General features: G+C 57.1%; 47 protein-coding genes and 1 tRNA gene (2 of these 48 cut by a window edge). 26 read left to right on the top strand and 22 right to left on the bottom strand.

Translation table 11 applies throughout. The features are described from left to right. On the top strand, nucleotides 1-983 hold the end of the coding sequence (locus C0U40_RS09725) for a glycosyl hydrolase family 28-related protein (protein WP_101655583.1). 1,312 nt of this gene lie to the left of the window's left edge; only the last 983 of its 2,295 coding nucleotides appear in the window; its start codon lies off the left edge, out of view; its stop codon occupies nucleotides 981-983. 69 nt (nucleotides 984-1,052) lie between these two features. Here C0U40_RS09725 and uvrB read toward each other — a convergent pair whose 3' ends face one another. Then, nucleotides 1,053-3,236, bottom strand: a complete 2,184-nt coding sequence (gene uvrB / locus C0U40_RS09720; protein ID WP_101655582.1) for an excinuclease ABC subunit UvrB — start codon at nucleotides 3,234-3,236, stop codon at nucleotides 1,053-1,055. Between the two features lie 595 nt (nucleotides 3,237-3,831). On the opposite strand from uvrB, the gene C0U40_RS09715 reads away from it, so the two are divergent. From C0U40_RS09715 to C0U40_RS09700, 4 genes are all read left to right on the top strand, one after another. Continuing rightward, a complete protein-coding gene (locus C0U40_RS09715) occupies nucleotides 3,832-5,094 on the top strand; it encodes a sensor histidine kinase (protein WP_180957667.1) in 1,263 nt (420 codons plus the stop codon). A 141-nt stretch (nucleotides 5,095-5,235) separates the two neighbouring features. Then, nucleotides 5,236-5,547 (top strand): ETC complex I subunit, encoded by a 312-nt coding sequence (locus tag C0U40_RS09710; protein WP_101655580.1) that lies wholly within the window; start codon nucleotides 5,236-5,238, stop codon nucleotides 5,545-5,547. Between the two features lie 43 nt (nucleotides 5,548-5,590). Next, nucleotides 5,591-5,667, top strand: a tRNA-Arg gene (locus C0U40_RS09705). A 324-nt stretch (nucleotides 5,668-5,991) separates the two neighbouring features. Then, complete coding sequence (locus C0U40_RS09700; protein WP_145991922.1) at nucleotides 5,992-6,261, top strand: hypothetical protein; 270 nt, start codon at nucleotides 5,992-5,994, stop codon at nucleotides 6,259-6,261. Between the two features lie 31 nt (nucleotides 6,262-6,292). On the opposite strand, the gene C0U40_RS09695 is transcribed toward C0U40_RS09700, so the two are convergent. Further along, nucleotides 6,293-7,060, bottom strand: a complete 768-nt coding sequence (locus tag C0U40_RS09695) for an SDR family NAD(P)-dependent oxidoreductase (RefSeq protein WP_101655578.1) — start codon at nucleotides 7,058-7,060, stop codon at nucleotides 6,293-6,295. Between the two features lie 86 nt (nucleotides 7,061-7,146). On the opposite strand from C0U40_RS09695, the gene pcaD reads away from it, so the two are divergent. From pcaD to C0U40_RS09680, 3 genes are all read left to right on the top strand, one after another. After that, a complete protein-coding gene (pcaD, locus tag C0U40_RS09690) occupies nucleotides 7,147-7,935 on the top strand; it encodes a 3-oxoadipate enol-lactonase (protein ID WP_101655577.1) in 789 nt (262 codons plus the stop codon). A gap of 78 nt (nucleotides 7,936-8,013) precedes the next feature. Further along, nucleotides 8,014-8,958 carry a DMT family transporter gene (locus C0U40_RS09685; RefSeq protein WP_353616040.1) on the top strand — a complete coding sequence of 315 codons (945 nt, stop codon included), beginning with the start codon at nucleotides 8,014-8,016 and terminating at the stop codon, nucleotides 8,956-8,958. 178 nt (nucleotides 8,959-9,136) lie between these two features. After that, nucleotides 9,137-10,525 carry an aspartate aminotransferase family protein gene (locus C0U40_RS09680; RefSeq protein WP_101655576.1) on the top strand — a complete coding sequence of 463 codons (1,389 nt, stop codon included), beginning with the start codon at nucleotides 9,137-9,139 and terminating at the stop codon, nucleotides 10,523-10,525. Between the two features lie 10 nt (nucleotides 10,526-10,535). On the opposite strand, the gene C0U40_RS09675 is transcribed toward C0U40_RS09680, so the two are convergent. Then, complete coding sequence (locus C0U40_RS09675) at nucleotides 10,536-10,766, bottom strand: hypothetical protein (protein ID WP_101655575.1); 231 nt, start codon at nucleotides 10,764-10,766, stop codon at nucleotides 10,536-10,538. A gap of 203 nt (nucleotides 10,767-10,969) precedes the next feature. On the opposite strand from C0U40_RS09675, the gene C0U40_RS09670 reads away from it, so the two are divergent. Next, the gene (locus C0U40_RS09670) at nucleotides 10,970-12,004 is read left to right on the top strand and encodes an ATP-binding protein (protein ID WP_101655771.1); all 1,035 of its coding nucleotides are present in this window, start codon (nucleotides 10,970-10,972) and stop codon (nucleotides 12,002-12,004) included. Nucleotides 12,005-12,135: 131 nt separating this feature from the next. Next, entirely contained in the window at nucleotides 12,136-14,226 is a 2,091-nt protein-coding gene (locus tag C0U40_RS09665) for a S8 family serine peptidase (protein ID WP_101655574.1), read from the top strand. 23 nt (nucleotides 14,227-14,249) lie between these two features. Here the strand turns inward: C0U40_RS09665 and C0U40_RS09660 are convergent, their stop codons facing one another. Continuing rightward, nucleotides 14,250-15,380, bottom strand: a complete 1,131-nt coding sequence (locus C0U40_RS09660; protein ID WP_101655573.1) for a phosphatase PAP2 family protein — start codon at nucleotides 15,378-15,380, stop codon at nucleotides 14,250-14,252. Nucleotides 15,381-15,572: 192 nt separating this feature from the next. Here C0U40_RS09660 and C0U40_RS09655 point away from each other — a divergent pair, with 192 nt between their 5' ends. The 4 genes from C0U40_RS09655 to C0U40_RS09640 all read left to right on the top strand — a co-directional run bounded on the left by C0U40_RS09655 (nucleotide 15,573) and on the right by C0U40_RS09640 (nucleotide 20,280). Continuing rightward, the gene (locus C0U40_RS09655; protein WP_101655572.1) at nucleotides 15,573-17,159 is read left to right on the top strand and encodes a transcriptional regulator; all 1,587 of its coding nucleotides are present in this window, start codon (nucleotides 15,573-15,575) and stop codon (nucleotides 17,157-17,159) included. A 109-nt stretch (nucleotides 17,160-17,268) separates the two neighbouring features. Then, a complete protein-coding gene (speB, locus tag C0U40_RS09650) occupies nucleotides 17,269-18,237 on the top strand; it encodes an agmatinase (protein WP_101655571.1) in 969 nt (322 codons plus the stop codon). 1 nt (nucleotide 18,238) lies between these two features. After that, a complete protein-coding gene (gene speB, locus C0U40_RS09645) occupies nucleotides 18,239-19,183 on the top strand; it encodes an agmatinase (RefSeq protein ID WP_101655570.1) in 945 nt (314 codons plus the stop codon). Nucleotides 19,184-19,191: 8 nt separating this feature from the next. Further along, entirely contained in the window at nucleotides 19,192-20,280 is a 1,089-nt protein-coding gene (locus tag C0U40_RS09640) for a Zn-dependent alcohol dehydrogenase (RefSeq protein WP_101655770.1), read from the top strand. 62 nt (nucleotides 20,281-20,342) lie between these two features. On the opposite strand, the gene C0U40_RS09635 is transcribed toward C0U40_RS09640, so the two are convergent. The 3 genes from C0U40_RS09635 to C0U40_RS09625 form a co-directional block, all read right to left on the bottom strand. Beyond that, nucleotides 20,343-21,362, bottom strand: a complete 1,020-nt coding sequence (locus tag C0U40_RS09635; protein WP_101655569.1) for a calcium-binding protein — start codon at nucleotides 21,360-21,362, stop codon at nucleotides 20,343-20,345. A gap of 301 nt (nucleotides 21,363-21,663) precedes the next feature. After that, a complete protein-coding gene (locus tag C0U40_RS09630) occupies nucleotides 21,664-22,080 on the bottom strand; it encodes a VOC family protein (protein ID WP_101655568.1) in 417 nt (138 codons plus the stop codon). Nucleotides 22,081-22,195: 115 nt separating this feature from the next. Further along, nucleotides 22,196-23,791 carry a SulP family inorganic anion transporter gene (locus tag C0U40_RS09625; protein WP_435673792.1) on the bottom strand — a complete coding sequence of 532 codons (1,596 nt, stop codon included), beginning with the start codon at nucleotides 23,789-23,791 and terminating at the stop codon, nucleotides 22,196-22,198. Nucleotides 23,792-23,991: 200 nt separating this feature from the next. Here C0U40_RS09625 and C0U40_RS09620 point away from each other — a divergent pair, with 200 nt between their 5' ends. Both C0U40_RS09620 and C0U40_RS09615 read left to right on the top strand, forming a co-directional pair. Further along, entirely contained in the window at nucleotides 23,992-25,221 is a 1,230-nt protein-coding gene (locus C0U40_RS09620; RefSeq protein ID WP_101655769.1) for a mandelate racemase/muconate lactonizing enzyme family protein, read from the top strand. Between the two features lie 111 nt (nucleotides 25,222-25,332). Beyond that, complete coding sequence (locus C0U40_RS09615) at nucleotides 25,333-26,538, top strand: TCR/Tet family MFS transporter (RefSeq protein ID WP_101655566.1); 1,206 nt, start codon at nucleotides 25,333-25,335, stop codon at nucleotides 26,536-26,538. Nucleotides 26,539-26,541: 3 nt separating this feature from the next. Here the strand turns inward: C0U40_RS09615 and C0U40_RS09610 are convergent, their stop codons facing one another. The 9 genes from C0U40_RS09610 to C0U40_RS09570 form a co-directional block, all read right to left on the bottom strand. Beyond that, entirely contained in the window at nucleotides 26,542-27,480 is a 939-nt protein-coding gene (locus C0U40_RS09610) for an aldo/keto reductase (RefSeq protein ID WP_101655565.1), read from the bottom strand. A 113-nt stretch (nucleotides 27,481-27,593) separates the two neighbouring features. Next, nucleotides 27,594-28,670 (bottom strand): BMP family ABC transporter substrate-binding protein, encoded by a 1,077-nt coding sequence (locus C0U40_RS09605; protein WP_101655564.1) that lies wholly within the window; start codon nucleotides 28,668-28,670, stop codon nucleotides 27,594-27,596. 68 nt (nucleotides 28,671-28,738) lie between these two features. Then, nucleotides 28,739-29,671 (bottom strand): ABC transporter permease, encoded by a 933-nt coding sequence (locus C0U40_RS09600; protein WP_101655563.1) that lies wholly within the window; start codon nucleotides 29,669-29,671, stop codon nucleotides 28,739-28,741. Beyond that, nucleotides 29,671-30,762: an ABC transporter permease gene (locus C0U40_RS09595; protein WP_101655562.1), complete on the bottom strand. Its 1,092-nt coding sequence runs from the start codon at nucleotides 30,760-30,762 to the stop codon at nucleotides 29,671-29,673. The genes C0U40_RS09600 and C0U40_RS09595 overlap by 1 nt, the downstream gene beginning before the upstream one ends. Continuing rightward, on the bottom strand, nucleotides 30,749-32,260 hold the full coding sequence (locus C0U40_RS09590; RefSeq protein ID WP_101655561.1) for an ABC transporter ATP-binding protein: 1,512 nt from the start codon (nucleotides 32,258-32,260) through the stop codon (nucleotides 30,749-30,751). Before C0U40_RS09590 ends, C0U40_RS09595 begins: the two co-directional genes overlap by 14 nt. Then, nucleotides 32,257-33,186: a xanthine dehydrogenase accessory protein XdhC gene (gene xdhC, locus C0U40_RS09585; protein WP_101655560.1), complete on the bottom strand. Its 930-nt coding sequence runs from the start codon at nucleotides 33,184-33,186 to the stop codon at nucleotides 32,257-32,259. The genes C0U40_RS09590 and xdhC overlap by 4 nt, the downstream gene beginning before the upstream one ends. Continuing rightward, nucleotides 33,177-35,480, bottom strand: a complete 2,304-nt coding sequence (gene xdhB / locus C0U40_RS09580; protein ID WP_101655559.1) for a xanthine dehydrogenase molybdopterin binding subunit — start codon at nucleotides 35,478-35,480, stop codon at nucleotides 33,177-33,179. Before xdhB ends, xdhC begins: the two co-directional genes overlap by 10 nt. Continuing rightward, entirely contained in the window at nucleotides 35,477-36,859 is a 1,383-nt protein-coding gene (xdhA, locus tag C0U40_RS09575) for a xanthine dehydrogenase small subunit (RefSeq protein ID WP_101655558.1), read from the bottom strand. The genes xdhB and xdhA overlap by 4 nt, the downstream gene beginning before the upstream one ends. 274 nt (nucleotides 36,860-37,133) lie before the next feature. After that, a complete protein-coding gene (locus C0U40_RS09570; protein ID WP_101655557.1) occupies nucleotides 37,134-37,916 on the bottom strand; it encodes a hypothetical protein in 783 nt (260 codons plus the stop codon). 80 nt (nucleotides 37,917-37,996) lie between these two features. Here C0U40_RS09570 and dnaE point away from each other — a divergent pair, with 80 nt between their 5' ends. Beyond that, nucleotides 37,997-41,506, top strand: coding sequence for a DNA polymerase III subunit alpha (gene dnaE, locus C0U40_RS09565; protein ID WP_101655556.1), 3,510 nt, complete (start codon nucleotides 37,997-37,999; stop codon nucleotides 41,504-41,506). Nucleotides 41,507-41,559: 53 nt separating this feature from the next. Here the strand turns inward: dnaE and C0U40_RS09560 are convergent, their stop codons facing one another. Beyond that, nucleotides 41,560-42,333: a phenylalanine 4-monooxygenase gene (locus tag C0U40_RS09560; RefSeq protein ID WP_101655555.1), complete on the bottom strand. Its 774-nt coding sequence runs from the start codon at nucleotides 42,331-42,333 to the stop codon at nucleotides 41,560-41,562. A gap of 97 nt (nucleotides 42,334-42,430) precedes the next feature. On the opposite strand from C0U40_RS09560, the gene C0U40_RS09555 reads away from it, so the two are divergent. Both C0U40_RS09555 and C0U40_RS09550 read left to right on the top strand, forming a co-directional pair. After that, a complete protein-coding gene (locus C0U40_RS09555; protein ID WP_101655554.1) occupies nucleotides 42,431-42,901 on the top strand; it encodes an Lrp/AsnC family transcriptional regulator in 471 nt (156 codons plus the stop codon). Between the two features lie 127 nt (nucleotides 42,902-43,028). Beyond that, nucleotides 43,029-44,246 carry a bifunctional alpha/beta hydrolase/OsmC family protein gene (locus C0U40_RS09550; protein ID WP_101655553.1) on the top strand — a complete coding sequence of 406 codons (1,218 nt, stop codon included), beginning with the start codon at nucleotides 43,029-43,031 and terminating at the stop codon, nucleotides 44,244-44,246. Nucleotides 44,247-44,264: 18 nt separating this feature from the next. On the opposite strand, the gene C0U40_RS09545 is transcribed toward C0U40_RS09550, so the two are convergent. Beyond that, nucleotides 44,265-44,456: a SlyX family protein gene (locus C0U40_RS09545; protein ID WP_101655552.1), complete on the bottom strand. Its 192-nt coding sequence runs from the start codon at nucleotides 44,454-44,456 to the stop codon at nucleotides 44,265-44,267. Between the two features lie 171 nt (nucleotides 44,457-44,627). Here C0U40_RS09545 and hisS point away from each other — a divergent pair, with 171 nt between their 5' ends. From hisS to hisG, 3 genes are read left to right on the top strand one after another with little or no spacing between them, the layout of a single operon-like run. Next, nucleotides 44,628-46,184: a histidine--tRNA ligase gene (hisS, locus tag C0U40_RS09540; RefSeq protein ID WP_101655551.1), complete on the top strand. Its 1,557-nt coding sequence runs from the start codon at nucleotides 44,628-44,630 to the stop codon at nucleotides 46,182-46,184. Next, entirely contained in the window at nucleotides 46,184-47,290 is a 1,107-nt protein-coding gene (locus C0U40_RS09535) for an ATP phosphoribosyltransferase regulatory subunit (RefSeq protein WP_101655550.1), read from the top strand. The genes hisS and C0U40_RS09535 overlap by 1 nt, the downstream gene beginning before the upstream one ends. After that, on the top strand, nucleotides 47,287-47,994 hold the full coding sequence (hisG, locus tag C0U40_RS09530; protein WP_101655549.1) for an ATP phosphoribosyltransferase: 708 nt from the start codon (nucleotides 47,287-47,289) through the stop codon (nucleotides 47,992-47,994). Before C0U40_RS09535 ends, hisG begins: the two co-directional genes overlap by 4 nt. Nucleotides 47,995-48,030: 36 nt before the next feature. Here the strand turns inward: hisG and C0U40_RS09525 are convergent, their stop codons facing one another. Beyond that, nucleotides 48,031-48,186: a chitin-binding domain-containing protein gene (locus C0U40_RS09525; protein WP_101655548.1), complete on the bottom strand. Its 156-nt coding sequence runs from the start codon at nucleotides 48,184-48,186 to the stop codon at nucleotides 48,031-48,033. Nucleotides 48,187-48,267: 81 nt separating this feature from the next. Then, nucleotides 48,268-48,705 (bottom strand): DUF1489 family protein, encoded by a 438-nt coding sequence (locus C0U40_RS09520; protein ID WP_101655547.1) that lies wholly within the window; start codon nucleotides 48,703-48,705, stop codon nucleotides 48,268-48,270. Nucleotides 48,706-48,863: 158 nt separating this feature from the next. Here C0U40_RS09520 and C0U40_RS09515 point away from each other — a divergent pair, with 158 nt between their 5' ends. Then, nucleotides 48,864-51,128, top strand: a complete 2,265-nt coding sequence (locus C0U40_RS09515; protein ID WP_101655546.1) for an adenosylcobalamin-dependent ribonucleoside-diphosphate reductase — start codon at nucleotides 48,864-48,866, stop codon at nucleotides 51,126-51,128. A 132-nt stretch (nucleotides 51,129-51,260) separates the two neighbouring features. On the opposite strand, the gene C0U40_RS09510 is transcribed toward C0U40_RS09515, so the two are convergent. After that, on the bottom strand, nucleotides 51,261-51,641 hold the full coding sequence (locus C0U40_RS09510) for a DUF7674 family protein (RefSeq protein ID WP_101655545.1): 381 nt from the start codon (nucleotides 51,639-51,641) through the stop codon (nucleotides 51,261-51,263). A gap of 14 nt (nucleotides 51,642-51,655) precedes the next feature. Then, nucleotides 51,656-52,234 (bottom strand): TetR/AcrR family transcriptional regulator, encoded by a 579-nt coding sequence (locus C0U40_RS09505; RefSeq protein WP_101655544.1) that lies wholly within the window; start codon nucleotides 52,232-52,234, stop codon nucleotides 51,656-51,658. A gap of 98 nt (nucleotides 52,235-52,332) precedes the next feature. Here C0U40_RS09505 and C0U40_RS09500 point away from each other — a divergent pair, with 98 nt between their 5' ends. The 3 genes in view from C0U40_RS09500 to C0U40_RS09490 are tightly spaced (at most 3 nt apart) and all read left to right on the top strand, a layout consistent with a single transcriptional unit that may run on beyond the window. Beyond that, a complete protein-coding gene (locus C0U40_RS09500; protein WP_286134884.1) occupies nucleotides 52,333-53,493 on the top strand; it encodes an efflux RND transporter periplasmic adaptor subunit in 1,161 nt (386 codons plus the stop codon). 3 nt (nucleotides 53,494-53,496) lie between these two features. After that, nucleotides 53,497-56,604 carry an efflux RND transporter permease subunit gene (locus C0U40_RS09495; protein WP_101655542.1) on the top strand — a complete coding sequence of 1,036 codons (3,108 nt, stop codon included), beginning with the start codon at nucleotides 53,497-53,499 and terminating at the stop codon, nucleotides 56,602-56,604. Further along, nucleotides 56,601-57,671: the 5' portion of an efflux transporter outer membrane subunit gene (locus C0U40_RS09490; RefSeq protein WP_101655541.1), read on the top strand. It continues 288 nt past the right edge of the window; 1,071 of the gene's 1,359 nt are visible here — the first part of the coding sequence; the start codon lies at nucleotides 56,601-56,603; its stop codon lies off the right edge, out of view. Before C0U40_RS09495 ends, C0U40_RS09490 begins: the two co-directional genes overlap by 4 nt.

Genomic DNA, 57,671 nt, shown 5'->3' with positions numbered 1-57,671 from the left:
CCAGTGGGATTCTCCTTGCGGATACGGGTTTGATTTTCCACGTGAAAGATTGCTTCTTCACCTCACCCAAAGATCGCGGTCTCACCTCTGCAGGGCGCGGCTGTGCGGGGATGATGCTGGATCGCAACCAGTGGCTGTCGAATGAACAACCACTGGCCGTGTCTGACCGTGTAAGTATCGGGTTTAATTGTAACAGCAACGATCTGAAGCTGCGCCATAACAGGGCGCTCCGGTTCTTGCATTGGGCTATAATCGGCGGGTCAGGTGCAATTGTGTCCGGCAATCATTTCTTTCAGGACGATGCCACTGGCGGAAATATCCGCTCTGCGGGGGTTGTTATAACCAGCAACCACCCGAAAATGACAATTGTCGGAAATTATGTTGATAACGCATTTATCGACTGGACCAATGAACATGATGCCACCCCCAGTATTACCAGCGGATTTTCCTTTGGCGGACTTACAGTTACAGGCAACCATTTTACCGCCTCGGGTGCAGCGGCGTGGTTCCGGTGGCTTTCGCTGAAACCCCATGGCACCGGCCATTTCATCAACGGGTTGAACATCAGTGGGAATGTTTTCAAAGCCTTCAACGGGCCGTCTCTGCAGCGGGTTGAAATGGTCGATGATGCCATTGCCGGTTTGGATAGCAGCAAATTCCGCAACATCACTGTAGAGGGAAATACATTTAACAATGTGGATGCGCCCTTTATGAACCCCGTCACTGTAGAGGTCAGCCGTGGTACAGCTGACGACAGTTGGCGAACCAGTCTGAACCAGCATATGCCTTTTGACGGGCAGGCGCGCTATGTAACGGCGCTGGTTCCCGATGGTCCCATCCTCGATGCATCCGGCTCTAAAATTTATACACAGCCTTACTGTGAGGGCAGCGTCGGTACGGATGGAAAAAGCTTTGATATCAATTGGTCGGAAGCAGCAAAAGGGACCGTGCGTGCGACCGTGCGTTGCGACGACACCATTTAAACCGGCGCCTTGGTCGGCTGAAAGCCTTGCCCGTCCTGATCCTCGGGACGGGCAAGGTGTTTATCGCGCCTAGAATTTACGTTTCTGGCTTTTGCCTTTGTAGACCCGCGTTCCGGCCTTGCCTGCGGTAGAGCGGCCTCTGGATTTCTGCGCGGCTTCAGATGCAGCTTCCACCGCTGATTGGCGGGCAAGGGGATCGTCTGCCACCGCCAGTTCGACCGCTTCAAGGCGCTTCACCTCGTCGCGCAATCGGGCTGCCTCTTCAAATTCAAGGTTTTCTGCCGCCTTCAGCATATCCTTGCGCAACCCGTCCAAATGCGCCTGAAGGTTTGCACCGACCATAGGCTTGTCGATTTTCGCAGTTACGCGCGACATATCGGTATCGCCCTCGTAAAGGCCGGACAGCACATCTTCTACGTTCTTTTTGACGGTTTCCGGTGTGATCCCGTGCTTCAGATTGTAGGCATGTTGCTTTTCGCGGCGCCGGTTCGTCTCGCCAAGTGCGCGCTCCATCGAACCGGTGATCCTGTCAGCGTACATAATCACACGGCCTTCGGCATTCCGCGCGGCCCGCCCGATCGTCTGCACGAGAGAGGTTTCCGAGCGCAGAAAACCTTCTTTGTCGGCGTCCAAAATTGCCACAAGCCGACACTCGGGGATGTCCAGACCTTCCCGCAGCAAGTTGATCCCGATCAGGACATCAAACGTCCCAAGCCGCAGGTCTCTGAGGATTTCAATGCGTTCCAACGTGTCGATGTCCGAGTGCATATAGCGCACGCGGATACCCTGTTCGTGCATATATTCGGTCAGGTCTTCGGCCATGCGCTTTGTCAGGGTCGTGACCAACACGCGCCCGTCATCCTGTGCGACCTTGCGCACTTCATCCAGCAAATCGTCCACTTGTGTCTCTACAGGGCGAATTTCTACCGGCGGATCAAGCAAGCCTGTGGGGCGAATGATCTGTTCGGCAAAGACACCACCGGATTGTTCCAGTTCCCATTTCTGGGGAGTGGCGGAAACAAATACCGATTGCGGCCGCATTGCATCCCATTCCTCGAACTTCAGCGGCCTGTTGTCCATGCAGGAGGGCAGGCGGAAACCGTGTTCGGCAAGGGTGAACTTGCGCCGATAGTCGCCTTTGTACATGCCGCCGATCTGGGGAACGGAAACATGGGATTCATCTGCGAAAACAATGGCGTTGTCAGGAATATATTCAAACAGTGTAGGGGGCGGTTCCCCCGGAGCGCGGCCCGTCAGGTAGCGGGAATAGTTTTCAATCCCGTTGCACACGCCGGTTGCCTCTAACATTTCAAGATCGAAATTCGTGCGTTGTTCCAGACGCTGGGCCTCTAGCAGTTTGCCTTCGTCTTCCAGCTGTTTGAGCCTGATCTTCAGTTCTTCCTTAATCTTTTTGATCGCCTGATTCATTGTCGGACGCGGGGTCACATAGTGGCTGTTGGCGTAGACGCGTACCTTGTCCAGACTGGTGTGTTTTTCTCCGGTAAGCGTGTCGAATTCAACAATACTCTCCAGCTCTTCCCCGAAGAAAGACAGCCGCCAACCGCGATCTTCCAGGTGGGCAGGCCAGATTTCCAGACTGTCGCCACGCACGCGGAAAGAGCCACGCGTAAAGGCGTTGTCATTGCGCTTGTATTGTTGCGCAACAAGATCTGCCATAACGGACCGCTGGTCGTAATCCTGTCCGGTAATCAGATCGAGCGTCATGGCGGTGTAGGTTTCGACCGACCCGATACCATAGATACAGGACACCGAAGCGACGATGATCACATCGTCCCGCTCCATCAGCGCACGGGTGGCAGAGTGGCGCATCCGGTCGATCTGTTCGTTTATCTGGCTTTCTTTTTCAATATAAGTGTCCGACCGCGCAACATAGGCTTCTGGCTGGTAATAATCGTAGAAACTGACGAAATACTCTACGGCGTTTTCCGGAAAAAATGATTTAAACTCTCCGTACAACTGCGCGGCGAGAGTCTTGTTCGGGGCCAGAATAATGGCAGGGCGCTGGGTTTCCTCAATGACTTTCGCCATTGTAAAGGTCTTACCTGTGCCGGTTGCCCCCAGCAAAACCTGATTTTGCTCACCATCTCGCACACCGGCAACCAATTCGCGAATGGCTGTCGGCTGGTCTCCGGCAGGGCTGAATTCCGTGTGCATCACGATTTTGCGCCCGCCCTCAAGCTTCCCGCGATGTTGTGGGACCGGCGTGGTCAGAGGCATTTGCATTTCACTCATGGAGACTCCTTTGACGTCACTAAATGATCGTCTTTTGTTCCCGTTCAAGGTTTGAATAAGGGATTTTACCGGCTTTCACCATTCCCCCTGTCTTGTGAACGGGACTCTGGTGACATTTTCTGTCAGGACGAAGCGGAAATTTGTTAATGAAGTTAACCATTTTTTTACCATTGATTTTAATAGTGGGGTTGGCCGGACCCGTCCCGGCCTAAACGACAAATATCCGGAAATCGGGCAGTAAAGAGTAAGGCGCCAAGCGCAATTCAGAGTTGTTAATTTGCACAAGATGCAACCTTTTGGGATATTTGCGATTGCAATTCGGGCGAATAGATGCCTGAATGTTCTTGCAAGCAGCAAGACCGGCTATCGATCGGGTGCATATCACCCACCCACCCCTCGCTCCCTGCGTCCGATCGATAGCCACCTACCAATTCCCCTGAATATAAATGCGACTGGCCGGAACCGGTTTCCGGTGTCTGTACACTTTTTGGTAATCTATTGCTTTTAGCCTGTAGCCGAGCAATCGCCGGGGCGATGTATGGAATTGATAGGCAGATATTTTAACAGGCTCGGTTTTATGGCCGCCGGAGCAGTGTTGGGCATTACAGCCCTGGCGTTGTTGACATTCACCAATTGGGTGTCGCCGCGGGTGGAGCGGGATCTGGCCTCCGAACTCGCAGCGCGGATGTTGAAATTCGAAAGGGAGTTGGGATACGGGGGATTAATACACAACTTTAAGAACTACCTTCTGCGACCGGATGAAACCGGCTACCGCGATGCCGCGCGCAAGAACGTTGATCGTCTACTCGCAGAACTGGACGGGTTGTCCAGACTGGTAGAACACCTCGACATGGCTTCCGGTTTTCAAGCGACACGTCGTGTTATCACCCAGTATTCTGTCGCTATTGATCGGGTCGAAAGCTTGCACGATCAAGGTCTCTCTCCGGCGCAGATAGACCCTTTGGTGCGCATTGATGACAGTTCCGCATTTATGAATATCCAGCAGGTGGCCACCGCTGCAAGAGAGGAACTGATCGCCCGCGCGACCATTCAGGCACAGCGGACCGCAACGTTTATCGGGGCAATCGTTCTGCTGGTAACAGCATTTCTGGTTTCAGTGGCGCTGGTGATTGTCTTTCTTGTCGCTGACCGCCGCCGCCGCGCACGCGAACTGGTTGCAGCGCATAATTACGCAGATGATCTGGAGGATATGGCGCGTATTGCCACCCATGATATCCGCTCCCCACTTAAACAGATTGCGTTTCTTGTGCAGGAAGTGATCACCGATTGTAACGGGAATGACGGACGGTTGGGTGCGGAAAGCCGCGATGATCTGGAACTCATCCGCGAGCGGACATTGCGTGTTGACGCTATGGTGGAGGCCACGCTCGGCCTGATGCGGACCAGTGCGCTCGCTGATCGGGTGGAAACGGTGGACCTGCGTTTTCTGGTGCGTTCGATCGTAGAAATGGACGCGCCACCCCATCTGCCGGTCATAATCGAGGGCAGTGATAAAATCCGTGTCGACAAGGCGAAACTGACCATTGTCCTGCGCAATCTTATATCGAATGCGGTCAAACATGGCGCCTCCAAAGATCCCAGCCTGAAGATACGGCTCGTGCAGAAGAACCATACGGTTGAAATTTCGGTTGAAGACAACGGGCCTGGTATCGCAGAGGAACACCGAGAGAAAATTTTTACCCTGTTCACGACTTTGGATAGTGCAGAACAGGAGGGCAGGGTCGCGGGAATCGGTCTGCCGATGGTGCGCAAGATCGTGCGCAGGCTGGGCGGTGAAATTGCCGTTGCGGGGTCAGCCATGGGCGGCGCGGCCTTTTGTGTAACCCTGCCGCGTTAAAAAATATGTGCAAACCCCGTGTGCCGCGCTATCATACGGCTGAATAATGATGCGAAATGCAGCGCAGAGCGGTGTATTTTACCTTTTGTCAGTGCTCATAATGCGCTAGATCACCCCAAAACGGGAGAGTTGAGGATACCCATGCTGGCACGAATTTATCAACCTGCACGCAATGCCATGACATCTGGTCAGGCGAAAACCAAAAACTGGGTTCTGGAATTCAGCCCGCAAGAGCCCCGCCAGATTGATCCACTTATGGGCTGGACAAGCTCCAGTGACATGAACAGCCAAATCCGTTTGATGTTCGACAGCAAGGATGCCGCAGTCGACTACGCCTCCTCCAATGGGATCCCTTACACAATTGTCGATCCGAAAAACCGCAAGCAAAATGTGCGCAGTGGCGGTTATGGTGACAACTTTGCCACAAACCGGCGCGCTGTCTGGACCCATTGAAGGGCTTGCAAAGCCCACAATTTTTAGCCAGAAGGCCCATAGCGGTCCCATAGCTCAACTGGATAGAGCATCTGCCTTCTAAGCAGAGGGTTTCAGGTTCGAGTCCTGATGGGATCGCCACTTTTGCATCACAACCCGCCTCGGGTGACGTGCTATCCATCTGATTTTCTGCTTTTTTGTGTTGCCCCCGTTCTTCCGGCAGGTAACTTGCGCCCAGTGCATTCGCTGTCAGCAGTCCGTGCGACATTGTCCCGGCGGATCAAGTTGCGCCAAAAGAAACCATTTGGGAGAGTGGTTTTTAGCGCTGACAACTCTGGGGGTGCGCGCCCCGATATGTCATTTTTTGCTAGCCCTATGAAAAGTTAAGGAATTATTAATTTCTGCCGTTAATTGGCCATTTTTGCTGTTTAGCTTAAATACAGGCAAAGGGATGGAGGGCCTTTGGTGGACACGGAAGCAGAGCGGATCGAAATGACAGTATTCAAAGAAATCTTCGATGCGGCCTTTCAGAAGGCGGGGGTTTCCCCCACTTCGGAAGACTGGTCGACCTGTGTGTCCATTGTTGAAATCCGCCGGACCAGTCTGGCTCTTGCAGAGCAGTACCGCCAGCAGGGGGATCGTCTCAAGGTCAAGAAGCTTGAAGAAAAAGCGCAGGAGTGCGAGCAGGTCTTCGCGGATCTTGCGGCTTATCTGGCAGAGGAACGGGCGGCCTGATACACGCCCGCTCCGGAATTGCCGTTACGTGTTAACGGGGCGCCATGCGGATCGCGCCGTCCAGACGGATCACCTCACCATTGAGCATCGGGTTGTCCACTATGTGCGCAACCAACGCGGCAAATTCCTTTGGGTCTCCAAGACGGGACGGGAAAGGCACCTGCGCACCCAGACTGTCCTGAACTTCCTGAGGCAAGCCCTCCAGCAGCGGTGTTTTGAACAGGCCCGGCGCGATCGTGGCAATCCGCACGCCTTTATCGGCCAGATCGCGGGCCATTGGCAGTGTCATACCCACGATTCCCCCTTTGGACGCGGCATAGGCCACTTGGCCGACCTGACCTTCATAGGCCGCCACCGAAGCGGTGTTGATGATAACGCCGCGCTCTCCGTCGGGAGCTGACGGATCGGACTGGACCATGCCAGCGGCCGCGTGGGAGGCGCAATAGAAAGACCCGAGCAGGTTAACCCCGATCACTTTGGCAAACAGCGCCGGATCATGGGGCGCCCCTTTGGACACGGTTTTGGCAGCCGGACCGATGCCGGCACAGTTCACCAGAATGCTTTCCTGACCTTGCGCGCCCCGTGCTGCCTCAAACCCTTCGGCGACACTGTCTGCATCCGAAACATCCACTTGCTGCCAGGATGCACCGATTTTGGCGGCGGTCGCCATGGCGGCATCAGGGTTCATGTCAAACAGGCACACTTTGGCACCCAGACTTGCCAGATGGGTTGCAACTGCCGCGCCAAGGCCCGAAGCACCACCGGTGACGATGGCTGATTTATTCGAAAGGCTGGTCATGTTCGCATATCCTTGAATGTTGTTTTATCGGGGTCTTTATGAAAGATGTGTTCGACAGAATTCAACAGGGAAGAGGACGCAGTGGCATGGTTTCAAGGATCGTAGAGGTTAACAACGCAGCGTTACATTGTCAGATTGAAGGCCCGTCGGATGCTCCCGTCGTGGTATTTTCCAACTCGCTTGGTACGGACTTCCGGATATGGGACGCGGTGGTTGCCGACCTGTCGCAGGACTTTCGGGTGCTGCGGTACGACAAACGGGGACACGGATTGTCCGATGATCCGGAGGACGGTTGGTCAATGGGCGAACTGGTCAGCGATTTGGCCGCACTGATGGATCACTTCGGCATATCCGGAGCGGCAGTGGTTGGCCTTTCGGTGGGCGGGTTGATCGCGCAGGGCCTTGCAGCGGAGCGCCCCGATCTGGTGCGCACCATGGTGCTGGCGGATACGGCTGCGCGCATCGGAAACGACGATATGTGGAACGAGCGGATCGCCAAAGTGCAGGCAGACGGGCTTGGGTCCATGGCGGACGGGATATTGGAACGCTGGTTCGCGCCGGAATTCCACAGCCACCCGGACTTTCCGATGTGGCGCAATATGCTGGTGCGGACCACTGCACAGGGGTACGCCCGTGTGTGTGCGGCCATTCGCGATACGGATTTGTTGGAAAGCACTGCGCGCCTCAGCCTGCCGGTGCTGGCCGTTGTCGGTGACAAGGATGGCTCTACGCCGCCCGATATGGTGCGCGAAACGGCAGAACTGATAGGCGGCTCCAGCTTCCAGATCATTCGTGGAGCCGGACATCTGCCTTGTGTCGAGAAGCCCGAAGTCTTTACGTCCTTATTGCGGGACTTCCTGAAAGCACAGGCGTAGGACGCATCTGTCATGACGACAGCCGCTACGGAACATCTGTAAGCCGCCCTTGCACCTTCCCGCTATCTGGGGTTGGTTGTGGCGACTCTTGTACAGGTGATTTCAATGGCTTCGGATACGTCGGATATGAATTACGGGCGCCCGTGGGTGGGCATCGGCTGGATGCTTTTGACGGGTGTTCTGTTTGTCGGCGTGACGGGTATTGTGCGCTACGTCGGTTCCAGCGTACCAGCCGCGGAAGCCGCCTTCATCCGCTATCTGTTCGGTGTGTTGTTCATCCTGCCGTTTATGGGAACCGGTTGGCTGCGCCAGTTGGACAAACGATTGGTTGGCACTTTTGCGCTACGCGGATTTTGCCATGCGATCGGCGTGATCCTGTGGTTTTATGCAATGGCGCGTATTCCGATCGCCGAGGTCACAGCGATCGGGTATCTTGCCCCGATTTACATTGCAATCGGTGCTGCGGTCTTTCTGGGTGAGAAGCTGGCCCTGCGGCGGATAGCGGCGATTGTGATCGCCTTTATCGGTGCGATGATTATCTTGCGCCCGGGTATTCAGGAGATCAACTCCGGTCAGATGGCGCAGGTCCTGTCCGCGCCGATGTTTGCCGTATCCTATCTGGTCGCCAAGCGGTTGACCGCGCAGGCAGGCCCGTCGCTGGTGGTCGGGATGCTGAGTGTTTTTGTGACCATCGGCATTGCACCCTTTGCAATCGCTGTCTGGAAAACACCAAGCGTGACAGAGGTGTTGTGGCTTGCGCTGGTGGGGGCCTTGGCTACTACGGCCCATTTCACCATGACCAAAGCGCTAAAGGCAGCGCCTTTGGCCGTGACCCAGCCCGTCACGTTTCTTCAGTTGATCTGGGCCACTATCTTGGGGCTGGTGGTCTTCGGGGAAGCGGTGGATATTTTTGTCCTGCTTGGCGGTGGTTTGATCATCTGCTCGGTTAGCTTCATTTCCTACCGTGAATGGGTGCTGTCCCGTCGCGCGAAAACGCCACCAGCGGCAGCTGTAAAAACCTGAAGCCTGGGGTGCTTTGCGCCGCAGGGAGCCTCCGGCGGGGATATTTTCGGGCCAGAAGAAAGTTGTGTTGCGCGGTTTTGTCCGACTTTTGGAAGCCATTGTCGAATGCGATTGACGGGTTTTGAATGGTCGGGCTAACGTCGCGGAAAATCGCCGGTAAAGTCTTTAAGGAGTGAATATGAAACGGATCGACAACCACTTGCCAACGGCTGACTTGCAGCGGTTGGATGCGGCCCATCACATTCATCCTTTTACCCACGGTGCGGAACTGTCGCAGAAAGGTGCGCGGGTCATCACGCGGGCGGATGGTGTCATGCTGACCGATAGCGACGGGGTTGAGATCCTGGACGGGATGGCTGGCCTGTGGTGTGTCAATCTGGGCTACGGGCGCAAGGAACTGGCCGAAGCCGCTGCCGCGCAAATGGAGCAACTGCCTTATTATAATACGTTTTTCCAGACTACTCATCCTCCTGTTGTGGCTTTGTCCGCGCGTATCGCCGAACTGGCGCCGGGTGATCTGAACCATGTGTTCTTTGCCGGATCAGGCTCTGAAGCCAATGACACCAACATCCGTCTGGTGCGTCATTACTGGGCGCTGAAGGGCAAACCGGAGAAGAAAACCATCATCAGCCGCAAGAACGCCTATCACGGGTCGTCTATGGGCAGCGGGTCGCTTGGCGGGATGGCGGGCATGCACGCGCAGGGCGGGATGCCGATCCCTGACATCACCCATATCGACCAGCCTTACTGGTACGGCGAAGGCGGGGATATGGACCCTGCGGAATTCGGCTTGGCCCGCGCCCGCGCGCTGGAGGCAGAGATTGACCGGATCGGGGAAGACAAGGTTGCGGCCTTTATCGCAGAGCCGATTCAAGGTGCGGGCGCTGTGATCATTCCGCCGGAAACCTATTGGCCGGAAATCCAGCGGATCTGTGACGAGCGCAACATCCTGCTGATCGCGGATGAGGTGATTTGCGGTTTCGGGCGGACCGGCAACTGGTTTGGGTCACAAACATTGGGGATCCGTCCCGACATCATGACAATCGCCAAGGGTCTGTCGAGCGGCTACCAGCCGATTGGCGGTTCCATTCTGAGTGACGAAGTCGCCGAGGTGATCAGCTCGGACGAATTCAACCACGGCTACACCTATTCCGGACATCCGGTGGCCTGTGCAGTGGCACTGGAGAATTTGCGCCTTCTGGAAGAGGAAAAGGTGATTGAACATGTGCGCGATACGGCCGCGCCCTATCTTGCGCAAAAATGGCGCGAGATCAGCGATCACCCGATGGTCGGGGAGGCGCGTATTATCGGTATGATGGGGGCGCTTGAACTGTCACCGGACAAGGCCAATCGTGCGCCGTTCAAAGCTGATAAGGGCACGGTCGGTCTGCGTTGTCGCGAACGGTGTTTCGCCAACGGTCTGGTCATGCGTCATGTGGGGGATACAATGATTATTTCACCGCCGCTGATCATGACTGAGGCAAATATCGACCTTCTGTTCGAGCGGGCGGTGAAATCTCTGGATGAGACCTTAGCCGGTCTCAAGTCTGACGGTTTGTGGGCCTGACAGCGTTAAATCAGGGGACCAGTTTGTCGCGGAAAACGTAAGAAACGATCTGGTCCCGCGAAATGTTGTAGCGGCTGCGCAGGGTTTCTTCGTCCATGTCCAGCATTGCATTGATGATTTCAACGCGGGACGCGGCAAGTGTCATGTCTTCAAAGAAGCGCAGAACAGCGGAGCCGGCGGTTTGCAGGGCGGACCAGATTGTGCCGCCAACGGTTGATTTTGTGTCGGTAATATAAGCCATGTTCATTCCTTTCACTCCATGTCAGGAGCCTGTCATACTGTTGTGGCTTAAATGGGAGCTGGAAGGCGTTTGGACAACGCACAATCCGTTAAAGCCGATATGTGCTTTTTGCATGGCTGTACCGGATTCGCGCGTTTCGGAAGGTAATGCGTTGAGCCTGACGCATGGATGCGGCATTGAGAGCGCAAAGGAGACAGGACATGTTGGACGCAGGCATTAGAGCCATTCTTGACGCTTTGGGCGTCGCAGTATTTGTGGTGGACAGCAACCAGACCATCGTGTTCCGCAACGAATCTGCAGTGAGCCTGTTCGGGACAGGTACGAAAGGGCGCAAGCTGGCCCATTATGTGCCAAACAAGAGATGCATCCGCGCGGTTGAGGATACAATCGACGAAGGCGGGCAGGCCAAAGTGGACGTGCGTCTGCAACTGGTTGTGCCAACGACCTTTTCCATGACAGCCGTGCGGGTTGATCCGGACGCGAGTCGCACCGACGCACTGGTGGTGGTGAGTTTCGAGGATGTCAGCCATATTCAGGAAGCCGAGCAGATGCGGTCGGATTTTGTGGCGAACGTCAGCCACGAATTGCGCTCTCCGTTAACCGCGCTCTATGGATTTATCGAGACTCTTCAAGGCCCTGCAAGATCAGATGCGGAAGCCTCGGACCGGTTTTTATATCTGATGGAGAAAGAAGCAGCACGCATGGCACGGCTGATTGATGACCTTCTGTCTTTGTCGAAATTGCAGTCCGAAGAAAAATACGCGCCCACAACGGTTGTGAATTTACGGCCAATTCTGGACCGGTTGAGCGCATCGCTTGAACCGATACTGGATCGGGAAAAGACAACTGTGACACTGGATATTCCTGCCGACCTGCCCGAGGTGATCGGGGTCGCGGACGAGTTGACACAGGTGTTTGCAAACCTAATCGAAAACGCTGCAAAATACTCTCGTAACGGGGCGGTTGTGTCTATCGAGGCCTGTGTGGATAAGGTGGAACCGGACATGGTGCGCGTAACGGTTAGCGATCAGGGCGAGGGAATCGCACCGGAACATATTGCGCGGCTGACAGAGCGGTTTTACCGGATAGACAAGGGGCGGTCCCGTGACAAGGGTGGCACCGGATTGGGGCTGGCCATTGTGAAACACATCCTGATGCGCCACCGTGCGCGTCTGCAGATCGACAGCACTGTTGGTGTCGGCAGCCGTTTTTCCGTGATTATCCCGCGGGCAATTTAAGCCCGAGAGCGCGGGTGTGAATAATCCGTTAATAGGGAACCGGCAGGCAACTTGTGTTTGACACAAATGCCGGTTCTGCCGTCTGATATTTATAAACATTTACGGAATTTGTATTTTAGGGACGTATCGGGATGGATTTCAGCTGGAGCACGCCGCAAGCAACACCTGTCGTAGACGGATACCTTGACTGGTTTGATCATGTGTACCAGCCCCCCGCCGGCGGTGCGCTAAGCTACCGGCCCCTGCTGGTGCGGGTCAAGCCGACGGGCCGGCCCGCGACGCTGGACAAGACTCTTCGATGGCTGAAGCGCAAGCTTGATAATGCGGGGCAGGGTGCGGATTTTCTGATGGACGGGGTGGAGCGGGAATATCTCGACCGCCTGTTGGATCATTCCCCGATCGAAGGCGATGCACCCGATCTGTTCTTGCATGTTTTAAAAACACCCGGTGATTTCGCAGCGGATTATGGCAAATGGCTGCAACCGCTTCCCAATGGTGCGGCGCGCCCGCCGGTGCCCTCCGCACCTGCTCCGGCGGGCGGGGTCCCACGCCCTGCGCCGGTTTTAGCGGTGATTGATGATGCCATCGGTTATCTGAACGCGCGGTTCACAACCGGACCGGCGCATCAGCGCAAGACGCGGCTGGCGGCCGTCTGGTTACAGTGTGAAGATCAGATCACCGAAGACAACGGACACTGCTCCATATCCTGTGGTCGGGTTCTGAGTGGGGAGGAGATTGATACTGTTCTGACCAAAGGAAGCAGGCTGGAAGAGGCCGCGGAATACAGCGCAATGAACAAGGCGCTGTACGACCGGCAGATCAGTCCGGTCTGGCACGGCATTACGGCGGGGGGCGGATCCGAACTGGCCAGCACCCACGGCACGATAGTTACGGATATTGCAGCGGGTGCCGATCCGCAGGTGGAACCGGAGGGACTGGGCGCATGTCCGATGCTGGCCACACAACTGCCGCCGCAAGCGGTCGAGGATACATCAGGTGCGAAATTGCAGCCCTATGTGGTGCGCGCCCTGCGCTGGATTATCTGGCAGGCGGACAGGTTGCTGGTGGAAGGCCAACATCGACCGCTGGTGGTGAATATTTCACTGGGGGTTTTGGCTGGATCAAAGGATGGGACCAGTCTGATCGAACGCCAGATCGCAGCCGAGGTTTACCGTCGAGAGACCCGAACCGGCAGTCCGATGCGGGTGGTGTATGCCTTCGGGAATGACGGGTTGACGCGGCAGATCGGGTCTATCGATCTGGAGCCAGAGACTCCGCAGTCGGTGACGTTGCGGGTGCAGTCAGAGGATTATACGCCGAGTTTTGTGGAACTGCGCCCAGATGATCCGGCGGAACTGACGCTCGGGATCGATAGCTTGCTGTCACAACCGCTCTCGTTAGGAAGCATTCCTGCCGGTCACAGCGTTTCGCTGGCCCGCGGTTCGGCTCCTGCGGTTGCGCGAATCTATGCAATCGGACCACAGGCACTGGAGGGCGGCGGGCAAACGGCTGGATACTACCTGCTGGCGATCGCGCCGACGGCCTGTTTCGAAACGGGCAAACCGCTCGCGCCGAGCGGGCCGTGGCGGATAACGCTCGGCACCGGCGCACCGGCGCAAACCGTGCGGCTGGAAGTCCAGCGGGACGACCGCCCCTTGGGATTTCAAGCGCTGGCGCGTCAGTCCTATCTGGATGACAATGCGCTTTGGGTCTGGAAACCGCCGCGCAAAACGCCCTATGCCCCGAAGGCGGATGGGCCGGTTACAAGGATCGGCACGGAATCCGGCTGGCTCTCCGCTGGTATGCCCGAGCAGGTTTACACTGTGGGGGCCGCTTTGTGTGATACCGGATTTGCAGCGCCTTATTCGGCTACGGGGGGCCCTTTGTCGGCTAAAGAACCTAATGTATCCGCTATCGGGGACAGTAGCTGGACGCTGCGCGGCGTGCTGGCGAGCGGCACGCTGAGTGGCAGTGCAACTGTGATGTCCGGCACATCGGTCGCGGCGCCGCAGATTACGCGGCAGTTGGCCCTGTTGTTTGCGAGCGGGGCGGATATCGGGCCGTGGAATCCGCCTGCGGTCAATGCGGAACGGGAAATGGCAGCCCTTGGCGCGCTCGACTGGTCCTTTGAGCCTGAATACGAGCTGGACCAGCTTGGTCCGCTTGCGGTGTCAGGGGAGGTCGGGTTGCGGCCCCGTCTTGATGACGGGTACCGCCCTTAATTTATTGCGTGTGCTACGCTTCTTCAGCCCCATTCAGCCGCAGCAGCATCCCAGAGTTTGGACAACAGGTTTTCCCGCCCCGCGGTTGGCAGGGAAATCTCGGTGCGGGTGATGGTGGGATCATTGCTGCCGGGCATGGTTTCCCCGAGAAGCGACAGGTTGAAGTCCCCCCGAAATGCCCCGCCGTTGAACGCGTAGGCGGACGTTTTGCCGGCCTGACTGCAATAGTTGATAATGAACTCTGCAATCGCGATACCTAGGGTCGCGCCGGCCACACTGTCGGTCGGGAAATGGACCCCTGCGACAGTGCGGTTCAGCGCAATGCGGGCCGACAGCCGGTAGGCAGGCAACTGGTCCTGCACTGCCTGCACTGGGGACTGAAAATTCGGATCGCTTAACCGTGCCATCAAGGTCGCGGCAGCGAAACTTTCGGTCGCATGGCCGCTGGGCCATGCGGGGTGGTCCGGTGAAGTAATCATCGGCTGGACCTCTTGCGCAAAGGCAATGGGGCGGGGGCAGTCAAATAATTGCTTCAGCCGCATCTCGCAGACCTGACAGGTCCGCTGCACCAGCGCCAAGAGTTCCAGCGTCCACTTATGGGTATCGTTGGACAGGTAACTGAGCGCACCGAAATAGGGGGTCAGATCACCGATCTGGGACTGGATTTCCGCCTGACGGTCGAACCGCAGGTCTGCTGCAGTGCGCAGGTAGTAGAGCTGTTCCTCGAACTGGGACAGACCCGGACGTGTCAGGGTTACAATCGGGGTGAGAGTGGAGCCATCCTGAAAACTGACACCGGCCTCGTTGTGGGCAACGGTATTGTCGACGCGCAATAGCCCCATAATCTCTGCCAGAATGGCCGCGGATCTGGGGTAGCTGCCCATCTTCTTGAAAGTTCGCCACTGCCGTGCGGCGCTGCTGCCGTTGCCGGTCTGATAGGATACGGGGCGTTTGGGGGTGCCATCCCAGAACCGCTGCGTCCCGTCCCGCGTGGTTATCAATCCGGTGCTCAGATAAGGGGAGCCGCCCTGACCCTGCGGTCCCTGCGGCCCTTGAGGGCCTTGCGGACCCTGTGGTGTTTGCGGGCCTTGTGGACCCTGTGGTCCTTGGGGCCCCTGCGGTCCCTGAGGGCCTTGCGGTGTATAGATCGCCATAAACCAAACTCCTTTAAACAATTGCTTCATTCAATGAATTGACAGAGTTTATGTCAAATCATCCCTGCAAGCCGCTGGGTATATTCACGATTAATTCACATTCTCGCAAAACACCTGCTAAGATACCACCATTGGATGCAGGCTCTGTGATGGGGGCAAGTCCGAGAGTACTTAAAGGCGAATTTTGACGTTGTGACCAATCCTTTATCGATTCAAACTATAGGGCCTCTGCAAATTACAGGGCCGAACGGCGAAAACCTGACACCCAAAGGGGCGAAATCCTGCGCCTTGCTGGCGATTCTTGCTCTGACCGATGGAAAGGCGCGCCCTCGGCGGTTTCTGGAAGAAAAGCTGTGGAGCGGACGCGATCCAGAACAGGCCGGGCAAAGCCTGCGGCAGGAGTTGACCCAGATCCGCAAGGCGCTCGGGGCGTATAAATCCTGTTTTGTGGTGGACCGTACAACGGCAAGTCTGGATGTGGGTACAGTCGTGGTGGACTGGGACAGCGCTGAAATTCGCAAAGATGACACAAGAGAGCTGCTTGAAGGGCTTAGCGTCCGCGACCCCGCCTTTGAAGAATGGCTTGGCGAAGTGCGCGATGCCTTCGAGCGTCGCAAGGTTGCGCTTGCTGCGCGGCAACACGGGCTGATCCTGCGCACCCGTAGAAGTGAGGGTCCGGAAGGCTCCAAAAGCATCCTAAGCGAAGTTCTGGCGGATCAGATCGGCCAGAATATTGCCGAACAAGTGCGTGCGTGGCGGCAGGTGAACGTCCGTATGGCAGAATCCGATCAGGATGAGGCAGAAATCGAAATCAGTGCGCATGTGGCCGAGGAAGACGGCAAGAGTCTTGCCTTCATCCGGCTGATCCACCCGGGAACCGGACGGGTGCTGCACACCCAAAAGGCGCTGGTGAACAGTGGCGCATTGCAAGCAGCAAGTGAGGATTTGCTGGCTGATATTACGATTGAGGCTGCCGAAAAAACACTGGATGCGATGGGCAAGGCCTTCCCTTCAGAGCGTCCCGAACTGGCCTCTGCCGCCATGGCGCGGCGGGCCGTGCGGGAAATGGAAAGTTTTGAATCCGGGCGGCTCGATATTGCGGACCGGCTTTTGGAAAATGCCTTTGATATTGACCGCAACGGGTTGTTTCTGGCGTGGCAGAGCCTGCTGAAAACCATCCGCCTGACCGAGCTTCTCAGCAGCGATGCGCAGGCGGATCTGGACCAGATCGAAGAATTGAACCGCAAGGCGATGGAACTGGACGGGGAAAACCCGCTGGTGCAGGCGCTGGTCAGTCAGGTGCAGGTTCTGATGTTCGCAGATCTTGGTGCTGCCAATGCAGTGGCGCAGCAGCGGCTCGACCCGAACCTGTCGGGTGCGTTTTCCATGGTGTCCCTTGCCAGTGCGAATATGTGGGACGGGGACAGCGAGGCCGCCTATGCGCTGACCAAAAAGGCCACCTCGGTGGCTGGTCGGTCCAGTTTTCACCACTGGTGGGACACGTTCCATTGCATCAGTTGTATTGCCTCGGGGCGCTATGACGAGGCGATCCTCTTTGGGGAATCCGCACGCAAGGCCGCACCGAACTTCCGCCCTCCGCTACGGCACTTGCTGGCCTTGTTCGCCCACACGGGAGAGCGGGAAAAAATGCATATCGTGGCGGAGCAGTTGAAACGGCTGGAGCCTGATTTTTCGCTCGAAAGGTTTAAATCCGACGAGGCCTATCCTGTGCGCACCCTGCGCCATGCCAACCTGCTGGATTTCCCGACAGACGACTAGACACAGTGCTTTGCTCCGATGACGGAGATTTTGCTGCTGTGGTGCAAAGCAGACTTGTCTTTTGTGGCCCTTATGCAAAAGCTGTGGGCGAACAACTGAAAGGCAGATCATGGCACTGGAAGACGCAGCAAAAGTCATCGACGAAGGTATTACACGGCAGGGTTACAAGGGGCACGGGTTTGAAGCAACCTATGCCGGCGTGACCTCCTTCTTGCGCCGGACCTACAGCAAGGATCTGACAGGGGTTGATCTGGCGGTGACGGGCATTCCGTTTGATTGTGCTGTCACGAACCGTCCCGGCACGCGCCTTGGCCCCCGCGCCATCCGCGAGGCGTCTACCCTGCAATCCCCCGATGCGCCCTATGGCTGGGATGTGGATCCCTTGGTGGAATTCAACGTGGCAGATTATGGCGATGTAGCTTTTGATCATGCGAAAACGTGGGAATTTCCCAAGGCGTTGCAGGCCCATATCGCCGGTATTCTGGCGACCGATACCGCCTGCCTGTCCTTGGGTGGCGATCACTATGTGACCTATCCGATTCTGAAGGCCCATGTGGAAAAACACGGGCCGGTTTCCCTGCTGCAATTTGATGCCCATAGCGACACTTGGGTCGATGACGATCCGGAACGGATCGACCACGGCACCATGTTCTACAAGGCGGTGAAAGAGGGGCTGGTTATTCCCGAACGCTCGGTACAGGTGGGCATTCGCACCACAAATGAGGACACGCTTGGCGTCAATATCATTGACGCGCCCGAGGTGCACCGCATCGGTCCCGAAGCGACCGTGGCGCGGATCAAAGAGGTTCTGGGCGATCACAAAACCTATGTGACCTTTGACATCGACGCCCTTGATCCTGCTTTTGCACCGGGAACCGGCACGCCTGTCTGGGGCGGGTTGTCGAGCGCACAGGCCGCAGCGATCCTGCGCGGACTGGCAGGGATCAACGTGATCGGCATGGATGTTGTCGAAGTCTCGCCACAATATGACGTAAGTGGCGCTACGGCCATTGCGGGTGCCCATGTAGCTGTGGAACTGATGTGCCTGTGGGCTCATCGCCGGAAATTCGGAGCCTGACATGTACAACCAACCTATGGGCGGGAACGAAATGCCCCGCTTCGCCGGACCCGGCACCTTCATGCGCCTGCCTGCGGCGGAAACGGCGAAGGGGCTGGATGTGGGTTTTATCGGTATCCCGATGGATATCGGCACAAGCTGGCGGTCGGGCACGCGGTTCGGTCCCAAGCAAATCCGCGCCGAAAGCAACATGCTGCGCCCCTACAATATGTGGACCAAAGCCGCCCCGTTTGAACATCTGCAATGCGCCGATCTGGGCGACGTGGCGATCAATACTTTTGATCTGAAGGACACTGTCCGCCGGATCACCGCCTATTACGATGATGTGTTGCAGCATGATGTGATCCCGATGACCCTTGGCGGAGATCACACGCTCAGCCTGCCGGTGCTGCGGGCGATTGCCAAAAAACACGGGCCGGTGGCGCTGGTGCATGTGGATGCCCATGCGGATATTAACGAACATATGTTTGGCGAGGAAATCGCCCACGGCACCCCGTTCCGCCGCGCCCATGAAGAAGGGCTGTTACAGGATGATAAGGTCTTTCAGATCGGGCTACGCGGAACCGGCTATGCCGCTGACGATTTTGACGAGGCGCGGCGTTGGGGGTTCACGGTGGTTCAGGCTGAAGAAATCTGGCACAAATCCCTGACACCTCTGGCGAAACGCATCCGCGAAAAGATTGGCGATACGCCTTGTTATATCACCTATGACATCGACAGCCTTGATCCGGCCTATGCACCGGGAACCGGCACGCCGGAAATCTGCGGTTTGACCCCGCCACAGGCTGTGGAGCTGATCCGCGGGTTGAAGGGGCTGAACATCGTGGGCACCGATCTGGTAGAGGTCTCGCCCCCCTATGACCCGAGCGGGAACACCGCGCTGGTGGCGGCCAACCTGATCTATGAAATGCTGTGCATCCTGCCCGGTGTATCCCCCTCAAGCTGACACAAAGGATTACTTCCATGAAAGCTGCCGTCTGTCGTGAATTTGGCAAGGATCTGACCATCGAAGAGATCACCCTGCTGCCGCCCGAAGCGGGGCAGGTACAGGTTAAACTCGAAGCCTGCGCCATCTGCCATTCGGATATCTCCTATATCGACGGTGCTTGGGGCGGGCATCTGCCCGCTGTTTACGGACATGAGGCTGCGGGGCGCATTTCGGCAATCGGCACAGGAGTGGCTGGTTACAGCATCGGGGATTCCGTGCTTGTGACGTTGATCAAATCCTGCGGCACCTGTCCCACCTGCGCGGACGGCCATCCGGTGAATTGCGAAACCGGAACCGACCGCGTGGCGCAATCCCCGATCCGGCTGGAAAACGGCGATGTGGCAGAACACGGTCTGGTGACAGGCGCTTTCGCGGAAGAGGTGGTTGTGGATCAAAGCCAGATCGCCCCGCTGCCCGACGACATCCCGATGGATGTGGCCAGCCTGTTGTCCTGCGGTGTGATCACCGGCCTTGGCGCCGTGGTGAACACGGCTGGCGTGCGCCCGGGCGCATCTGTGGTGGTGATCGGTGCGGGGGGTGTCGGGCTGAACACCATTCAGGGCGCGCGGATTGCGGGGGCGAGCACCATCATCGCGCTGGATCTGGAAGACGAGAAACTGGACGGAGCGCTGGAGTTCGGCGCGACCCATGCGCTGAATGCAGGGGCTGACGGGCTGGTCAAACGGGTGCGCAATCTGACCGGCGGGCGCGGGGCGGATTATGTCTTTATCACTGTGGGCGCCATCAAGGTCTTTGAAACCGCGCCCCGCTATCTGGCGGCACGGGGGCAGATGGTTATGGTCGGAATGCCGCCCTCCGGCGCAATGGCGAGCTATGAACCCGTCGTGCTCTCGGCGCTCAGCCAGTCGATCACAGGGTCTTTGATGGGCGGCACCGTACTGAAACGGGATATCCCGTGGCTGATTGAACTTTACCGGCAGGGCAGTCTGAAGCTCGACGAGTTGATCACCAACCGCTACCCGCTCGACCGGATCAACGAGGCGATTGCAGATACGAAAACGGGTAAATCACGGCGCAATGTAATTGTGTTTTAGGAGGGGGCAGCCGTCCGTTTATTTCTCGCGCCCTGCCTGAAATACAGGGCGCGATAATATTTTTAAAAAGTAAACTCGCGCCATGAAAGATCTGAAAGTTCTATGCTTTCAATGAGTAGCGAGGAGTCAGGGTTGATTTCTATGAGTACACCCTCTTCCGTGTCAGTGGCATAATTCTTCGTCAGATCTTTAAAACTTCGAATGTCTGCACTCTCTGCCAGATCAATTTTTTCGCGACCTTTGACTGAAAAATCGGTGATTCTGTCGTGCCCGAATTCGCTGGAAAACACGAACTGGTCAGCAGAGGAACCGCCAGTCAGGATGTCGTTGCCGGCCCCGCCGTTGATCAGGTCGCGACCTTTTCCGCCGTCGATCAGATCGTTGCCGCTCCCCCCGTAAAGCGCATCGTGGCCATTGCCGCCCGACAGGGAATCATCGCCTGACCCGCCGAAGATGTCGTCCTTGCCGCCGTCGCCCGAGAGGTTATCCTCACCGTCGCCGCCATACAATCTGTCAGCGCCACCTCCTCCGAACAGGATGTCATTACCCGCTCCGGCGGACAATTCGTCTGTGCCTTTTCCGCCGTCAAGGGTGTCGTTGCCGCTTTCCCCGTCAAGCTGGTCCGAACCTTTCCCTCCGACAAGACGGTCGTCCCCCGTGCCGCCATTCAGACTGTCATTTCCGTTCAGTCCGCGGATTACATCTGCACCGCCGTATCCGAAATATATGTCGTTTCCTGTGTCACCTGACCAGATGTCGTTCTCTGATGTCCCATGCCAAGCAAGATCGTCTTTGACTATCACTGTAACGGTGTCGTTGAGATAGCCATTGTAATAAATCTCAATCGTAAACTGCTCGTCCAGCTCGTCGATGTTGTCAGAGTATGCGCCAAAAGAATAAGTGTTAGACGCGTAAACGTAACCATTGATGCTTGAAGATGAAGAGCTTGTGAGCGAGCCACCGTATCCGTCTGCTGATGTCGCGGTTCCAGCTACAAAATTCACTTCGATAAGCGGGTTGTAGCCATTATAGGAATAGGTGAATGCGGAAGTTTCGCCTTCGCGAATAGTGAAAGTTGTCATGAATTTCTCGGGTGTTGGTTGGAATGAAACTGCGGATAAAGAACTGAAGGGATTTGGTAGTCTTGAGTTTAAGTCCTCTAGTTGGTCGTTGGAAAATACATTGATGACAATTGCTTAAGTTAAAAGAAAATTGAGTGCAATGTGAAATGCTACTCAGGGTAGATGATCGCGGAAGCTCTGTAAAAGTACCGTTTTCAAACCTAATAGTGTAAAGGTCTGGAATTCCGATCGGCAAAAATCTGGCAAGACCGCTGAGGCCTTTTGCCAGTTTTAGAGAGAAATACAGTAGCAACCCATCTCGTTATTCGTGTCTTTCAACCCCATCCCCCTTGCTCGAAAACAGCGCGAGCTTGTTGCCTTGGGGGTCTCTTAGGTAGCAGACGTAAAAATTCGGGCTGTAGGCGGCGCGATAGCCGGGTTGGCCTTCGTCTGTTCCACCTGCCTTTAGCGCGGCAGCATGGAGCGTTCGGACGTCTGCATTGGCCTTAGCCTCAAATGCGATCATGGTGCCGTTTCCGGCGGAGGCGGGTCGCCCGTCAAACGTGGGTTTGACGTAGAAATCCGGCAGAACCGGCGTCTGGCCCGTTGGAACGGGCAGCGCATAGCTTAAACCTTCTGGGCCTTCCGTCAGGGTGTAGCCAAGGGCGGGCAGGAAGGCTTGGTAGAACTCTTTGGCGGCGGCCATATCATCGGCACCGACTGTGACATAGGCGATCATTCGGAATGCTCCTCTCGCGCCAAGCCTAGCGCAGTTCGGGGGGGCAGGTACAGCACATGAAAAAGGCGCGGAGGGTGATCCTCCGCGCCTTTTAGATTGGTTGGTCCGATTCGCCTTAGTGGCTGCCGATGCGGCCCAGTTGCACGTCGTAATCGACGCTCAGGCGGTAATCCGGGTCGTCGTCCGTATCCACCATCAACTGGCCTGCTTTGGTCAGCAACTGGTGGCAGTCGCGGCTCAGGTGGCGCAGCATCAGGCGTTTTCCGGCAGCGTCGTATTTCTCGGCCACGGCCTCAATCGCTTGCAGGGCGGACTGGTCCACCACGCGGGAGCCTGCGAAATCAAGGATCACAATGTCAGGGTCTTCCGCAGGTTTGAACAATTCCTGAAACCGTGTGGCAGAGCCGAAGAACAGCGGCCCTTTGATGTCATAGACACGCGCACCCGGTTCGGATTTGCTTTCGTGGTGGGTTGCGGAAATCATTGACGCTGCATTCCATGCATAAACCAGTGCGGAAACGATCACGCCCACCACAACGGCGATGGCAAGGTCTTCGGCCACGGTAACGGCTGTCACCAGCAGGATCACAAAGGCGTCTGCGCGGGGCACGCGGGCCAGAATGCGCAGGGATTGCCATGCAAATGTGCCGATCACCACCATGAACATCACACCCACAAGGGCCGCCAGCGGGATCATTTCAATGATGGACGAACCGACAAGGATAAAGGCCAGCAGGAACAGCGCAGCAGAGATGCCCGAAAGCCGTCCGCGCCCGCCGGAATTCACGTTGATCATGGACTGGCCGATCATCGCACAGCCCCCCATACCACCGAAAAAGCCGGTCACGGTATTGGCCGCGCCCTGTGCCAGACACTCGCGCGATGCACCGCCACGCTGGTTGGTGATCTCGCCCACAAGGTTCAGGGTCAAAAGGCTCTCGATCAGGCCGATGGCGGCCAGAATGATCGAATAGGGCAGGATGATCCAGAGCGTTTCGAGCGTGAAGGGAACGGCGGGAATGGCAAAAGCGGGCAGGCCGCCTTCGACAGAAGCCATGTCACCAACGCGGGGGACGGGAATGTCAAACAGGATCACAACCACAGCCACGATGCCGATGGCGGCCAGCGGGGCAGGGAAGGCTTTGGTCAGCCGCGGCGTGGCCCAAATAATGGCCATGGTTGCCGCCACCAGCGCCAGTGTGATCCACAGGGTGGAACCGGACATCCACGTATGGCCACCGACCCCATCCGGCACGCGGAACTGTTCCATCTGCGCCAGAAAGATCACGATTGCCAGACCGTTCACAAAGCCGAGCATCACCGGATGGGGAACCATGCGGATAAACTTGCCCAGCCGGAAGATGCCGGCGGCAATCTGGATGATCCCCATCAGGACCACGGTTGCAAACAGATACTGCACCCCGTGTTGCGCCACGAGAGAGACCATAACAACTGCCAGCGCACCCGTCGCACCGGAGATCATTCCGGGGCGTCCGCCAAAAGCGGCTGTGATCAGCCCGACGATGAAGGCGGCGTAAAGGCCGACCAGCGGCTCGACTCCGGCGACAAAGGCAAAGGCCACCGCTTCGGGAACAAGGGCCAGTGCGACCGTCAGACCGGACAGGATGTCCGTGCGGGTCTGGGGAAGGTTCAACTCCCGACTGCGGGAGAAATAGGTATTCCCGCGTAAACGGGAGGCGAGATCGGAGATAGGTGTGTTTTTCGTCACTTTGGCGGTTTCCTGCTATCGGTGCTTGGCCGTGGCTTAGGCGGTTCGGCACAAAAGTGAAAGGGTGGTTTTGGCCCAGCCGAGAATTGCAGACGCAAATAGCGCTAAAATTCACGCAAACAGGCTGGAATCCTGTGACGGCGCGGTCCAGTGTGGCGCAAAACAACGGGGACTATGTAGAAATGAAGTTAACCGATCTCGAAATCTTCGTCGTAGGGAATCCGCCTCCAGGTTGGGGCGGGCGCTATTTTATCTTTGTGAAACTGACCACGGACAACGGGATCGTCGGCTATGGCGAGGTCTACGCTGCCTCTGTCGGGCCGGATGCCATGTGCGCGGTGATCCGCGACGTTTTCGAGCGGCATATGGAAGGGGAGAACCCCGAGAATATCGAGATGATGTTCCGCCGCGTCTATTCCAGCGGCTTCACCCAGCGCCCCGATCCGACGACGATCGGCGCGTTTTCGGGGATGGAAATTGCCTGTTGGGACATTCTTGGCAAGGCCCGTGACCGACCGGCCTATGCGCTGATGGGTGGAGTGATGAACGAGCGTATCCGCTCTTACACCTATCTTTACCCGATGGAACATCACGACCAGAACAGTTTTTGGTCTGATCCCAGTGCGGCAGCGGAATCTGCGGCTGAAATGGTGTCGCTCGGTTTCACGGCGGTAAAGTTCGATCCTGCCGGACCTTACACCCTGCGGGGCGGGCATATGCCTGCGATGGGGGATATTGCGCAGTCGGTTGCCTTTTGTAAGGAAATCCGCGCGGCTGTCGGGGACAGGGCGGATTTATTGTTCGGTACCCACGGCCAGTTTTCCACAGCGGGTGCGATCCGGCTGGGGCAGGCGCTGGAACCCTATTCTCCGTTGTGGTTCGAAGAGCCTGTGCCACCGGATTGTGTGGAGGAAATGGCCCGCGTCGCACAGGCGGTGCGCATCCCTGTGGCCACGGGCGAGCGTCTGACCACCAAGGCGGAGTTCGCCCCTGTCCTGCGCAGCGGGGCAGCCAGCATCCTGCAACCCGCCCTCGGCCGTTCGGGGGGCATCCTTGAAACCAAGAAGATTGCAGCCATTGCCGAAGTTTATAACGCCCAAGTCGCCCCGCATCTTTACGCCGGACCTGTGGAATGGGCCGCGAACATCCAGCTGGCGGCGAATATCCCGAACCTGCTGATGGCCGAGACCATCCAGACCGGCGGGGCGTTCCATATGGACCTGATCAAACATTCGATCACTTGGGAGGACGGTTTCATTCTTGCGCCGACTGCTCCGGGATTGGGGATCGAATTTGATGAAGATCTTGCCCGCGCCCATCCTTGGACAGGCAAGGGGTTGCATCTGGAAATGCAGGAAGCGCCTTGCAGTTATGACAAGCCGAACGGCTTTACCGGTGGGGCCTCGGACTGACCGGATCGCCGCGCCTTACGGCGCGGCATTTATCTGATAAGTGCCTATTTTGTTGTCACCTCGCGAGGGGTGTTCTAGAACATTCCGACGCCTTTTCGGAATTTTTCTTTCATGACACAGAACAGAGCCATTCACTTCATCCTGATCACAGTCGTGATTGATGCAATCGGGATCGGGTTGATTATGCCTGTGATGCCTTCGCTGCTGCTGGATCTCGGGGGCAGCACGCTGGCCAATGCCGCGATCTGGGGAGGTATTCTGTCCACCGTTTTTGCCGCGATGCAATTCCTGTTCGGCCCTCTGGTTGGCAACCTGTCGGACCGGTTCGGACGGCGCAAGGTGCTGTTGGTGTCTATGACAGTCATGGCAGTCGACTATGTGATCATGGGGCTTGCCCATGCGCTGTGGCTGCTGTTTCTGGCGCGCGTGCTTGGCGGGATAACAGCGGCAAACCATTCTACCGCAGGCGCTGTGATCGCGGATGTGTCAAAGCCCGAAGAGAAAGCTGCGAATTTCGGGCTAATGGGGGCGGCCTTCGGGATCGGGTTTATTCTCGGCCCGATGCTGGGCGGGCTGATGGCCGAATTCGGCCCCCGCGCGCCGTTTTATCTCGCGGCTGTGATGGCCGGGACGAATGCTGTGTTCGGCTATTTCGTCCTGCCCGAGACCGTCACCGAGCGCAACCGCCGCGCTTTTGAATGGCGCCGCGCGCTGCCCCACGGGGCCTTCCGGTCTGTTGCGGCGATACCGGGGCAGGGGCGAATGATGATCGTGCTGTTCTTTCAGGAAATCGCCTTTGTCGTCTATCCGGTGGTCTGGGCCTTTTACACCATCGGCAAATTCGGCTGGGAGCCGTGGCTGGTGGGCGTATCGCTCGGCGCGTTCGGGGTGATGATGGCGCTTAGTCAGGGGCTGCTGATCCGGTTGGCAATTCCAAGGCTGGGGGAATATGGCACCGCCCTTTTGGGGCTGACGATGGAAATGCTGGCCTTTGTGGGAATTGCCCTTGCGCCGGCCACTTGGGTGATTTTCGCCCTGTTGCCGGTCAGTGCGCTCGGCATGTTGGCCGGTCCGGCCATGCAAGGCATCATGAGCCGCGCCGTGCCCGATGATGCGCAGGGTGAATTGCAGGGCGTGGTCAGCAGCGTGCGGGCGATGGCATCCATCATCGCACCGCTGGTGATGACGGGGCTGTTCAGTTGGTTCACCCGCGAGGGCACCGCATTTTACTTTCCGGGGGCGCCGTTTATCGCTTCGGCTTTCCTGATCCTGATCGCGCTGTGGATATTCCGCGGCTGGCGGCGGGATGTCTTCTGACGTTCAGGCTTCCTCCAGCCGGTCCGTAGCAGGGGCCGGTTTCGGGGAGAGGGCCGAAATCTTGGCGTAGTCTGCCGCGCTTAGCGGGGCTGTCATGGCTGCGAGAGAAGGGCGCAGTTGCTCAACCGTGCGCGCCGAGATGATCGGCGCCGTGATCGCGGGATGTGCAGCAACAAAGCCCACCGCCAATACTGCCGGATCAACGCCCTTGTCAGCTGCCAGCGCCACAAGTTCTTCTGCTGTCTGATGCATTTGTTCCAGCCCGTAGCGGGCCGCATAGCGGTCGTCCTTGGACAAACGCCCGTCTGTCTTTTGTCCTTTGGCGTATTTCCCTGTCAGCAAGCCGCCGCCCAGCGGGGAATAGGGTGTGACCTTGATGCCTTCGGACAGGCACATGGGCAGCAGCTCCACTTCTGCCTGACGTTTTACGAGGTTATACATCGGCTGGATCACGTCGATCTTTGTTCCCGCAGCCGCGGCGATCCCTTGCGCCTTCATCACCTGCCATGCGGCATAGTTCGACACGCCGATATAACGGATGCGCCCCGCCTGTTGCATCGCGGCGAGTGTGTCGAAGGTTTCTTCCAAGGGCGTGTCATCGTCAAAGCGGTGAATGAAATAGATGTCCACATAGTCCGTCTGCATCCGGCGCAGACTCTCGTCCAGTTGTGTGGTCAGGTTTTCGCGGCTCGACGGGCCGATATACCCGCCCTTGCTGGTCAGGATCAGGGAGTCACGCTCTGCCTTGGCCAGTTTGCCTAAGATCGTTTCAGAGGCCCCGTCGGTATAAACCCAAGCGCTGTCAAAGAAATTGATGCCGGCGTCGCGGCAGGTTTTGAATACGGCTTCGCTTTCGGCTTCGTCAGAGCCGCCCCCGAATTGCATGGTGCCAAAACAGAAGGGGGAGGCAGGCGCGCCGTTGAGGGCGGTAAATTCGGACATGGGAAAACTTTCACACAATGGGATTTGCGCGCAGGTTAATCCGGAAGTTCAGGGGATGTAAACGAAAAGGCCCGCGCGGATGCACGGGCCTTTCGCAAATCGTAAACAGGGGCTTAGTTCGGGATCTCTGCCTCGATACCTTCGACATAGAAATCCATGCCTGCCAGTGTACCGTCGTCGGCTGTTTCACCTTCGGCCAGCCAGGCGGAACCGTCCTGTTTGTTGATTGGGCCTGTAAAGGCGTGAACTTCACCGGAAGCCAGCTTTTCCGCCAGTTCCTGTGCAGATGCACGGACTTCGGCAGGGACGGCTTCGGTCATTTCACCGATTTCTACCATGCCTTCCTTGATACCATGCCAGGTGTCAGTGCTTTCCCAAGTACCGTCCAGCATCGCCTGTGCCCGTGCCACATAGTAAGGAGCCCAGTTGTCGATAATGGAGCTGACACGTGGTTTAGGTGCGAACTGCCCCATGTCGGACGCCTGACCAAAGCCGATGATGCCTTCGTGTTTCTTCATTTCTGACATCGGAGCGGTGGAATCTGTGTGCTGCATGATCACATCCGCGCCCTGTTCGATCAGCGCGTTTGCCGCATCGGCCTCTTTGCCCGGATCAAACCATGTGTAGGCCCAGACGACTTTGAATTTCACTTCGGGGTTCACCGCTTTGGCAGCCAGATAGGCAGAGTTGATGCCGCGGATCACTTCCGGGATCGGATAGGACGCGATGTAACCGATTGTGTTGGTTTTGGTCATGTGTCCGGCGATGTGGCCGATAACCGCGCGGCCTTCGTAGAAACGTGCGGAGTATGTGGATACGTTGTCGGCCCGTTTGAAGCCTGTGGCGTGTTCGAACTTCACGTCCGGAAACTTCTTCGCCACGTTCATCACGTGATCCATGTAGTTAAAGGATGTTGCGAAGATCAGCTTGTGGCCGGACAGGGCCATTTGCGTCATCACCCGTTCGGAATCTGCAGATTCCGGCACGTTTTCCACATAGGTGGTTTCGACTTTGTCACCCAGAGCTTCTTCGATCGCCTTGCGGCCCTGATCGTGTTCATAGGTCCAGCCCATATCACCGGGAGGGCCGATGTAGATAAAGCCGATTTTCAGCTTGTCCTGTGCAATGGCCGCTCCGGCAAGGCCGGTAGCGACTGCAGCACCTGCGAGCAGTGTTTTAATGAGGTTCATAAGGGTCATTCTCCTTGTTGGTCTTAAGGTCGGTTGTCTTCGGTGCCGCGCGATAGGCGGCGGTTTTGTTATGTGGATGCAAAGAAAGTCTTGCCCAGAGATGCAGGCGCATTCAGGGACTGACGCTTTTTGTCGGATGCCATGATAACCAGCACGATGATGGTTGCAAGGTAAGGCGTCATGGACAGATAGGCGGGCGAAATCGCCAGACCTGCGGCCTGAAGGTTCAGTTGCAGCACGGTGACGCCGCCAAACAGATAGGCGCCGATAATGGCCCGCCCGGGTTTCCAGCTTGCGAAAACGACGATGGCCAGCGCGATCCAGCCCGCACCTGCTGTCATTCCTTCGGCCCATTGTGGCACGCGCACCAGTGACAGATAGGCCCCGCCCAGACCGGCACAGGCGCCACCAAAGGCGATGGCCAGCATTCGGATGCGGATAACCTTGTAACCAAGCGCATGGGCAGCGTCGTGGCTTTCGCCCACAGCGCGCAGCACCAGCCCGCCCCGTGTTCGGGTCAGGAAATACCAGATGGCAAAGGTCAGCGCCAAAGAGAAATAGATCATCGGATCATGGCCGAAAACAATACGCCCCACGACAGGCAGATCGCTGAGAACCGGAATATGGATTTGAGAAAAAGCTGGCGGGTTGATGCCCGTGTAGCTGTGCCCCAGCAGGGACGCGAGCCCGAGCCCGAACATCGTCAGCCCCAGTCCCGTCGCCACCTGATTGGCCATCAGATATTGGGTCAGCACGGCAAAGATCATCGAAACCGCGGCACCGCAGATTGCCCCGAACAGGAAGCCAAGCCACGGAGAGCCTGTGGTTACGGCCGCGATAAACCCGCAAACCGCGCCAATAATCATCATCCCCTCAACGCCAAGGTTCAGGACGCCGGATTTCTCTACCACCAGCTCTCCCAGAGCGGCGAGCAGGATCGGGGTCGAGGCTGCCATCAGGCTGACAATCAGTGTGACGGGCGAAATAGAGGACAGGTCCATCAGTGGGCCTCCTTGGATTTAGAATCCCAGCGCAGGCGGAAATTCACCAGAATATCGACGCCCAGCAGGAAGAACAGCAACATGCCCTGAAACACCTGAATAGCTGCCGCCGGAATGGACATCTGGAACTGGGCCAGTTCTCCGCCGATATAGGTCAGCGCCATCAACAGCCCCGCCAGCAGGATGCCAATGGGATGCAAACGCCCCAGAAACGCCACGATAATCGCGGTGAACCCATAGCCGAGCGGGAAATTTGTGGACAGTTTGCCCGCAGGTCCGGTGACCTCGAACAAACCGGCCAGACCAGCCAGCGCACCTGATATCCCCAGACAGAGCGCCACCGTGGTATGGGGATTGACCCCTGCGAATTTGGATGCCCGTGCAGACTGGCCCGAAACGCGGATCTGGAAGCCGAAGATATGGCGGGTCAGGAAGATATAGCCCACAATCACCACAGCCATCATCACCAGCACACCAAAGTGCAATCCGGTGTTGGACAAAAGTTCGGCATTAAAGGCGGACTGGTATTCGTTGAAATTGCGCGACACCGGAAACCCCATGCCCACAGGGGATTTCATCGGCCCCGTGACCATCGCTGCCAGAAATTGTGCGGCCACATAGACCAGCATCAGGGAAACAAGGATTTCGTTCGCATTAAAGCGGATCTTCAGGATCGCGGGGATCATCGCCCATAAAAACCCGCCTAGTCCGCCCATGATAATGATCAGGGGAAACACCAAAGGGCTTTCCAGTGGATAAAGCGCCAGTGCCGTGCCGCCACCAATGACCGCGCCCATAATGAACTGGCCCTCTGCGCCGATATTCCAGACATTGGCGCGAAAGCCAAAAGACAGGCCAATCGCCATCAGGATCAGTGGCGCAGCCTTCACCAGCAGTTGCGGGCGGGTATAGCTCGCCACCATATCGTTAAACAGCGGGTCCCAGAAGATGATCCGGATCGCGGTAAACGGGTTGTTGCCAAGAAAGGCAAACAGGATGCCGCCTGCAATCATCGTGGCAATAACCGCAATGATAGGGGTGAGCATCACCATTGCGCGGGAGGGTTCGGGACGTGCTTCAAGCCGCAGCATGGTCAACCTCCGTTCCGCCCATCAACAGGCCGATTTCTTCGATTGTGACACCGGATGCGGATCGCACGCGGGACAGCCGCCCTTCGGCAAGCACTGCAAATGTGTCGGATATTTCCATCAACTCGTCCAGATCCTGACTGATCACCAGAACGCCTGCACCCTGTTCGGCCAGTTCCAGCAAGGCTTCACGGATGAAAGCCGCTGCCGAGGCATCAACGCCCCATGTGGGCTGGTTCACCACCAGAACATCGGGGCGTTGCATGATTTCGCGCCCGATCACAAATTTTTGCAGGTTGCCCCCCGAAAGGGACTTGGCCGCATGGCTTGCGCCGGGTGTGCGCACGTCGAATCTCTGGATAATGGCGCGGGCGAAATTCTCGGTCGCCTGCCATTTGACAAAGCCCTTGTTGGTCAGCCGCTGGCGGGCGTGCCCGGTCAGCAAGGCATTTTCCGTCAGGGACATATCGGGCGCCGCCGCATGGCCGAGCCTCTCTTCCGGTGCGGCCAGCAGACCTTGCAGGCGGCGGTGGTTCGGTCCCTTGCTGCCGATTGCGATACCTTTGAGCGTAATGGCGGCGTCTTCGGTCAGTTCTTCGCCCGACAGGGCCAGCAGTAATTCGTCCTGCCCGTTGCCCGCCACTCCCGCCACGCCCAGAACCTCACCCGCGTGGAGCGAGAAGCTGACATCGCGCAGGGAGGTGCCGAACGGGTCTTTGGACGGCAGTTGCAGGTTTTTCACATCCAGCAGCACGCGGCCGGGTTTATAGGGGCGTTTGGTCGGGGATTTCAGTTCGGTTCCCACCATCATTTCCGCCATCGTGCGAGAGGTTTCTTCGGCAGGTACACAGGTGCCAACCACCTTGCCCAGACGCAGGATGGTCGCGTTATCACAAATGGTGCGGATTTCTTCCAGTTTGTGCGAGATATAAAGGATCGACGTGCCCTCATCACGCAAGCGGCGCAGGGTCTCGAACAATACGTCCACTTCCTGCGGTGTCAGAACCGAAGTGGGTTCATCCATCACCAGCAGCTTGGGGTTCTGCAAAAGGCAGCGCACGATTTCAACCCGCTGGCGTTCGCCTGCGGACAGATCACCCACCATCCGGTCGGGATCAAGAGTCAGGCCGTATTTTTTGGAAACGCTGCGGATTTCGTCGCTGAGCGCATCGGTTTCCGGCGCATCATCCATGCCAAGGGCGATGTTCTCTGCCACGCTCAGCGCTTCGAACAGGGAAAAATGCTGGAACACCATCGCCACGCCTGACGCCCGTGCCTCGCGCGGTTCGTGCGGGGCGAAAACCTGTCCGTGGAGCCGCATTTCACCGCTGTCAGGGCGGACCAGACCATAGATCATTTTCACCAGCGTGGATTTGCCCGCGCCGTTTTCCCCAAGCAGGGCATGAACCTCTCCGGGGGCGATCTCAAAGCCGACGTTATCATTGGCAACAACGCCCGGATAGGCTTTGGTCAGACCGGACAGGTGCAACAGTGGGGTCATGCGGTGGCCTCTTGTTGTGCGGCATGTACCGCGTCAAAAGTTAATAATTCGCCGGCTACGCCGATTGCAATGGCCTTGGGGGCCTTGCCCAGTTCGCGCCGCCCGATCGGACAGATAATGCCTTCTATTTGTGCAGTTGTGTGACCGAGCTCTGCCAGTCTAGCGCCAAACCGCCTGCGTTTGGTCGCCGATCCGATCAGTCCAAGCGTGCGGTGCGGATGGGACAGGATCGCGTGGCACAGGTCAAGATCAAGGGCGTGGGAATAGGTCAGCACAAGATGATGCGCATCCGCTGGCGCGTGTTTCACTGCATCCGCCGGATTGGTTGCCACGAGTGGGCTGGCGTGATCGGGGATTGTTTCGGGAAAGCGGTTTCGTGCCGTGTCCACCCATGTGATGTCAAAGGGCAGCCCTTCCAGCGTATCGACCAGTGCGCGACCGACATGCCCTGCACCGTAAATCCACAGCGGGGTGGCAGGCTGTTCCAGCGGTTCCATCAACCAGCCCTGTTGCCATAACAGTGCCGCTGCCTGCCCGCCGCCACGCAGCGCTTTTTCAGCGCGGCGCATGGCAAGAGGTTTGTCAGCAGGGGTGCCGATGGGACGCGTGTAGAACTCTCGCTCTTGGGGCAAGGTCTCCGGCGTGAAGGGCTCCAGCACTAGGGTCACCGCGCCGCCGCAGCATTGCCCAAGCGCGGGACCAAGCGGCATTTTCAGCACAGTCGCTTCGCTGATCCGTCGCGCTTGTTCCACCGCCTGCAACTCCAGTGCGCCGCCGCCGATTGTACCGCTTTGCCCCGTGGGCCAGACCAGCATCGACGTTCCGGTTTCCCGCGGGGTTGATCCCTTATGCTCTGCGATCACGATCCGCACCACACGCCCGTGGGCGGTTGCAGCAGCGCGGAGGGCAGGGAGGTTCAGTCCCACGACTGGCCTCTTTGTGCCATGACTGCGCGCAAGACTTCCTCTGCAGTGGCGGGGGCTTGCAGATCGGGATAGGTCGATCCGTCACCACAGGCCGCAACCGCATCGGAAAGTGCGAGAAACGCCGAAATTCCCAGCATCAGGGGCGGTTCGCCCACGGCTTTGGATTTATAGATGGTGTCGCTGACATTTTCACCCTTGTTCCACAGCGCGACGTTGAACACATCGGGGCGATCCGAACAGGCGGGGATTTTATAGGTGCTTGGCGCATGGGTGCGCAACGCGCCCTTGTCGTCCCAAACCAGTTCCTCGGTCGTCAGCCAGCCCGCGCCCTGCACATAGCCCCCTTCGATCTGGCCGAGATCTATGACCGGATTAAGCGATTTGCCCACATCATGCAGGATGTCGGTGCGCAGAATACGGTTTTCGCCGGTCAACGTGTCGATCACGACCTCGGTCACAGCAGCGCCATAAGCGAAGTAGAAGAAGGGTGTGCCCCGTCCGGCAAAACGGTCCCACTCAATCCCGGGCGTGGCGTAAAAACCGGTGGCGGACAGGGAAATCCGGTTCTGATAGGCGAGAGAGACGACTTCGGCAAAGGGCACAACCTGTGCACCGATTGTCACGGCCCCGTCCTCGAACCGGATTTGATCCTTCGGGGTTTGCCAGTGTCCGGCGGCAAAATCCGTCAGGCGTTCAACGATTGTATCACAGGCCGCCTTGACCGCCATACCGTTCAGGTCCGACCCGCTAGAGGCCGCAGTCGCAGAGGTGTTGGGCACTTTGCCTGTATCCGTCGCGGTGATTTTTACGGCAGACAGAGGCTGTCCGAACCGGCTCGCCGCGACTTGGGCCACTTTGGTAAACAAGCCCTGACCCATTTCCGTGCCGCCGTGGTTCATATGGATGGAACCATCGGAATAGACATGCACCAGAGCACCGGCCTGATTGAGGTGGGTCAGCGTAAAGCTGATGCCGAATTTTACCGGCGTCATCGCCAGTCCCCGTTTCAGGCGCAGGTTTTCATGGTTGAACCATTTCACCTGTTCGCGCCGTTTGGAATATTCGGCGGATTCCAGCAGTTCAATCGCGATCTGATCCATCACGCTGTCGCGCACTTCCATGTGATAGGGCGTGGTCTGTCCGGCATCCTGCGCCATCGGAGCATAGAAGTTTGCCGTGCGGATATAGGTCGCGTCCACGTCAAGCGTATGGGCAATATGGTCGATCACCCGTTCAATCCCGACCACCCCTTGGGGCCCGCCAAAACCGCGAAAGGCGGTGTTGGATACGGTGTTGGTTTTCAACCTGTGCGACACGATCCGCGCATTCGGCAGGTGATAGGCGTTATCCGCGTGCAACATGGCGCGGTCCGCCACAGGCAGCGACAAGTCCTGCGCCCAGCCACAGCGACAGTATTGGGTGAACTCCACCCCTTCGATCTGACCTGCGCCGTTAAAGCCAACGGTATAGTCGATACGAAATTCGTGCCGCTTGCCGGTCACCACCATATCGTCGTCGCGGTCATAGCGCATTTTGACAGGGCATCCGGTTTTTGCGGCGACAACCGCCGTAGCGCAGGCCAGAGCGTTGCCCTGACTTTCCTTGCCGCCAAAACCGCCGCCCATGCGCCGGATTTCCACCCGCACCGAATGGAACGGCAGGTTCAGCGCAGCAGCCACCTTATGCTGGATTTCGCTCGGGTGTTGGGTGGAGGAATGCACCACCATATCACCGTTGTCCTGTGGCAGGCTTAACGCCGCCTGACCTTCAAGGTAGAAATGCTCCTGCCCGCCGATATTGATCGAGCCGCTGATCTTGTGTTCCGCCTGCTCTATAGCGCTGTCAGGATCGCCTTTCAGGAACTGTAAGGGCTCCTCGAATTTGGTGCCGGCCTTGATCGCGTCCTCGATGCTTAGGATCGCGGGTTTCTTGCGGGTTTCTATCTTGCCCAGACGGGCCGCCTTGCGTGCCGCCATATGTGATGTCGCGACCACCAGAAACAGAGGCTGGCCGAGGAAATGGATGGTGCCGTCAGCCAGCAGCGGTTCGTCGTGGTTTGAAGGGGATACATCATTGTCACCGGGCAGATCGGCGGCGGTCAGCACATCAACCACCCCGTCAGCGGCGCGCACGGCGTCCAGATCCATCGAGATCAAGTCACCGTGGGCAATTTCACTTAAACCGAAGGCCAGATGAAGGCAGTTGGCCGGAGTCGGAATATCATCCACATAATGGGCAGCGCCGGTGACATGCAGATTGCCTGCATCATGGGGATTGGGTTTTGCAACGCTCATGCCGTAACCTCCAGAACCGAAGTTGCAAGCCCGTTGTCTTCGTCAAAATATCGTTGCAACAGGTTCTTGGCCGTGGTGGCGCGGTAGCTGGCAGAGGCCCGCATATCGCTGATCGGCTGGTAATCCTGCGCAAATTTCTTCATCGCCTTGGTCACGGTGCCTTGGGTCCAGGGCTTACCGATCAGGGCGTTTTCCACCGCTTTTGCCCGTTTGGGCGTCGCCGCCATTCCACCAAAGGCGATCCGAGCGGTGGCTACCTTGCCGTTGGTCACGGTGATGTTGAAACAGCCGCACAGGGCGGAAATATCCTGATCGAAGCGTTTGGAAATCTTGTAGCATTTCAACCCGTTCGGAGCGTTCGGGATGGTGATGCCACAGATGAACTCTCCGGGGTGGCGGTCCTGTTTGCCATAGTCGATGAAGAAGTCCTCTATCGCCATATCACGGAAGTCATCGCCTTTGCGCAGATGCACCCGCGCATCCAGCGCGATCAGGGCAGGCGGCCCGTCCCCGATGGGGGAGCCATTGGCCACATTGCCCCCGATGGTGGCGGCATTGCGCACTTGATTGGACCCGTAGCGGCGGATCAGTTCGGCAAAGCTCGGATAGCGCTCTGCTACCGCTGCGCGAAGGGTGTTCAGCGTCACCGCCGCACCGATGGCGATGCCGTGGTCGTTTTCCTCTACCCCTTGGAGGTCTTCGATCTGGCCGACAAAGGCGACGGGGGTGATGTCGCGCAAATCCTTGTTGACCCAAAGCCCCACATCTGTTGCCCCGCCAACCAGCGTAGCTTCAGGGTGTTCGACGTACCAATCGGCCAGTTCGTCCGAGGTGCGCGGCACGAAAGCATCATCGGATTTCAGCGTCCGGAGTGTTTCCGTCAGGGGAACGGTGTCCTGTTGCAGCCAGTCCGGTTTCTGTTCAGACTCAGCCGCTTCGGCAGCGCGGATGATCGGGGCATATCCGGTGCAGCGGCACAGGTTGCCCGCCAGCAGGTCGTCGTGATCGGTTTCGCCGTTCTGATGGGCTGTTGCCATCGACATGATAAAGCCCGGCGTGCAGTAACCGCATTGCGATCCGTGCAGGTCTACCATTTTCTTCTGCACGGGATGCATTTCTCCGTCCGGTCCGTTCAGCCCTTCGACTGTGCGAATGGACTTACCGTGCAACTGGGGCAGGAACAGAATGCAGGCGTTCAGTGCCTTTGCGCCGTCACCATCAGAAACCATAACGGTACAAGCCCCGCAATCGCCCTCGTTGCAGCCTTCCTTTGTACCGCTCAGACCGCGGGTTTCACGCAAATACTCCAGCAGGGTGCGGGTAGGTTGCGTCTGGTCCAACTGGACCGGTGCCCCGTTCAGAAGAAATTCGACCTTCATGTTGAAATTTCGCTAGCCTCTCTGTTGCTGGCACCAGCAGCTTTGCGCTGTGCCAAAAATCACTGGTGCAACTTCTTTGACCAGCAGAACAACTCTCCCTTTACATAGCAAGATTTTTCTTGCCGGAGCGTCGCCGTTGCCGGTGGCTTACACCTTTCGAACCGCGTAATTAAACCGTTTATCAAAGGTTTGCGAGTGATTTTATACGAAACGTTGAAAGTCTGTCAGGGTTTTGGCGGCAAAACACAAACTGCTAAAAAACTGTGCGAATGCGCTACAAAACTGTCCGGTAATCAAGCGCAGCCATCACATCTGCATCCACTTTACGGTAGATAAATTCCAGATCGCGCTTTTTGTAATCCGCTTTCAATTTGTGGTATTTGTAGCGGCGGGCGTAATCTTCGAACCGCAAATTATCCGATGCTTTGATGGAGCGGCGGACATTTGTGTAGCCGTTGGAGGTTGCGGGAATGTATTCCGCGATCCGGTTCAGGGTTTCGTTGAAATCCGACAGCAGGTCTTCGTAGCGGATGTGAATTACGTTTTCGGCGGTTTCCATCAGATCCACATAGCCGCGCATCTTCCGGTTCCAGAGTTCGATCGGGCTTTCAAGCGGCTTTTCCCCCAGATTGTCCCGTTCTGACAGGGGCCATGGTGTGGTCAGGAACTGGTCGAAGGCCATGTCGTCTGCGGACCAAAGCGGGTTTTCCGGTCGGTTGTGCAAGGAGGACAGGAAGAACACGGGATGTTTTGTAATCAGCAGGAACAAAGTGTCCTGCGCATGGGGCGCGGCGCGGATCACATCGACGGGCGGAGCGGCGTGTTTCAGGCCAAAATCGGAATAAAGAATCCGTTCGTGGTATTTGTCCTGCAGCCGGTTTGCCTCTGCCGGGCGCAGTTTGGGTTTATACTGCTGCAACACCAGCCGCATGACCCGTTTGTCCACGCCGAAATCACCGCGTAACAGGTCGGTTGCGAAGTTCTTGTTTACCAGTTTGGACAGGTAGGTGGCACCTGTATTACGCTCGCCATAAATCTTGGTGAATAGACAGGTCATCGGCTGCTCGGCTCTTGTTTTTTTCTGAGGGCATTGTGCTACGGCTTTCGCCCCTTTGCAAGCTGCGATAGGGTGTCGGAATGAGCACACCTCCCCGATTCATCCACCTTCGACTGCACTCTGCCTATTCCCTTCTGGAAGGGGCGATTCAGGTTAAGAAACTGCCCGATATGTGCGCCAAAGCCGGTATGCCGGCGGTGGCTGTCACCGATAGCGGCAACCTGTTTGCCGCGCTGGAATTTTCCGAAACGGCGGCCAAGGCGGGTATCCAGCCGATTGTGGGCTGTCAAATGGATCTGGCCTATGCAGCAGCGGCACAATTGGGCGGCAAAACACCCGCGCCCCGTCCCATTGTCCTGCTGGCACAGAACGAAACTGGTTATCTCAACCTGATGAAGCTGAACTCTTGCGCGTTTCTCGAGAGCGGCGACCAGCTTCCCCATATCACGTTGGACGAGTTGACCCGCCACGCCGAAGGATTGATCTGTCTGACGGGCGGGGCGCTCGGGCCGGTGGGTCAACTGGTGCAGGATGCGCAGGTGGATGCGGCGAAATCGCTGCTAACCCGTCTGGCGGGGATGTTCCCGAACCGCCTGTACGTGGAATTGCAGCGCCATCCCGAAAACGGTGCGAAGGGTACTCCTGCGGAACTGGCGACCGAACCTTTTTTCGTACAAACCGCCTATGCGATGGACCTGCCGCTGGTTGCGACCAATGACGTCTATTTTCCCAAGGCCGAGATGTACGACGCCCATGATGCGCTGATCTGCATTGCGGACGGGGCCTATGTGGACCAGCAGGAACCCCGTCGCCGACTGACACCGGAGCATTATTTCAAGACGCCGGATGAAATGGCCAAACTGTTTGCAGACGTGCCAGAGGCGATCGAAAATACCATCGAAATTGCCAAGCGCTGCGGCTTTCGCGCGACAACCCGTGATCCGATCCTGCCGAAATTTGCCGATGACGAGGTGGAGGAACTCCGCCGGCAGGCCAATGAGGGCTTGCAGGCCCGTCTTGCCGTCATCCCCCATGCAGCCAGCGTTGAGGATTACCAGAAGCGGCTCGACTTTGAACTCGACATCATTGAGGGTATGGGCTTTCCCGGCTACTTTCTGATCGTTGCGGACTTCATCAAATGGGCAAAGGACAACAATATTCCGGTCGGGCCGGGGCGGGGGTCCGGTGCGGGTAGCCTTGTGGCTTATGCCCTGACGGTGACGGACCTTGATCCGCTGCGCTATTCGTTGCTGTTCGAACGGTTCCTGAACCCCGAACGTGTGTCCATGCCCGACTTTGACATCGACTTCTGCATGGACCGCCGTGAAGAGGTGATCCGCTATGTGCAGCAAAAATACGGCCGTGACAAAGTGGGCCAGATCATCACATTCGGTGCGCTTCTGTCCAAGGCGGCGGTGCGCGACATCGGGCGTGTGTTGCAGATGCCTTACGGACAGGTGGACCGGCTGTCAAAACTGATCCCGGTGGAAGGGGTGAAACCCGTTTCCATTGAAAAGGCACTGGCCGATGAACCGCGTCTGCGCGAAGAGGCTAAGGCCGAACAGGTCGTAGACCGGATGCTGACCTATGCCCAACAGGTCGAGGGGCTGTTGCGTAACGCTTCGACCCACGCGGCGGGTGTGGTGATCGGGGATCGTCCGCTGGACGAACTCGTGCCGCTTTATCAGGACCCGCGCTCTGACATGCCTGCGACCCAGTTCAACATGAAATGGGTGGAACAGGCCGGTCTGGTCAAATTCGACTTTCTGGGTCTGAAAACCCTGACCGTGATCCAGAACGCGATGGACCTGATCGAAGGGCAGGGGCGGCCGCTGCACATCGGGCCGGATGGCACCCAGCTTTATGAACCGCCCGAAGGGGCTGAAGGGGACATCGGGGCGATCCCGCTTGATGATGAGAAGACCTACAAACTGTATGCGGATGCGCGCACGGTTGCGGTGTTTCAGGTGGAATCCAGCGGCATGATGGATGCGCTGCGGCGCATGAAACCGGACTGTATCGAAGACATTATCGCGCTTGTGGCGCTCTACCGGCCCGGCCCGATGGAAAACATCCCCAAATTCTGCGAGGTGAAGAACGGCATCTCGGAACGGGACAAACTGCATCCCTCAATCGACCACATCCTTGATGAAACCCAAGGTATCATCGTCTATCAGGAACAGGTGATGCAGATCGCGCAGGAAATGGCGGGATATTCCCTCGGGGGCGCGGATTTGCTGCGCCGTGCGATGGGTAAGAAAATTCAGGAAGCGATGGACGCCGAGCGGCCCAAATTCCTTGAAGGGGCGGCCAAGAACGGTGTGGACAAGAAGAAGGCGATGGAGGTCTGGAACCTTCTGGATAAATTCGCCAACTACGGGTTCAACAAATCCCACGCGGCGGCCTATGCGGTGGTGTCCTACCAGACCGGCTGGCTAAAGGCGAACCATCCGGTAGAATTCATGGCCGCTGTCATGAACTGCGATATTCATCTGACCGACAAGCTTGGCGTTTTTATCGAGGAAACCAAGCGCCGTCTGAAAATCGACGTGGTGCCCCCCTGTGTGAACCAGTCGCTGGCGACATTTTCCGTGTCCGAAGGTAAGATCCATTATGCGCTGGGCGCGTTGAAAAACGTTGGCGGCGAGGCGATGAAACTGATCGTGGACGCGCGGTTGGCGGACGGTCCGTTTCAGGATCTCTTCGATCTGGCACGGCGGGTTGATCTGAAACGGGTCGGTAAACGTCCGATGGAAATGCTGGCGCGTTCGGGCGCGTTTGATCAACTGGATGCAAACCGGCGCAAATGCCTTGAAAGTGTTGATGCGCTGGTGGCCTATTCCGCCTCTACCCACGAACAAAAGAACAGCGCACAGGGCGGTCTGTTCGGGGACAGCGGCGAAGACCTGCCCGCACCGCGCCTGCCCATGCCCGAAGACTGGCTGCCCACCGAACGGCTGGCACAGGAACATCAGGCGGTGGGCTTTTACCTGTCAGGGCATCCGCTGGATGATTACCTTGGTCCGCTGAAACGCAAGAATGTCCTGACCCTTGCGGAACTGGAACAAAAGGCCCGTGGCGGTGCTGTTGCCGCAAAAATCGCCGGTTCCATTTCGGGCAAACAGGAACGCAAATCCGCACGCGGCAACCGCTTTGCTTTCGTGCAATGCTCCGATCCCACCGGCCTTTACGAAGTGACAGTCTTTTCCGATACACTGGAAAAATTCCGCGACATGCTGATGCCCGGTGAAAACGTGGTGCTGACGGTTGAGGCGACGATGGAGGCGGACCAGCTCAAACTGCTCTGCCGTGGAGCGCAGGCCGTGGATGCAGCCGTGGCGGACGCGGCGTCAATGGGATTGAAAGTCTATATCGGGGAAGAAGCCGCCATCGGCTCGGTCGCGACCCGACTGGAAGAAGCCAGCAAGGGGGGCAATCCGCGCAGTCGCGGTCCTGTGCATCTGGTGTTGATGCACCCCGAACTCCCCGGTGAGGTGGAAATCGCGCTGAAACAGGAATATGTGCTGAACCCGCAAATCAAAGGCGCCCTGAAACACGTCCCCGGCGTGCAACTGGTTGAGGAATTCTAAAGGGGAACATCGGGCTACCCGCTTCAATGTTCCCCAAATACTCAAATCCCGCCCTATGCAGCCTTTTCAAACAGCGCCGGTAAATCCCCCAGCGCCTTGGCCTCGTCAATTGCCGTCTTCAGGTCTGTTTCCAACAACTTGGGCAGGTCTTCAAAACTGTCGATTACGAAATACTGCGGTTGCACAATGTCGATCCGGTAGGGGGTGCGCAGCATGGTCATCAGGTCCGCTGGCGTGTAGACCGCCTTGCCCGAACAGGCGAATTCCGCTTCGGACGGAGAACTTGCCACCCCTGCACCATAGCCGCGCAGCCCGTCTGGCGTGTTGATCATGCCGAACTCGATGGTGAACCAGAACAGACGGAACAGGTGCCAGCGATAGCCCTTGCCAAGCTCCACCGCGATCTTGCCAAAAGCTTCGATAAAATCGGTGTAGGCCTGATTGGTCAGCAGTGGGCAATGGCCAAAGACTTCGTGGAACAGGTCGGGTTCTTCAATATAATCCATATCCTCGCGGCGGCGCAGGAAGGTGGCTACGGGGAACTTGCGATCTGCCAGCAGGGTGTAAAACTGGCTTGGCGGAATGATGGCCGGCACGCCTTCAACACCGAAATTGGTCAACTCTCCCAGCCGTTTGTCCACCTCACGCAATTGCGGCACGCTTGCGGCCTTCAGCCCCAGCAGTGCGACCCCTTCCAGATACTCGGAACAGATACGCCCCTTTAAAAAGGCAATCTGGCGGTCGAATAATTCGCCCCAGACTAATTGTTCGTCTGCGGTGTAGTCGTAAAAACCGGTTTCGTCGGGAAGTTTTGAAGCATAGGCCATAGGTGTCTCCTTGTTTCCAACAGCTTAGGCCTGTTGGAATGAAAAAACTTGCCACAGTCGGGCAGGATCACTAGAGTTTTGGTTGGATTTTTCAGTTATGGGCGATGTTTTGGAATTTTCTGATCAGGAAAAGGCAATATTGCGGACCATGCAGTCAGATGCGGGTCGGTCTCTGGCACAGATTGCCCAGACGGTTGGAATGGCCCAAAGCACGGTCTGGCGCAAAATTCAGGAGTTTGAAGGCCTCGGCCTGATTGACCGGCGGGTGACGCTGCTTAATCCCAAGAAGGCTGGGTTGGGGCTGTGTGTGCTTGCCCAAATCAGGATGCGCTCTCACACGCAAGAGGCTGTAGACGGGTTCATCGCTATGGTGCGCAGCCACCCCGAAATTCTCGAGTGTCATGCGATTTCCGGTTCGGCGGATTATTTCATCAAGGTGCGGGTTGCAGATGTCGAGGCTTACGAGAACTTCATGAGCCATAACCTGTTACGCAGTGATCTGGTAAAAACGGTTGTGTCTAATTTTGTCCTGAAAGAGATCAAGCACACGACGGAACTGCCGCTTTAACCTGTGCGGGTTTCGGAAAGTGTGAAACACCCGTCCCCGATTGTCACATCAACGCGACCGGCGGGGGCTTGCGCTTGTTTCGGGGGCTACAGGATGTTTTGATGCCTTGATCCAAGGAGAGCATGTGATGAAGAGCGAGAAATTTACCTTTACAGGCCATTCCGGTGAGGAACTGGCCGCCCGTCTGGATCTTCCGGCAGGGCGGGTGCTGGCGACGGCGGTTTTTGCCCATTGTTTTACCTGCTCCAAGGATATTCCGGCAGCGCGGCGATTGTCCCAAAGGCTTGCCGCCTCAGGGATTGCCGTGTTGCGGTTCGACTTTACCGGATTGGGGCATTCCGAGGGGGAGTTCTCTAACACGGATTTTACATCGAACGTGCAGGATCTGGTTCTGGCAGCGAAGGCATTGGAGGAGCGCTTGCGGGCACCGGGTTTGCTGATCGGCCACTCTCTTGGCGGCGCTGCGGTTCTGCGGGCGGCTGCACAGATCGACAGTGCAAAGGCGGTTGTGACCCTTGGTGCGCCCTTTGATCCGGCACATGTGCTGCATAATTTCGGCACGTCCCTGGCTGAAATCGAAAAGCACGGCGCAGCGGAAGTGTCTCTTGGCGGGCGCCCGTTCACCATTCGCAGCGGGTTTGTTCAGGATGTGTCTGCAATCAATCTTGCAGAAGCCATCGGGAAACTGAAGCGCGCTCTGTTGGTGCTGCATGCGCCAATGGATCAGACGGTCGGGATTGAAAACGCCTCGCAGATTTTCGAAGCGGCAAAACACCCCAAAAGCTTTGTGACGCTGGATAATGCAGACCATCTGATCAGTGACGGCGCGGATGCGGACTATGCCGCCGAGGTGATTGCGTCATGGGCGGGGCGGTATCTGGGGCTAAGCCGTCCTGCCGCCCCGATTGGCGCGCCTGAAGGGGTGGTGCGCAGCGACGAGGCCGATCCGGAAGGGTTTCTTCAGGATGTAACGGCTGGACCGAACCACCATATCCTTGCGGATGAACCCGAAGCCTATGGCGGCAGCAATCTGGGTATGTCGCCTTATAACCTCTTGTCTGCGGGGTTGGCGGCCTGCACCTCCATGACCATCCGGATGTATGCACGGCGAAAAGGCTGGCCACTCAGCGACGTCAGTGTTGCAGTAACCCATGACAAGATCCACGCGAGCGCCTGTGCCACCTGTGTGACCACCGAAGGCAAGGTTGACCAGTTCAAACGCAGTATCACCCTGTCAGGGGATCTGAGCGAGGACCAACGCCAGTCCTTGCTGGAGATCGCGAACAAGTGTCCCGTTCACCGGACGCTGGAGAGTGAGATCAATGTAACGACGGCGCTGGCCTGATTACCAGTGCGGCGGAGGCTAGTCCGAAAATGTGACAGAGCCTTCGCCCTGTGACTGGTCCCGCGCCAGTTCCAACAATGCTGCCATCTGTTTTTCCAGCAGGGTGATGCGCTTGGCCTGATCCGCCACCACATCCGACAGATCGTCTGCCGCCTTGATGGTATGGGCCAACCGCTCTTCCAGCAGTGTTATCTTTTGTTCATCAGTCATACCGTATTTTACCTGCAATCCCGCAGGTGAACAATTGGAAAAGGCGGGATCGATGCGGTGGCGGGATAGCCTTTTGGGTAAATTCCTGTAAAGCGGTGGCTAAACCCTGCCTGTTGCTTGTCCCTTTACGGATTTTCCTTTATCGGGTGAGCCGAAATTAGGATTGATCCGATGGCCAAAGACAAGAAAAAGAAAATTCAACGCCCTAAGGCTCTGCCGCCCAAAGGGTTTCGCGACTATTTCGGGGCTGAAGTGGTTGAGCGTAACGATATGCTACGCGAAATCACGGCGGTGTATCATCGCTACGGGTTTGATCCGCTGGAGTCTTCGGCTGTGGAAACGGTTGAGGCGCTGGGCAAGTTTCTGCCCGATGTGGACCGCCCCAACGAAGGCGTGTTTGCGTGGCAAGACGAAGACGATTCTTGGATGGCGTTGCGTTATGATCTGACCGCGCCGCTGGCCCGCGTTTATGCACAGAACCGCAATGATCTGCCGTCCCCGTACCGCCGTTTTGCGATGGGTCCGGTCTGGCGCAACGAAAAGCCGGGTCCGGGGCGTTATCGCCAGTTTTATCAATGCGATGCGGATACTGTGGGCACGGCGAGCATGGCAGCGGACGCAGAAATCTGCGCGATGCTGTCCGACACGCTAGAGGCTGTCGGCATCCCGCGCGGCGACTACATCATCCGTGTGAACAACCGGAAGGTTTTGGATGGTGTGCTGGAGTTGATGGGGCTGTCAGAGCAAGTTGAACTAGAAGACCCAGCGGTAAGTAAAGAACAGATCGAAGAAAACGTCACTAAAATGAACGTTACCTCGATACGTGAAAACGTAATGCGGACGATAGATAAGTTTGACAAGGTAGGTGAAAACGGGGTTCGACAACTGCTTGGTAAAGGGCGGCTAGATTCCTCAGGCGCTTATATTGATGGAGTCGGACTAAGTGACGATCAGACTAGTATTGTTTTGTCGTTTCTGAACGCCCAGCAAGCTACCAATGGTGAAACTATTGCATTACTTAGAGATCTCGTCGTGGCCAACTCTACGGTTGGTTTGGAAGGGGTTGATGAGTTGGAGCAAATATCTGCTTTACTTCAAGCCCAAGGTTACGGACCCGACCGTATCGTGATCGATCCTTCTGTAGTGCGCGGCCTTGGCTATTATACCGGCCCTGTTTATGAGGCTGAACTGACCTTCGAAATCCTCGACGAAAAGGGCCGCAAGCGGCAGTTCGGCTCTGTTGCGGGGGGCGGGCGCTATGACGATCTGGTCAAACGCTTCACCGGACAAGAAGTCCCTGCAACCGGCGTGTCGATCGGTGTGGACCGTCTGCTGGCGGCGCTGCGGGAAAAGGGGCGGATCAACAGCACAGCCAAAGGGCCGGTGGTTGTGACCGTGATGGACCGCGACCGCATGTCGGACTATCAGGCGATGGTGGCTGAGCTGCGCAATGCGGGTATCCGCGCTGAGGTTTATCTGGGCAATCCCAAGAATTTCGGCAACCAGTTGAAATACGCCGACAAGCGCGAAAGCCCGGTCGCGGTGATCGAAGGCGGCGACGAAAAGGATCGCGGCGTGGTGCAGATCAAGGATTTGGCTCTTGGCGCGCGACTGGCGGCAGAAATTGAAACCTCCGAAGAGTGGAAAGCCCAGCCTGCGCAAAAGGAAATCGCGCGCGCTGATCTGGTTGCGGAAGTCAAAGCCATGATCGCACGGGCGGCGGAGTGATGAAAAACGACCGACGCGCACGCATCAAGGAAGTGGCCGACCGGCTCTCGGCGGGGTTTGTTTCGGCGGGGGCCTTGCCGGTGGAAACAGACAGCCTGCTGCCTGCGGATGTGTTGCTGGATCTTTACGGCGAGGATATTCGCGCACGGGCCTATGTGACCCATGATCCCTTGCAGGGTGAACAGATGTTGCGGCCCGATTTTACTGTGCCCATCGTGCAGCGCCATATGTCCGAGGGCGCGGAACCGGCGCGATATACCTATAACGGGAACGTCTGGCGCAAACAGTCAGGCGGTCGTCCCGCGGAGTTTACCCAAGTCGGCTACGAGCTGTTCGACCGCACCGATCCTGCCGGTGCCGATGCCGAAGTTTTCGCGATGTTTTCCGGTATGCTGGCAGGCTATCCGCTGAAGGTGACAACGGGCGATATGGGGATTTTGCTGGCTGCCGTCGACGGGCTGAAAACCACGGACCGCCGCCGCGCCGCGCTGCGCCGTCATGTCTGGCGGCCGGTGCGCTTTGTGCGGTTGCTGGAACGTTACGGCGGGATGACGCCGCCACCTGAAACCCGCACAGCCTTGCTGGCGCAGGTTGCGGAACTCGGAGCGGAAAAGGTGCTGGAACAGGCCGGAACACCGCAGGGGTTGCGCTCTGAACAGGAGGTTCTGGCCCGTATCGCGGTGTTACAACAGGACAGCGCTGCTGCGCCGGTTTCTTCCGAAGAAGTGCAAATGCTGGAACAGGTTCTTGCACTGAAAGACACGTCTACTGCGGCCCTTGAACAGCTGCGTGATATGGCTTCCAGCTTCCCCGCGCTTCAGGCGCCGGCAGACGCGATGGAAGACCGTCTCAAGGCTATGGCCGCCCGTCGCGTGGACGTGGACACCCTGCCGTTTGAAGTCTCCTTCGGGCGGACCTCCATGGAATATTATGACGGTTTCGTCTTCGGTTTTACCGCACCGGATCGTTCCGATCTGCCGGTGGTGGCCAGCGGCGGGCGTTATGACGCGCTGACCCGTGTACTGGGGCAGGGGCGTTCCATCGCCGCAGTAGGGGGCGTGATCCGCCCCGAAGCTCTTGTGGCTGTGCAGGAGGGCGCATTATGAGCCTGAAACTGGGAATTCCGTCCAAGGGGCGGTTGCAGGAAAAGACCATCGACTGGTTCGCACAGCATGGCATTACCGTGCAACGTACCGGATCGGACCGCGAATATGCCGGTCAGGTGCTGGGGGTGGATAATGTGGAACTGGTTTTACTGTCGGCAGGTGAAATTCCTAAAGAACTGGCTGCAGGACGCATCCATCTGGGGGTGACAGGCACGGATCTTGTACGCGAAAAAATGCCCCGCTGGTCCGATATCGTGGCCGAGGTCGAACCTCTCGGCTTTGGTCATGCAGATCTGGTGATTGCTGTGCCTGACTGCTGGGTTGATGTGACAACCGTGGATGATCTGGATGCCGCAGCAGCGCAGTTTCGCGCCGATCACGGCTTCCGCCTTCGGATTGCCACCAAATATCACGGGCTGGTCCGCCGCTATCTGAGCGGAGAAGGCGTGGCAGACTATCAACTGGTGGACAGTCAGGGCGCAACCGAAGGCACGGTCAAGAATCTGACAGCCGAGGCGATTGCGGATATCACCTCAACCGGAGACACCCTGCGGGCCAATGGCTTGCGTATCCTTTCTGACGGGTTGATCCTGAAATCCCAAGCCACGATGTTTGCCAGTAAGGCAGCCGAATGGGACGCCGTTGCGCTGTCTGCGTGGGGCGGTTTTGCCAAAAGCTGTGGCTGGGCCGAAAAGCCCTTCTAAGGGTCTTCAAGTGTTCCGCGTTACTGCGCGGGATGCTTAACTGGACGCCTGATCCACACAACTGCCGGTTTTAGCATCCCAGGTTAGTCCAGAAGGACAGGATGCAGCCGTGTCATGGGAACCGTTGCAGCCGGCGGCGAAAGCCAGTGCCGGTGTCAGCGTCAACAGGGTGGCAAGTAGAACTGTTTTCATCTTCAAACCTCCTAATGCTGAAAGCATAGCAGATTTTTTGATGTCTTTCGACGAAAACCTCAAAGGTCTCCGAAGTCTGCCCTAGCGCAGGCCGATATCCGCCAAAGCCAGCGCCAGTTCCTTGGGCAGTTCGTCGTCGGATTTGCGGGAATCCGGAAGATCGCTTGGCGCATCTTCCGGTTTGAGGTAGCGCCAACCCTGAAACGGGCGGCGCGGTGCACTGGAAGTACGGATCAGTTTCGGCTCCATCAAAATGGCACAGCGGCGAACCCCGTCGGCCCCTGTAACCTCGTCCAGTCGCACAATATTCTGGCGCGCCTGTACAAAGCCCTTGATCACCCAGTAAAGCGAGCCGCCGTTGAGCAAGGCCGCTTCCTGTTTGGGCCACATGCGGGTGACATGGCTGGACAGATAGTCCCGCCCGCCGGCTTTCGCCCGCAGCGCGATTGCGGTTTCCAGATCCTCATAGCTGTCGATGCCGACGCAAAGCTTGATCAAGTTGATGTGTGATTTTGACATGGTATCGCTAGATATAGTATGGTTAACGCCAGATTAAAGCGATTCCTTTGCGGGCGAAAGCGCAATAGCGGCCCAGAATCGTTTGACGCCTCGTGACGCACCATCTAGGAACGGGGCTCCGCCATACAAACACGCGACCGAACACAAGGCTTACTGATATGACCTCTTTTTCTGCTCCGATTGCCGAGCAAATCTGGGATATGAAATACCGTTTCAAAGACGCATCGGGCAAACCGATCGACGAAACCGTAGAGGACAGCTGGCGCCGTGTGGCCCGCGCGCTGGCCAAGGTGGAAGACAAGCCTGACGTTTGGGAAGACCGTTTTTACGATGCGCTGGAGGGCTTCAAGTTCCTGCCTGCGGGTCGTATTCTTGCCGGTGCGGGAACAGAGCGTTCCGTGACCCTGTTCAACTGCTTTGTGATGGGGACGATTCCCGACAGCATGGCCGGCATATTTGATATGTTGAAAGAAGCTGCATTGACCATGCAGCAGGGTGGGGGAATCGGGTATGATTTCTCGCCGATCCGCCCCAAAGGGGCCGAAGTTAAGGGCGTTGCGGCGGATGCGTCCGGCCCGCTGTCCTTTATGGATGTATGGGACGCCATGTGCCGTACTATTATGTCCGCCGGTTCCCGCCGTGGCGCGATGATGGCAACCATGCGGTGTGACCACCCCGATGTAGAAGATTTCATCACCGCAAAGCAGGACAGCGCGCGCCTGCGTATGTTCAACCTCTCGGTGCTGGTTTCCGATCCTTTCATGGAAGCTGTGAAAGCTGACGGTCCGTGGGACCTGATTTGGGGCGATAAGGTTTACAAGACAGTTCAGGCGCGGGATTTGTGGAACCGCATCATGCAATCCACCTATGACTATGCCGAACCGGGTGTGATTTTCATCGACCGGATCAACCAGAAGAACAATCTTAATTACTGTGAAACCATTGCCGCCACCAACCCTTGCGGCGAACAACCGCTGCCGCCCTATGGTGCCTGTCTGCTCGGCTCGATCAATCTGGCAACGCTGATTGAAAACGCCTTTGAAGGCAACGCCGCGATGAATGAAAAGGCGCTGGATGAACTGGTTGCGACAGCCGTGCGGATGATGGACAACGTGGTTGATGCCAGCCAGTTCCCGCTGGAAGAACAACGGGTTGAGGCCCATGCGAAGCGCCGGATCGGTCTGGGCGTAACCGGCCTTGCCGATGCCCTGCTGATGGTTGGTGCGCGTTATGGCTCTGAAGAGGGGGCCGCGCTTACCGAAGACTGGATGGGCCGCATTGCCCGTGCCGCCTATCGCGCCTCGGCCCGTCTGGCCGAAGAAAAGGGCGCTTTCCCGCTCTATGATGCCAAGGCGTTTCTGGACAACGACTCCATGGTGTCGATGGACGAGGAAACCCGCGCATTGGTGGCCGAGCACGGCATCCGCAATGCGCTGTTGACCAGCGTTGCCCCGACCGGAACCATCAGCCTTTATGCCGGCAATGTCTCCAGTGGTATCGAACCGGTTTTTGCCTATTCCTACACCCGCAAGGTATTGCAAAACGACGGGTCCCGTTCCGAAGAAGAAGTGGTGGATTACGCGGTAGACCTGTGGCGTCAGAAATTCGGCGATAAAGAACTGCCTGATTACTTTGTAAACGCCCAGACGCTGGCCCCGCTGGATCACGTCCGTATGCAGGCAGCGGCACAGAAGTGGATCGACAGTTCGATTTCCAAAACCATCAACTGCCCCGAAGATATTTCCTTTGAGGATTTCAAAGAGGTCTACATGGCTGCTTGGGATCAGGGCTGTAAGGGCTGCACAACCTATCGCCCCAACGATGTAACCGGCTCGGTTCTGAGTGTGTCCGAAGAAACCGAAACCGTGCCGGAAATGGATACAGGCGCGGATGTGGTCTATATCGCAGAGCCGCTCGACCGCCCCGAGGCGCTGGATGGCCACACCTACAAGATGAAATGGCCTGAATCCGAGCATGCCATCTACATCACGATCAACGACATCATCCAGAACGGCCAGCGTCGCCCGTTTGAAGTGTTCATTAACTCCAAAAACATGGAGCATTACGCATGGACACTGGCGCTGACACGGATGATTTCCGCTGTCTTCCGGCGCGGTGGCGATGTGTCCTTCGTGGTTGAAGAACTCAAAGCCGTATTCGATCCGCGCGGTGGGGCTTGGGTGCGCGGGAAATACATTCCTTCCATGCTCGCCGCCATTGGCAGTGTGATCGAGGAACACATGATCCGCATCGGCTTTATCAACGGGGAAGGGCAACACCTGAAAACCGACCCCCACGCCGAGATCATCCAGATGAACAGCCCCGCCCGCGGCAAAAGCTGCCCAAGCTGCGGCGGCATGGGCCTGCAGATGGTCGAAGGATGCATGACCTGTCTGGATTGCGGCCACTCCAAATGCGGGTGATGTAACGCTGGGTTCAGTTGTCTTCTGACCACCAATTAGTGGCCACCGGCCGGGTCAGAATAGCCAATTTGCAAGCTTAAGAAGTCTATCGGGCGGAAACGCCCGATTTTCTTGTTTTGCCTGCGTGGTTTCTTATTTCAAGTCCGGCGCGTGGCCATGGAAATTGATGTAAAGCTGTTGCATGGGCTTTGGCAGTAAGGCCCATGCAGTAATGGCAGAACCTTTGGGGACCTCCCAGAACAGGTTCTCGACAAAGCTTGCATCAATGCAGCGATTTACGTCTTCGTCGCCGGTAGAGTATTGGCCTGCAAAATAGCTGAAAACTGAAGTCAGTTCAGTGGTTTGCGGTCCGGTCGTCATTTGGTCGTTGATCGCTCCGGCCAGACTTTCAAACCAGCAGAACGCGGTTTCATCGTTTATGCTGTCCCAAACCTTAATGTGTCTTGCGTCGGCTTTGCCGCTCAACCGGGGAAACTGTTCCCGAAAATCGCGATACATGTCTATGACGGTCATTTCCGGTTCCTCCGCTAAATAACGAGCAGTTTCGCTGCCTCCATCTGTCCTGTCCAGACTTTGTCCAACGCGGCGCCCAGAGACAGGTTTTGATCGTGCTCCCACAGAAAAATGGTTTGCCCTATCGTGCCCGTGCAGAAATGTGCGAGCGCGACTGCGGTTTGGCGGTTTTTCACACGGTGGTTCAGGCATTCGGTAAGCTCGCGGCGCTCCATAATCAGGAAACCTTCAAGAATACCGCGCGCTTTTTCATTGGTGCGAATGACGTTTCCAACAAGTTTCATGATGGTTTCATCATCCGCCATGACCTCCATGTGGTTGTCCAGAAACAGTTTCAAATCTGTCGCCAGCGATCCGGTTCCCTCGCGCAGCGCTTCCACGTTTTCTTCTTGAAACGGGGGCGGCGCACCTATCGCTGCAGCTTCCTTGTTGCTGTAATAATTGAAAAATGTCCGCGTGCTGATCCCCGCAGCAGAGGCAATTTCGTCCGTGGTGATGTTTTCAAGGCCGTGCTGCTGCGCCATTTCCAAAGTAACGATCTGGATGTCGCGCGCCGTTTGCTGGCGCCGCCTCTCTCGTAACGGAAGTGTCATTTGCGCAATCCTTGCATAGTGTGCAATGTTTTCGTATTGAGCAGAAAATTCGCCAGATAGTCAAGGATCAAGAAACGATGAAGTCCAGAGTTTTAAGAATGATCGGCGCAGCTATCGCGCTGGCTTCGTCAGGCACTATGCTTGCCGCCCAAGGAGCACCTTCGGGTGCGATGCCCCCGTCCGGACCGGTCGAAGTGGGTGTTGTTGCGGTGGAGTTGCAGGAAGTGCCCCGAATTGTGACGGCCCCGGGCCGCGCTGTCGCGTCTCAGGATGTAGAGGTGCGTCCGCGCGTCGGTGGTGTGATCGAAGAGATTCTCTACAAGCCCGGCCAGTTGCTTGAAGTTGGCGATCCCCTGTTCAAAATTGACGATGCGTCCTATGTCGCCGCTGTTGCAACCGCCCGGGCCAATGTCGCCACTGCGGAAGCCAACTTGCCGGTAAGTCAGGCGGCATTTGAGCGTGCACAACAGCTGTCGGGACGCGGTTATACCGAGGCCGAGGTCGAAGCAGCGCAGGCGGCTTTTGCAGAAGCACAGGCCACGCTGGATGCCAGCAAGGCCGCACTGGAATATGCCGAGACGGAACTTTCCTGGACCACGATGAAGAGCCCGATCTCCGGCCGCGCGGATGTCTTAACTGTTTCTGTGGGGGATCTGGTTACAGCGGGTCAATCGGATGCGCTGACAACCATTGTAACGTCCGACCCGATTTATGTGGACATGATGGAAGCCAGCGCGCGCATCCTGTCTGTGCGCAAAGGCATTGCCGAAGGCACTCTGAAGCAGAACGACGTACTTGAGGCGACGCTGACACTGGAAAACGGCGAGGTTTATCGCGGGACCGGACAGCTGGTCACTCCGGGGAACAGTGTTTCTACAACGACAGGCACCGTGACCATCCGGTTCGAGTTTGACAATCCCGAGCATGTGATCATTCCGGGCATGTTTGTCCGCGGCGAGATCGTGCTTGGCACAATGCAGGCATATCTTGTGCCGCAGCGGGCGGCGACGCGGGGCAATTCCGGCAAGCTGACCGCCTATATCGTTGGCGAAGACGGTACAGCCAAACAGGTCACAATAGACGATGACGGAAGTTATCAAAATGCGTGGATCGTGCGCGAAGGGTTAAGCAATGGTGATCAGCTGATTGTGGATGGACTGTCTGCAATCCGCACGGGGCAGGAAGTCAAACCTGTCGCGGTGACCATCGATGAAAATGGTATCAGCCGCGACGCTCCTACCGCCGCCGCAGAGGATTGATCCATGGCATCCTTCTTTATCCACCGCCCTGTGTTCGCATGGGTTCTTGCCATCGCGACCATGCTGCTGGGTGCTTACAGCATGACCAGCCTGCCGATTTCCCAATATCCCGACATTGCACCGACAACGGTGCGGATTTCCGCAACCTATACCGGTGCTTCTGCCGCGACTGTCGAGAATTCGGTCACAACTGTTATCGAGGACGGGTTAACGGGGCTGGACGGCCTGACTTATATGACTTCGACCTCCAGCGAAGGGTCGGCCAGTGTTTCCCTTACATTTGATGACAGTATCGACCCTGACATGGCGCAGGTTCAGGTGCAGAACAAACTGCAACTGGTGGAATCGCAACTCCCTGATAGCGTGACGAACCAGGGTGTTTCTGTCACCCGCTCCACGTCATCCATCCTTATGGTGGGTGCTCTTGTCAGTGAAGACGACAGCTATTCTTCCCTCGAGCTCGGCGATATTCTTAGCAGCACGATCGAAGATGCCGTTCAGCGTACAGAAGGCGTTGGCTCTATCAATACCTTCGGAACCGAATACGCGATGCGTATCTGGTTGAACCCCGAAAAACTGTATCAATATCAACTGACCTCATCCGATGTAACCACAGCGGTTTCCGAGCAGAACACCAACGTCACTGTGGGCAGTCTTGGCGACCAACCTGTCGTCAAAGGACAGCAGTTTACAGTCTCCCTCTCGGCGCAATCCCAATTGGAAACCGTGGAGGATTTCCAGAATATTCTTCTGAAAACCAACACCGATGGTTCAGCGATTTATCTTGCTGATGTGGCAACTGTCGAACTGGCAGAGGAAGACTACAGCAGTGTCAGCCGCTTCAACGGGCACCCGTCGGCAGGGTTTGCGGTCAACCTGTCAACAGGTGCCAATGCTGTGGATACCGCCGAGGCCGTTCGGGCCGTTGTGGATAATCTGTCTTCTGCCCTGCCGGAAGGTGTGGCGGTTGAATACCCTTACGACACATCACCTTTCGTAGAGGAATCCATCGATCAGGTTTATGAAACCCTGTTCGAAGCAATCGTTCTCGTCTTTCTTGTTATCTTCCTGTTCCTGCAAAGCTGGCGCGCGACGATCATTCCCACTATCGCCGTGCCGGTGGTGCTTCTGGGGACTTTCGGGGTTTTGTCGGCCTTTGGCATGTCGATCAATACACTGACGATGTTTGCACTGGTGCTTGCCATCGGTCTGCTGGTCGATGACGCGATTGTCGTGGTTGAAAACGTCGAACGGGTTATGGAAGAAGAAGGGCTGGACGCCGTTGCTGCCACCGAAAAGAGTATGGGCGAGATTTCATCGGCCCTGATCGGCATCGTGATGGTTCTGTCTGCGGTGTTTCTGCCGATGGCTTTCATGAGCGGATCAACCGGCGTCATCTACAAGCAATTCTCGATCACGATCATCTCGGCCATGGTTCTGTCGCTTTTCGTGGCGCTGATCCTGACGCCCGCAATGTGTGCGCAGCTGCTCAAGCCGAACCACAACAAGAAAACGCTGCCTCCCCTGCGTTGGTTCAACACGGGTCTTGACCGTCTGACCGGCAAATATGCATCGGTTGTCGGGCGATTTTCATTGCGTCCATTCCGGATGGTTCTGGTCTTGGGGCTGGTCGGTCTGGGGTCCTACTGGGTTTATGACCGTTTGCCATCGTCCTTTCTGCCGACAGAGGATCAGGGCGTTCTGATGACTATGATCGAACTGCCACAAGGCTCGACCGTTCAGCAGACCCAGCATACGATTGAACAGATCGAACACTATCTGATGACCGAAGAAACCGACATTGTTAACGGGGTTTTCGCCAACGTCGGGTTCAGCTTCAGCGGGTCTGGACAGAACTACGGGATGATGTTTATCCGCCTGAAGGATTATGAAGACCGGCCCGGTCTGAATGCGGCTGATCTGATGATGCGTGCAAACCGCAAGTTCTTTCAGTCCCGCCTTGGCAGCATCTTTGTGCTGCAACCGCCAGCCATTCAGGGTTTGGGAACCTCGTCGGGTTTTAACATGTATCTCGTAGACCAATCGGGCGCCGGACAGGAAGCGCTGAGTGCGGCTGCTGACCAACTTGTCGCGAAAGGATTGCAGGACGGGCGTGTTACCAACCTTCGCGGCAATGATGCGGCGACCGAACCTTCCTTGAAACTGCTGATAGATCAGCAGAAGGCGGAAGCGTTGGGCGTGTCGCTCTCTAGCGTCAACACGATCCTTTCAACCGTATTTTCCGGCACCTATGTCAATGATTTCCCGCTTGGGAATAACCTTCGGGAAGTGATTGTTCAGGGTGGTGCGGAATGGCGTATGCAGCCTGATGATGTTGACCAGTGGTACGTGCGCAACGAAAGTTCTGAAATGGTCCCGCTTTCGGCGTTTGTAAGCCGTGAATGGGAAACCATTACCCCGAAACTGTCGCGCTACGGCGGCACCCGTGCTCTGGAGCTTTCCGGTGAAGCGGCAGCAGGTATCAGTTCGGGCGACGCCATGGAAGTGATGGAGCAGCTGACCGCTGAACTGGACGGCTCTTATGCATCGGCCTGGACGGGGCTAAGTTATCAGGAACGGCTGTCGGGCGATCAGGAGGCCATTCTCTATACGATTTCAGCCTTGGTTGTCTTTCTCTGCCTTGCCGCGCTTTATGAAAGCTGGGCGGTCCCCTTTGCCGTGATGCTCTCGGTTCCCGTTGGAATATTAGGTGCCTTGGCGACCACATGGTATTTCGGGCAATCGAACGACGTCTATTTCAAAGTGGGTCTTTTGACCACCATCGGCCTTGCCGCGAGGAACGCCATTCTGATCGTCGAGTTTGCAGAAACCCTGCGTAAAGAGGGCAGGGCGTTGCTGGAAGCAGCAACCTCCGCAGCCCGTCAGCGCTTGCGTCCAATCCTTATGACATCGCTTGCTTTTGGCTTTGGCATCATGCCGCTGGTTCTGGCTTCGGGTGCCGGTGCCAATGCGCAGAAGTCCATCGGGACCGGGATGCTGGGCGGGATCATATTTTCAGCGGTGATAGGGATCTTGATGGTTCCTGTGTTCTATGTCGCTGTCATTAAAACCACGGAGATTTTCCGTAACCGAGTGGAGAAAGCCCAGTGAAACCTTACGTCCTCCTGATGGGTCTTATTGTTGCCGGCTGTGCTGTCGGTCCCGATTACCAGCGCCCTGAAGTTTCCATGCAAACCCGTTTTGTCGGGGGAAATGCAGAAACGATAGGTGCGATTGCCACGGAGCGTTGGTGGTTGGATTACAAGGATGCCACGCTAACCGAATTTGTCACCCGCGGGCTGGCGCAGAACCTTGATGTTATGTCCGCAAACGAAGCGATCCGGCAGGCGCAGGCAGAACTGCGGCAGACAGGCATAAATGCAGCAGCGGACGGTTCTCTGTCCGGCTCTGTCATTAAATCCGGCGGCGATGGAACCAGCGGCACAAGCACAACCGACAGTGGCGAACTGGGTGCGTCTTTGGTAATTGATCTGTTCGGTGGTATCCGGCGGGAACGCGAAGCCGCCAGCGCATCACTGACAGCTGCACGGGCGGAGGCTGAAACGGTCCGGCTCGCGTGGTTGGCCGAACTCCTCGCTGCTTATTCCGATGCGCGCTACTATCAGGAAGTTCTGGCGCAGTATCGCACGACGATCAAGACGCGCCAGGAGACTGTGAATATCACAAGGAGCCAGTTCGAGGCCGGTGCCGCGACAGAATACGAGGTTGCCGAAGCGCAGGCCTTGCTCTCGACCGCAAAGGCAAGCCTGCCGCAATATGCAGCGCTGTTCGACGCGAATGTGTATGCCATTGCAACACTGCTGAATGAACCAGCCGGACCCATCAAAGCAAAGATGGAAAGAGGATCGCCGCAACTGGTGACTCCTGGCGGCGCAAGAACAGGCGTTCCTGCAGACCTGTTGCGCAACCGTCCTGATGTGCGCAGCGCCGAGGCCGACCTTGCAGCCGCTGTTGCGGAAGTGGGCGTTGCGGAAGCTGCTCTCTATCCATCTTTGTCGCTAACAGGTTCAATTGGCCGAACCGAGAATACGGATGCGTGGAGTTTTGGACCACAACTTTCCTTTCCGGTCTTTAATCAGGGGCTGCTCAAGGCAAGCCGCGATGCAAAGCTCTCGGCCGCAAAGCAGGCTGAAATTTCTTGGCGCGCCTCGATTAAC

The sequence above is a fragment of the Neptunicoccus cionae genome, assembly GCF_002860325.1.
Lineage (GTDB): Bacteria > Pseudomonadota > Alphaproteobacteria > Rhodobacterales > Rhodobacteraceae > Amylibacter > Amylibacter lutimaris.
Note: the sequence above shows the minus strand (reverse complement) of the source record. Positions and strands in the feature narration are given on the sequence as shown.

Coding starts and splice junctions, on each gene's coding strand:
- C0U40_RS09710 (WP_101655580.1), top strand. CDS start 5,236: ATGCTGGCACGAATTTATCAACCTGCACGCAATGCCATGACATCTGGT.
- C0U40_RS09525 (WP_101655548.1), bottom strand. CDS start 48,186: ATGAAAACAGTTCTACTTGCCACCCTGTTGACGCTGACACCGGCACTG.
- C0U40_RS09570 (WP_101655557.1), bottom strand. CDS start 37,916: ATGACCTGTCTATTCACCAAGATTTATGGCGAGCGTAATACAGGTGCC.
- C0U40_RS09615 (WP_101655566.1), top strand. CDS start 25,333: ATGACACAGAACAGAGCCATTCACTTCATCCTGATCACAGTCGTGATT.
- C0U40_RS09500 (WP_286134884.1), top strand. CDS start 52,333: ATGATCGGCGCAGCTATCGCGCTGGCTTCGTCAGGCACTATGCTTGCC.
- speB (WP_101655571.1), top strand. CDS start 17,269: ATGGCACTGGAAGACGCAGCAAAAGTCATCGACGAAGGTATTACACGG.
- C0U40_RS09555 (WP_101655554.1), top strand. CDS start 42,431: ATGGGCGATGTTTTGGAATTTTCTGATCAGGAAAAGGCAATATTGCGG.
- C0U40_RS09505 (WP_101655544.1), bottom strand. CDS start 52,234: ATGACACTTCCGTTACGAGAGAGGCGGCGCCAGCAAACGGCGCGCGAC.
- C0U40_RS09600 (WP_101655563.1), bottom strand. CDS start 29,671: ATGGACCTGTCCTCTATTTCGCCCGTCACACTGATTGTCAGCCTGATG.
- xdhA (WP_101655558.1), bottom strand. CDS start 36,859: ATGAAGGTCGAATTTCTTCTGAACGGGGCACCGGTCCAGTTGGACCAG.
- xdhB (WP_101655559.1), bottom strand. CDS start 35,480: ATGAGCGTTGCAAAACCCAATCCCCATGATGCAGGCAATCTGCATGTC.
- C0U40_RS09675 (WP_101655575.1), bottom strand. CDS start 10,766: ATGGCTTATATTACCGACACAAAATCAACCGTTGGCGGCACAATCTGG.
- pcaD (WP_101655577.1), top strand. CDS start 7,147: ATGGTTTCAAGGATCGTAGAGGTTAACAACGCAGCGTTACATTGTCAG.
- dnaE (WP_101655556.1), top strand. CDS start 37,997: ATGAGCACACCTCCCCGATTCATCCACCTTCGACTGCACTCTGCCTAT.
- C0U40_RS09590 (WP_101655561.1), bottom strand. CDS start 32,260: ATGACCCCACTGTTGCACCTGTCCGGTCTGACCAAAGCCTATCCGGGC.
- C0U40_RS09605 (WP_101655564.1), bottom strand. CDS start 28,670: ATGAACCTCATTAAAACACTGCTCGCAGGTGCTGCAGTCGCTACCGGC.
- C0U40_RS09595 (WP_101655562.1), bottom strand. CDS start 30,762: ATGCTGCGGCTTGAAGCACGTCCCGAACCCTCCCGCGCAATGGTGATG.
- C0U40_RS09520 (WP_101655547.1), bottom strand. CDS start 48,705: ATGTCAAAATCACACATCAACTTGATCAAGCTTTGCGTCGGCATCGAC.
- C0U40_RS09665 (WP_101655574.1), top strand. CDS start 12,136: ATGGATTTCAGCTGGAGCACGCCGCAAGCAACACCTGTCGTAGACGGA.
- C0U40_RS09610 (WP_101655565.1), bottom strand. CDS start 27,480: ATGTCCGAATTTACCGCCCTCAACGGCGCGCCTGCCTCCCCCTTCTGT.
- C0U40_RS09495 (WP_101655542.1), top strand. CDS start 53,497: ATGGCATCCTTCTTTATCCACCGCCCTGTGTTCGCATGGGTTCTTGCC.
- C0U40_RS09660 (WP_101655573.1), bottom strand. CDS start 15,380: ATGGCGATCTATACACCGCAAGGCCCTCAGGGACCGCAGGGGCCCCAA.
- hisS (WP_101655551.1), top strand. CDS start 44,628: ATGGCCAAAGACAAGAAAAAGAAAATTCAACGCCCTAAGGCTCTGCCG.
- C0U40_RS09635 (WP_101655569.1), bottom strand. CDS start 21,362: ATGACAACTTTCACTATTCGCGAAGGCGAAACTTCCGCATTCACCTAT.
- C0U40_RS09545 (WP_101655552.1), bottom strand. CDS start 44,456: ATGACTGATGAACAAAAGATAACACTGCTGGAAGAGCGGTTGGCCCAT.
- C0U40_RS09550 (WP_101655553.1), top strand. CDS start 43,029: ATGAAGAGCGAGAAATTTACCTTTACAGGCCATTCCGGTGAGGAACTG.
- C0U40_RS09515 (WP_101655546.1), top strand. CDS start 48,864: ATGACCTCTTTTTCTGCTCCGATTGCCGAGCAAATCTGGGATATGAAA.
- C0U40_RS09680 (WP_101655576.1), top strand. CDS start 9,137: ATGAAACGGATCGACAACCACTTGCCAACGGCTGACTTGCAGCGGTTG.
- speB (WP_101655570.1), top strand. CDS start 18,239: ATGTACAACCAACCTATGGGCGGGAACGAAATGCCCCGCTTCGCCGGA.
- C0U40_RS09620 (WP_101655769.1), top strand. CDS start 23,992: ATGAAGTTAACCGATCTCGAAATCTTCGTCGTAGGGAATCCGCCTCCA.
- C0U40_RS09695 (WP_101655578.1), bottom strand. CDS start 7,060: ATGACCAGCCTTTCGAATAAATCAGCCATCGTCACCGGTGGTGCTTCG.
- C0U40_RS09560 (WP_101655555.1), bottom strand. CDS start 42,333: ATGGCCTATGCTTCAAAACTTCCCGACGAAACCGGTTTTTACGACTAC.
- C0U40_RS09535 (WP_101655550.1), top strand. CDS start 46,184: ATGAAAAACGACCGACGCGCACGCATCAAGGAAGTGGCCGACCGGCTC.
- uvrB (WP_101655582.1), bottom strand. CDS start 3,236: ATGAGTGAAATGCAAATGCCTCTGACCACGCCGGTCCCACAACATCGC.
- hisG (WP_101655549.1), top strand. CDS start 47,287: ATGAGCCTGAAACTGGGAATTCCGTCCAAGGGGCGGTTGCAGGAAAAG.
- C0U40_RS09510 (WP_101655545.1), bottom strand. CDS start 51,641: ATGACCGTCATAGACATGTATCGCGATTTTCGGGAACAGTTTCCCCGG.
- C0U40_RS09630 (WP_101655568.1), bottom strand. CDS start 22,080: ATGATCGCCTATGTCACAGTCGGTGCCGATGATATGGCCGCCGCCAAA.